Annotated in this window: 55 protein-coding genes and 1 pseudogene (2 of these 56 only partly in view); 29 read left to right on the top strand and 27 right to left on the bottom strand. The window is 68.0% G+C overall.

The genetic code is table 11. The features are described 5' to 3' along the window. The 5 genes from AB4Y72_RS02120 to AB4Y72_RS02140 form a co-directional block, all read right to left on the bottom strand. A protein-coding gene (locus tag AB4Y72_RS02120; RefSeq protein WP_441424514.1) for an anion permease crosses the window boundary here: on the bottom strand, positions 1 to 668 show its 5' portion. 538 nt of this gene lie to the left of the window's left edge; only the first 668 of its 1,206 coding nucleotides appear in the window; its start codon is at positions 666 to 668; its stop codon lies beyond the left edge, outside the window. 233 nt (positions 669 to 901) lie between these two features. Next, complete coding sequence (locus AB4Y72_RS02125) at positions 902 to 1,588, bottom strand: hypothetical protein (protein WP_441424515.1); 687 nt, start codon at positions 1,586 to 1,588, stop codon at positions 902 to 904. A gap of 117 nt (positions 1,589 to 1,705) precedes the next feature. Then, entirely contained in the window at positions 1,706 to 2,575 is an 870-nt protein-coding gene (locus tag AB4Y72_RS02130) for a universal stress protein (RefSeq protein ID WP_441424516.1), read from the bottom strand. A gap of 183 nt (positions 2,576 to 2,758) precedes the next feature. Beyond that, positions 2,759 to 4,075: an erythromycin esterase family protein gene (locus AB4Y72_RS02135; protein ID WP_441424517.1), complete on the bottom strand. Its 1,317-nt coding sequence runs from the start codon at positions 4,073 to 4,075 to the stop codon at positions 2,759 to 2,761. After that, entirely contained in the window at positions 4,072 to 5,454 is a 1,383-nt protein-coding gene (locus AB4Y72_RS02140) for an MBL fold metallo-hydrolase RNA specificity domain-containing protein (RefSeq protein ID WP_441424518.1), read from the bottom strand. The genes AB4Y72_RS02135 and AB4Y72_RS02140 overlap by 4 nt, the downstream gene beginning before the upstream one ends. A 98-nt stretch (positions 5,455 to 5,552) precedes the next feature. Here AB4Y72_RS02140 and AB4Y72_RS02145 point away from each other — a divergent pair, with 98 nt between their 5' ends. Together AB4Y72_RS02145 and AB4Y72_RS02150 are read left to right on the top strand one after the other, a co-directional pair. Next, positions 5,553 to 5,702 carry a hypothetical protein gene (locus AB4Y72_RS02145; RefSeq protein ID WP_441424519.1) on the top strand — a complete coding sequence of 50 codons (150 nt, stop codon included), beginning with the start codon at positions 5,553 to 5,555 and terminating at the stop codon, positions 5,700 to 5,702. Between the two features lie 68 nt (positions 5,703 to 5,770). Beyond that, the gene (locus AB4Y72_RS02150; RefSeq protein WP_441424520.1) at positions 5,771 to 7,510 is read left to right on the top strand and encodes a long-chain-fatty-acid--CoA ligase; all 1,740 of its coding nucleotides are present in this window, start codon (positions 5,771 to 5,773) and stop codon (positions 7,508 to 7,510) included. Between the two features lie 64 nt (positions 7,511 to 7,574). Here the strand turns inward: AB4Y72_RS02150 and AB4Y72_RS02155 are convergent, their stop codons facing one another. Next, positions 7,575 to 8,765 carry a glycosyltransferase family 2 protein gene (locus AB4Y72_RS02155; RefSeq protein WP_441424521.1) on the bottom strand — a complete coding sequence of 397 codons (1,191 nt, stop codon included), beginning with the start codon at positions 8,763 to 8,765 and terminating at the stop codon, positions 7,575 to 7,577. Beyond that, on the bottom strand, positions 8,704 to 9,816 hold the full coding sequence (locus AB4Y72_RS02160; RefSeq protein ID WP_441424583.1) for an SDR family NAD(P)-dependent oxidoreductase: 1,113 nt from the start codon (positions 9,814 to 9,816) through the stop codon (positions 8,704 to 8,706). Before AB4Y72_RS02160 ends, AB4Y72_RS02155 begins: the two co-directional genes overlap by 62 nt. A gap of 384 nt (positions 9,817 to 10,200) precedes the next feature. Here AB4Y72_RS02160 and AB4Y72_RS02165 point away from each other — a divergent pair, with 384 nt between their 5' ends. Next, on the top strand, positions 10,201 to 12,549 hold the full coding sequence (locus AB4Y72_RS02165) for an FdhF/YdeP family oxidoreductase (RefSeq protein ID WP_441424522.1): 2,349 nt from the start codon (positions 10,201 to 10,203) through the stop codon (positions 12,547 to 12,549). Positions 12,550 to 12,729: 180 nt separating this feature from the next. On the opposite strand, the gene AB4Y72_RS02170 is transcribed toward AB4Y72_RS02165, so the two are convergent. After that, positions 12,730 to 13,047 carry a DUF6457 domain-containing protein gene (locus AB4Y72_RS02170; protein ID WP_090577613.1) on the bottom strand — a complete coding sequence of 106 codons (318 nt, stop codon included), beginning with the start codon at positions 13,045 to 13,047 and terminating at the stop codon, positions 12,730 to 12,732. Positions 13,048 to 13,152: 105 nt separating this feature from the next. Then, on the bottom strand, positions 13,153 to 14,127 hold the full coding sequence (locus tag AB4Y72_RS02175; RefSeq protein WP_441424584.1) for a LysR family transcriptional regulator: 975 nt from the start codon (positions 14,125 to 14,127) through the stop codon (positions 13,153 to 13,155). A 131-nt stretch (positions 14,128 to 14,258) separates the two neighbouring features. On the opposite strand from AB4Y72_RS02175, the gene AB4Y72_RS02180 reads away from it, so the two are divergent. From AB4Y72_RS02180 to AB4Y72_RS02220, 9 genes are read left to right on the top strand one after another with little or no spacing between them, the layout of a single operon-like run. Further along, positions 14,259 to 15,140, top strand: coding sequence for an FAD binding domain-containing protein (locus AB4Y72_RS02180; protein WP_441424523.1), 882 nt, complete (start codon positions 14,259 to 14,261; stop codon positions 15,138 to 15,140). Between the two features lie 6 nt (positions 15,141 to 15,146). After that, positions 15,147 to 15,731, top strand: coding sequence for a (2Fe-2S)-binding protein (locus AB4Y72_RS02185; RefSeq protein WP_441424524.1), 585 nt, complete (start codon positions 15,147 to 15,149; stop codon positions 15,729 to 15,731). After that, a complete protein-coding gene (locus AB4Y72_RS02190; RefSeq protein WP_441424525.1) occupies positions 15,728 to 18,121 on the top strand; it encodes an aerobic carbon-monoxide dehydrogenase large subunit in 2,394 nt (797 codons plus the stop codon). The genes AB4Y72_RS02185 and AB4Y72_RS02190 overlap by 4 nt, the downstream gene beginning before the upstream one ends. Further along, complete coding sequence (locus AB4Y72_RS02195; RefSeq protein ID WP_441424526.1) at positions 18,121 to 19,080, top strand: XdhC family protein; 960 nt, start codon at positions 18,121 to 18,123, stop codon at positions 19,078 to 19,080. The genes AB4Y72_RS02190 and AB4Y72_RS02195 overlap by 1 nt, the downstream gene beginning before the upstream one ends. Continuing rightward, entirely contained in the window at positions 19,064 to 19,738 is a 675-nt protein-coding gene (locus tag AB4Y72_RS02200) for a nucleotidyltransferase family protein (protein WP_441424527.1), read from the top strand. The genes AB4Y72_RS02195 and AB4Y72_RS02200 overlap by 17 nt, the downstream gene beginning before the upstream one ends. Then, positions 19,735 to 20,658: an AAA family ATPase gene (locus AB4Y72_RS02205; RefSeq protein ID WP_441424528.1), complete on the top strand. Its 924-nt coding sequence runs from the start codon at positions 19,735 to 19,737 to the stop codon at positions 20,656 to 20,658. Before AB4Y72_RS02200 ends, AB4Y72_RS02205 begins: the two co-directional genes overlap by 4 nt. 38 nt (positions 20,659 to 20,696) lie before the next feature. Beyond that, positions 20,697 to 21,941, top strand: a complete 1,245-nt coding sequence (locus AB4Y72_RS02210; protein ID WP_441424529.1) for a vWA domain-containing protein — start codon at positions 20,697 to 20,699, stop codon at positions 21,939 to 21,941. Beyond that, positions 21,932 to 22,681: an SRPBCC family protein gene (locus AB4Y72_RS02215; RefSeq protein ID WP_441424530.1), complete on the top strand. Its 750-nt coding sequence runs from the start codon at positions 21,932 to 21,934 to the stop codon at positions 22,679 to 22,681. The genes AB4Y72_RS02210 and AB4Y72_RS02215 overlap by 10 nt, the downstream gene beginning before the upstream one ends. 9 nt (positions 22,682 to 22,690) lie before the next feature. Continuing rightward, positions 22,691 to 23,836: an XdhC family protein gene (locus AB4Y72_RS02220; protein WP_441424531.1), complete on the top strand. Its 1,146-nt coding sequence runs from the start codon at positions 22,691 to 22,693 to the stop codon at positions 23,834 to 23,836. Between the two features lie 25 nt (positions 23,837 to 23,861). On the opposite strand, the gene AB4Y72_RS02225 is transcribed toward AB4Y72_RS02220, so the two are convergent. Then, positions 23,862 to 24,410 (bottom strand): NAD(P)H-dependent oxidoreductase, encoded by a 549-nt coding sequence (locus AB4Y72_RS02225; protein WP_441424532.1) that lies wholly within the window; start codon positions 24,408 to 24,410, stop codon positions 23,862 to 23,864. Positions 24,411 to 24,657: 247 nt separating this feature from the next. Between AB4Y72_RS02225 and AB4Y72_RS02230 the strand changes: the two genes are divergently transcribed. Further along, positions 24,658 to 25,278 (top strand): L-threonylcarbamoyladenylate synthase, encoded by a 621-nt coding sequence (locus AB4Y72_RS02230; protein ID WP_441424533.1) that lies wholly within the window; start codon positions 24,658 to 24,660, stop codon positions 25,276 to 25,278. A gap of 32 nt (positions 25,279 to 25,310) precedes the next feature. Here AB4Y72_RS02230 and AB4Y72_RS02235 read toward each other — a convergent pair whose 3' ends face one another. The 3 genes from AB4Y72_RS02235 to AB4Y72_RS02245 form a co-directional block, all read right to left on the bottom strand. Beyond that, the gene (locus tag AB4Y72_RS02235; protein WP_441424534.1) at positions 25,311 to 25,574 is read right to left on the bottom strand and encodes a hypothetical protein; all 264 of its coding nucleotides are present in this window, start codon (positions 25,572 to 25,574) and stop codon (positions 25,311 to 25,313) included. A 130-nt stretch (positions 25,575 to 25,704) separates the two neighbouring features. Then, the gene (locus AB4Y72_RS02240) at positions 25,705 to 26,631 is read right to left on the bottom strand and encodes an AfsR/SARP family transcriptional regulator (protein WP_441424535.1); all 927 of its coding nucleotides are present in this window, start codon (positions 26,629 to 26,631) and stop codon (positions 25,705 to 25,707) included. A 369-nt stretch (positions 26,632 to 27,000) separates the two neighbouring features. After that, a complete protein-coding gene (locus tag AB4Y72_RS02245) occupies positions 27,001 to 27,984 on the bottom strand; it encodes a S1C family serine protease (RefSeq protein ID WP_441424536.1) in 984 nt (327 codons plus the stop codon). A 184-nt stretch (positions 27,985 to 28,168) separates the two neighbouring features. Here AB4Y72_RS02245 and AB4Y72_RS02250 point away from each other — a divergent pair, with 184 nt between their 5' ends. Next, the gene (locus tag AB4Y72_RS02250; RefSeq protein WP_441424537.1) at positions 28,169 to 28,687 is read left to right on the top strand and encodes an HtaA domain-containing protein; all 519 of its coding nucleotides are present in this window, start codon (positions 28,169 to 28,171) and stop codon (positions 28,685 to 28,687) included. A gap of 16 nt (positions 28,688 to 28,703) precedes the next feature. On the opposite strand, the gene AB4Y72_RS02255 is transcribed toward AB4Y72_RS02250, so the two are convergent. Then, positions 28,704 to 29,453, bottom strand: a complete 750-nt coding sequence (locus AB4Y72_RS02255; RefSeq protein WP_441424538.1) for an ABC transporter permease — start codon at positions 29,451 to 29,453, stop codon at positions 28,704 to 28,706. 253 nt (positions 29,454 to 29,706) lie between these two features. Here AB4Y72_RS02255 and AB4Y72_RS02260 point away from each other — a divergent pair. From AB4Y72_RS02260 to AB4Y72_RS02270, 3 genes and pseudogenes are all read left to right on the top strand, one after another. Next, a pseudogene (locus AB4Y72_RS02260) lies at positions 29,707 to 29,844 on the top strand (alpha-amylase family glycosyl hydrolase); the annotation flags it as partial. An 82-nt stretch (positions 29,845 to 29,926) separates the two neighbouring features. Next, positions 29,927 to 30,532, top strand: a complete 606-nt coding sequence (locus tag AB4Y72_RS02265) for a hypothetical protein (protein ID WP_441424539.1) — start codon at positions 29,927 to 29,929, stop codon at positions 30,530 to 30,532. A 325-nt stretch (positions 30,533 to 30,857) separates the two neighbouring features. After that, a complete protein-coding gene (locus AB4Y72_RS02270) occupies positions 30,858 to 32,345 on the top strand; it encodes a sensor histidine kinase (RefSeq protein WP_441424540.1) in 1,488 nt (495 codons plus the stop codon). Here the strand turns inward: AB4Y72_RS02270 and AB4Y72_RS02275 are convergent. After that, entirely contained in the window at positions 32,293 to 33,003 is a 711-nt protein-coding gene (locus AB4Y72_RS02275) for a response regulator transcription factor (protein WP_441424541.1), read from the bottom strand. The two genes, AB4Y72_RS02270 and AB4Y72_RS02275, sit on opposite strands and share 53 nt — an antisense overlap. Before the next feature lie 236 nt (positions 33,004 to 33,239). Here AB4Y72_RS02275 and AB4Y72_RS02280 point away from each other — a divergent pair, with 236 nt between their 5' ends. Then, the gene (locus AB4Y72_RS02280; RefSeq protein ID WP_120950489.1) at positions 33,240 to 33,542 is read left to right on the top strand and encodes a DUF4193 domain-containing protein; all 303 of its coding nucleotides are present in this window, start codon (positions 33,240 to 33,242) and stop codon (positions 33,540 to 33,542) included. A gap of 88 nt (positions 33,543 to 33,630) precedes the next feature. On the opposite strand, the gene AB4Y72_RS02285 is transcribed toward AB4Y72_RS02280, so the two are convergent. After that, positions 33,631 to 34,578, bottom strand: a complete 948-nt coding sequence (locus tag AB4Y72_RS02285; RefSeq protein ID WP_441424542.1) for a cation diffusion facilitator family transporter — start codon at positions 34,576 to 34,578, stop codon at positions 33,631 to 33,633. 257 nt (positions 34,579 to 34,835) lie between these two features. Here AB4Y72_RS02285 and AB4Y72_RS02290 point away from each other — a divergent pair, with 257 nt between their 5' ends. From AB4Y72_RS02290 to AB4Y72_RS02300, 3 genes are read left to right on the top strand one after another with little or no spacing between them, the layout of a single operon-like run. Beyond that, positions 34,836 to 35,234, top strand: a complete 399-nt coding sequence (locus tag AB4Y72_RS02290; RefSeq protein ID WP_441424543.1) for a cupredoxin domain-containing protein — start codon at positions 34,836 to 34,838, stop codon at positions 35,232 to 35,234. A 47-nt stretch (positions 35,235 to 35,281) separates the two neighbouring features. After that, positions 35,282 to 35,692, top strand: coding sequence for a hypothetical protein (locus AB4Y72_RS02295; protein WP_441424544.1), 411 nt, complete (start codon positions 35,282 to 35,284; stop codon positions 35,690 to 35,692). 41 nt (positions 35,693 to 35,733) lie between these two features. Next, complete coding sequence (locus tag AB4Y72_RS02300; protein ID WP_441424545.1) at positions 35,734 to 36,531, top strand: CDP-alcohol phosphatidyltransferase family protein; 798 nt, start codon at positions 35,734 to 35,736, stop codon at positions 36,529 to 36,531. 27 nt (positions 36,532 to 36,558) lie between these two features. On the opposite strand, the gene AB4Y72_RS02305 is transcribed toward AB4Y72_RS02300, so the two are convergent. The 3 genes from AB4Y72_RS02305 to AB4Y72_RS02315 all read right to left on the bottom strand — a co-directional run bounded on the left by AB4Y72_RS02305 (position 36,559) and on the right by AB4Y72_RS02315 (position 40,995). Beyond that, on the bottom strand, positions 36,559 to 38,130 hold the full coding sequence (locus AB4Y72_RS02305) for an FAD-dependent oxidoreductase (RefSeq protein WP_441424546.1): 1,572 nt from the start codon (positions 38,128 to 38,130) through the stop codon (positions 36,559 to 36,561). A 28-nt stretch (positions 38,131 to 38,158) separates the two neighbouring features. Continuing rightward, positions 38,159 to 39,631 (bottom strand): DUF2252 domain-containing protein, encoded by a 1,473-nt coding sequence (locus AB4Y72_RS02310; protein WP_441424547.1) that lies wholly within the window; start codon positions 39,629 to 39,631, stop codon positions 38,159 to 38,161. 122 nt (positions 39,632 to 39,753) lie between these two features. Then, positions 39,754 to 40,995 (bottom strand): MFS transporter, encoded by a 1,242-nt coding sequence (locus AB4Y72_RS02315; RefSeq protein ID WP_441424585.1) that lies wholly within the window; start codon positions 40,993 to 40,995, stop codon positions 39,754 to 39,756. 278 nt (positions 40,996 to 41,273) lie between these two features. On the opposite strand from AB4Y72_RS02315, the gene AB4Y72_RS02320 reads away from it, so the two are divergent. From AB4Y72_RS02320 to AB4Y72_RS02330, 3 genes are all read left to right on the top strand, one after another. Further along, complete coding sequence (locus AB4Y72_RS02320; RefSeq protein ID WP_441424548.1) at positions 41,274 to 41,945, top strand: ArsR/SmtB family transcription factor; 672 nt, start codon at positions 41,274 to 41,276, stop codon at positions 41,943 to 41,945. 122 nt (positions 41,946 to 42,067) lie between these two features. After that, entirely contained in the window at positions 42,068 to 42,403 is a 336-nt protein-coding gene (locus AB4Y72_RS02325; RefSeq protein ID WP_441424549.1) for a carboxymuconolactone decarboxylase, read from the top strand. A 107-nt stretch (positions 42,404 to 42,510) separates the two neighbouring features. Then, positions 42,511 to 43,089, top strand: coding sequence for a TMEM175 family protein (locus AB4Y72_RS02330; protein WP_441424550.1), 579 nt, complete (start codon positions 42,511 to 42,513; stop codon positions 43,087 to 43,089). A 41-nt stretch (positions 43,090 to 43,130) separates the two neighbouring features. Here the strand turns inward: AB4Y72_RS02330 and AB4Y72_RS02335 are convergent, their stop codons facing one another. Both AB4Y72_RS02335 and AB4Y72_RS02340 read right to left on the bottom strand, forming a co-directional pair. Next, positions 43,131 to 44,177, bottom strand: coding sequence for a pirin family protein (locus tag AB4Y72_RS02335; protein ID WP_441424551.1), 1,047 nt, complete (start codon positions 44,175 to 44,177; stop codon positions 43,131 to 43,133). A gap of 69 nt (positions 44,178 to 44,246) precedes the next feature. Beyond that, complete coding sequence (locus AB4Y72_RS02340) at positions 44,247 to 45,530, bottom strand: class I SAM-dependent methyltransferase (RefSeq protein ID WP_441424552.1); 1,284 nt, start codon at positions 45,528 to 45,530, stop codon at positions 44,247 to 44,249. A 178-nt stretch (positions 45,531 to 45,708) separates the two neighbouring features. Between AB4Y72_RS02340 and AB4Y72_RS02345 the strand changes: the two genes are divergently transcribed. Next, positions 45,709 to 46,056 (top strand): hypothetical protein, encoded by a 348-nt coding sequence (locus tag AB4Y72_RS02345; protein WP_441424553.1) that lies wholly within the window; start codon positions 45,709 to 45,711, stop codon positions 46,054 to 46,056. 9 nt (positions 46,057 to 46,065) lie between these two features. Here the strand turns inward: AB4Y72_RS02345 and AB4Y72_RS02350 are convergent, their stop codons facing one another. Beyond that, on the bottom strand, positions 46,066 to 46,203 hold the full coding sequence (locus AB4Y72_RS02350) for a hypothetical protein (RefSeq protein ID WP_441424554.1): 138 nt from the start codon (positions 46,201 to 46,203) through the stop codon (positions 46,066 to 46,068). A 39-nt stretch (positions 46,204 to 46,242) separates the two neighbouring features. Further along, a complete protein-coding gene (gene ligD, locus AB4Y72_RS02355; RefSeq protein WP_441424555.1) occupies positions 46,243 to 47,265 on the bottom strand; it encodes a non-homologous end-joining DNA ligase in 1,023 nt (340 codons plus the stop codon). 59 nt (positions 47,266 to 47,324) lie between these two features. Here ligD and AB4Y72_RS02360 point away from each other — a divergent pair, with 59 nt between their 5' ends. Beyond that, positions 47,325 to 48,014 (top strand): alpha/beta hydrolase family protein, encoded by a 690-nt coding sequence (locus AB4Y72_RS02360; protein WP_441424556.1) that lies wholly within the window; start codon positions 47,325 to 47,327, stop codon positions 48,012 to 48,014. Positions 48,015 to 48,023: 9 nt separating this feature from the next. Here the strand turns inward: AB4Y72_RS02360 and AB4Y72_RS02365 are convergent, their stop codons facing one another. From AB4Y72_RS02365 to AB4Y72_RS02380, 4 genes are all read right to left on the bottom strand, one after another. After that, positions 48,024 to 49,253 carry a macrolide family glycosyltransferase gene (locus tag AB4Y72_RS02365; protein ID WP_441424557.1) on the bottom strand — a complete coding sequence of 410 codons (1,230 nt, stop codon included), beginning with the start codon at positions 49,251 to 49,253 and terminating at the stop codon, positions 48,024 to 48,026. A gap of 135 nt (positions 49,254 to 49,388) precedes the next feature. Next, on the bottom strand, positions 49,389 to 52,085 hold the full coding sequence (gene hrpB, locus AB4Y72_RS02370) for an ATP-dependent helicase HrpB (protein WP_441424558.1): 2,697 nt from the start codon (positions 52,083 to 52,085) through the stop codon (positions 49,389 to 49,391). A 73-nt stretch (positions 52,086 to 52,158) separates the two neighbouring features. Next, positions 52,159 to 52,896 (bottom strand): anti-sigma factor family protein, encoded by a 738-nt coding sequence (locus tag AB4Y72_RS02375; RefSeq protein ID WP_441424559.1) that lies wholly within the window; start codon positions 52,894 to 52,896, stop codon positions 52,159 to 52,161. Further along, a complete protein-coding gene (locus AB4Y72_RS02380; RefSeq protein ID WP_441424560.1) occupies positions 52,893 to 53,399 on the bottom strand; it encodes a sigma-70 family RNA polymerase sigma factor in 507 nt (168 codons plus the stop codon). Before AB4Y72_RS02380 ends, AB4Y72_RS02375 begins: the two co-directional genes overlap by 4 nt. 169 nt (positions 53,400 to 53,568) lie before the next feature. Between AB4Y72_RS02380 and AB4Y72_RS02385 the strand changes: the two genes are divergently transcribed. The 3 genes from AB4Y72_RS02385 to AB4Y72_RS02395 all read left to right on the top strand — a co-directional run. Continuing rightward, a complete protein-coding gene (locus AB4Y72_RS02385) occupies positions 53,569 to 54,006 on the top strand; it encodes a hypothetical protein (RefSeq protein WP_441424561.1) in 438 nt (145 codons plus the stop codon). Between the two features lie 37 nt (positions 54,007 to 54,043). Then, complete coding sequence (locus AB4Y72_RS02390) at positions 54,044 to 54,634, top strand: hypothetical protein (protein ID WP_441424562.1); 591 nt, start codon at positions 54,044 to 54,046, stop codon at positions 54,632 to 54,634. A 104-nt stretch (positions 54,635 to 54,738) separates the two neighbouring features. After that, positions 54,739 to 54,778: the start of a hypothetical protein gene (locus AB4Y72_RS02395; protein ID WP_441424563.1), read on the top strand. It continues 227 nt past the right edge of the window; only the first 40 of its 267 coding nucleotides appear in the window; it begins with the start codon at positions 54,739 to 54,741; the stop codon falls past the right edge of the window.

Raw genomic sequence — 54,778 nt, forward strand, 5'->3', positions numbered from 1 at the left:
GAGCCGGCAGGCTGGAGGCCCGCGGAGATCAGGACCAGGGTGATGATGCCCATGGTCTTCTGGGCATCGTTGGTGCCGTGGGCCAGTGCCACGAGGCTGGACGTGAAAATCTGTCCGGTCCGGAATCCGCCGCGCTTCTGCGTCAGCTTGTCACCGGTTTCCGGGTCGTGACGGGACGTCAGCGCGTAGGCCAGACGAGTGCACAGGTAGGCCACGCCGCCCGCGATGATCGGGGCGAACACCGCCGGAAGGATGACCTTCTGCAGGATTGACTCAAAGTTGACGGAGTGGATGCCGATACCGGCAATCGCGGCGCCGATCAGGCCGCCGAAGAGCGCGTGGGAGGAACTCGACGGCAGGCCCTTGAGCCAGGTGATCATGTTCCAGAGGATGGCGCCCATCAGCCCGGCGAAGATGATGTCCGGCGTGATCGGAGCCGCGCCTGCGCCCTCCTTGATGATGCCGCCGGAAACGGTCTTGGCGACTTCCGTGGAGAGGAACGCTCCCACGAGGTTTAGCACCGCCGCCAAGGCGACAGCCGTCCTGGGTTTGATGGCACCGGTCGCGATGGGGGTTGCCATGGCGTTCGCGGTGTCATGAAATCCGTTGGTGAAGTCGAAGAACAGCGCCAGCAATATCACTAGCGCCACCATTACGGTGTATTCCACCTGTTGCCCAATCTGCAGTGTCCATGGTCAGCAGTTCCACACCCCGGCGCCCCATGGCCACAGCGCTCCGAGATGCCTATCCCGATGAACGTCCAGTGGTCACTAAGCAGCTTGAAACCTTATCGATGGTACGTGGGAATGAGCGCAGGGCAAAACATGCCAGAAGACCCTAATTGGCGGCCCCCTCGGAGGAGAGCGGCTTTCACGGCGGCGGCGCGATGATCGTCACAGAGCTACACCGCACGGCGGACGTCCGCTGCCGGACCGGCGTCGAGCATGGAGGCGATCTTGTCCTCCAGCGCGGCGAGCGTGGCCTCCGGCAGCACGATGAGCCCGTCGAGCTCCCTGCGGGCACGCCGGTAGGCGGTCTGGCGTTCGGCAGGGGTCGCGGCCGCGTCGGAGGCAATCCGCAGGAGCTTCCGCGCCGTCTCCAGCCGCTGGCGTTCCGGGCCCGTGAATTTGCTGTCCCTGATCCGTTTCGCTTCCCGTTCGGCCACGTCGAAGGCCAGCTCGAAACTTGTCACGGCGGCCCGGTACTCCGAGAGCCGAGCGGCAGATCTCAGATCCCCGGGTGCGGCGGGGCGCAGGCCGTCGGCCTCGCGCTTGGCCCGCAGGAAAGCCACGGTGAGGGGCTCCCGGACATCGGTCATGACCGGAAAGTCGATCAGTTTCCCCACGTCCAGCTCGTAGTCCAGCCAGCGCCTGTTAACGGTATCGTGCGCGTCCATGAGGCCCAGCACCTCGGCCTGGCTGGCCTGCTCGGCCTGCACCGCCTGGTTCTTGAGTGTGTAGAGCTCCATCCGGCGGCGGTGCCGGCGTTCCGTGGCTTTGGACCAGGACCGGGCCCACCCGCCGATCAGCCCGCTCATGGGAAAGACGAGCCACCAGGAGTGGCTGAGAAAGTTAAAAAACGGGTCCACGGCAACATCCTCCCATCCGCGGGCGGCGGCGGAAAGCCCCCTCCGCGGAGGGGGCTTCCCAGCCAGTCTGGGCCGGCCGGCTTCGGGGGCCGCCGCGGCAACGGACTGCGGCGGCGCTCAGTCCTCGTGCTTGACCTTGTGCACCCGGGTGACGATGGTGGGGCACGGCACGTTCAGCAGCACTGCGTGGGCCGTGGAGCCGAGCACCGTCCGGGACAACCCGCCGCGCCCGCGGCTGCCGATCACCAGCAGCCTGGCGTCGGCCGCGATGTCCACGAGGGCCTTCGCCGGTTCGGTGTTCGTCTCAAGCCGCTGATGGACGACGAGGTCAGGGTACTTGTCGCCCAGTCCGGCCACCGATTCGGCGAGCACGATCCGGTTCTCCTCGACCAGGGTCTCGGCAAGGCCGCTGGAGGGCATCTGCTTCTCGAGCCACCGGGCAGGGCTCTTGAATGCGAGGACGACGCTGAGTTCGTCCCCGCCCAGGTCGGCTTCCGCGGCCGCGAACGCGACCGCCTGCAGGGACTCCTCGGAGCCGTCCACGCCGACCACCACGCCTTTGGCGCCGGTCCCGGGTTTCGCCGGTATGACGGCTACCGGGCATTCCGACGCGGCGACAACCTGCAAGGCACGGTCCGTCATCGGGCCGCCGTCGATCCGACGCTTCTCATGGCCGCCCACCACGATCACGGCTGCTTCCTTGGAGATATCCCGCAGCACGGAGCCGCCGCCGCCATGACGAAGCTCGATGTCCACCTTGACGTCCGGGGCCTGTTCGCCGGCGCTGGCCTGCGCTTTTTGAAGCAGCTCCATCCCCGATTCCCGGATGAGCTCGTGGTACTGGAAGTCCGGAGACAACCAGCGGTCATCCACCGCGTGGATGGCGATGACCGGAAGCCGGTCCCGGGCCGCCCGTTGAAGGGCCCAGGTCAGGGCGGCGTCGCTTCCCGCTGACCCGTTGATTCCGACGACGATTGCTTTGCTCATTCTGAATCCTGCTCTTCTGGAGTGGAGTGATGGTTGCAGACCGCGTGACCCGGCAAGTCTCCTGACACTTCAGTGTGCTCCGCCTGCCAAAACTCGGCTTAGGGCCTTAAGCCCCGCACTTGGCGCCCTTCTCACCGCCGCCTCGCGCCCCGTGGCGGTGCTCCGGGACGTAACGGCCACGGCCTAGAAGCCCGTGGGTTCGGTCTCGAACTCCGGTTCGCGGGGCGGGCCCTCATGGTGCACCGGCCGCAGCGCCGCGGTGTGTTCGAGCCAGATCAGCGCGTCGTAGCGCTCCCCCATCCGGGTGGGAACGTAATTTCCGGCTTCCCGTTCCGGGCGGTACACCACACCGATCGCCCGGTGGCCTAGCCACGTCGACAGCCAGGGCCCGGATCTGTCGTCACCGAACTCGAGTACGGACGGCACGCCGAGGGCCTGGTGCAGGAAGTCCTCGTGGCTGCCCGGCCGCGCTTCCGGCACCGTCAGCACACGCTCCGGCCGGCCCCACGCATCGGCGGCGATCACTGAGCCCCGGTGCGCTGCGAAGCCAACCAGCAGGACCCCCTCGCCCGCGTGGCGTTCCCGCAGCAGCTGTCCGACATTGACCAGGCCGTCCTGCGCCATGTCCGTGGCGCGCGCGTCCCCGACATGCGTATTGTGCTCCCAGATCAGACCCTTGGACGCCGGACCGAGGTGCCTGCTGACCCGGTCAATGGTGTCCGCCATATGGTGGTCGCGGACGTTCCAGGACTGCCGGTCGCCGCGGACCATGATCCGGTAGTAGTGCTCGGCGTTGGCCGCGACTTCGGCGTTTTGGACGGCGTCGAAGGCGTCCTCGTCATGGGGCCCGGGGCTGAAGACCCGGTTCCTGACTTCGGCCAGGAGGGCGACGACGTCCGCCTCGCAGGACTGCGGCACCAGCCGGGTGCTCCATGCGTACTCGTGCGGATCCTCGTGATGCGGCAGGAAGCACTGCCAGGCACGCATCGCCGCGGGCACGGCGTCGGGGACGTTGTCCTGCAGCCAGCCAATGATTTCCCGCAGCGAATCCCACAGCGAGTAGACATCCAGTCCGTAAAAACCCACGCGCTTGCCCATGGGCCGCCCCGCGTTCCAGGTGCGCAGCCAGTCCAGGAATGCCGCGATTTCCTCGTTGGCCCACATCCAGGTCGGCCAGCGTTCAAAGCCTGCCAGGAGGGCGTGGACTCCCTGGTCCTTGCCGTCCAGGCCGCGGACCCACCGGTTAATGCGCCAGCAGTCGGGCCAGTCGCCTTCCACCCCGATCCAGTTGTAGCCTTCCTCCGCGATCAGCCGCCGGCTCAGGGTATCCCGCCACGTGTAGAACTCGTGTGTGCCGTGGGACGCCTCGCCGATGGCGACAAACCGGCAGCCGGCGGCCCGCTCCACGAGCCCGTTGAGGTCCCGGTCGCTTTTCAGCGGCCGCGCGATATCATGGATCTCCCGCAGCACGGAACTCCGGGTGACGGCCGTGGGATTCATCGTGGATCCTCAATGTCGATCGACTCAAGGTGCTCGGGCACCCGCGCCCGCCAGCCGAGTTCGCGTTTGATCCGGAGACGCAGGGCATCGGACGCGTCGGGGTCGCCGTGCGTGATGTAGGTCATGCGCGGCTCCCTTGCCGCCGCTTTCATCCACGCGATGATGCCGTCGGCGTCGGCATGCGCGGAGAGGCTTTCAAGCTGGATGACTTCGGCCCGCACCTTGACGTCCTCTCCATAGATGCGCAGCTCGCGCTCGCCCGCGGCCAGGGCGGCCCCGCGCGTGCCGCCGGCCTGGTAGCCGCTGAGGATGATGGCGTTTCTCGGATCGGGGCCGTACGCCGCAACGTGGTGCAGGATCCGGCCGCCGGTCAGCATGCCGCTGGCCGAGATGATGATCATGGGTCCGCCGCGCAGGTTCAGCAGCTTGGACTCGTCCACGGTGCGGGTGAGCTTGGCCAGCTTGTACATTTGCGTGTATTCCTCCCGCTTTAGCCGGTGTTCCTCGGGATGGCGCTGGTACATTTCTGAGGCGTCGATGGCCATGGGGCTGTTCAGGTATACCGGGATGGGCGGAATCGCGTCCTTTTGGAACAGCCTGGACAGGTACAGCATGAGCGTTTCGGCCCGGCCGACGGCGAACGCGGCGAACATGATGACCCCGCCGCGTTTCGCGACCCGGTTGATGATCTCCCCCAGTTGCTTCTCGGGATCCTCGGTGGCGTGTTTCCTGTTGCCGTACGTGGACTCGGTGACCAGGACGCCCGTTTCGCCGAGCGTCCTGGGCGGGTACATGAAGGGGTCATCGGCACGGCCCAGGTCCCCGGTGAAGTGCGCGGAGTGGGAGCCAAGGCGGACGTGAACCTGCGCGGCCCCGAGGATGTGCCCGGCCGGCACGAACGTCATTTCCAGGCCGCCGCCAAGGTCAAGGGGATCGTCAAATCCCCGGACCCTGAAGCTGTTGAGCGATGCGACGGCGTCGGCGGCCGTGTAGAGCGGCAGCGCCGGGTCGTGCGTGGACGATCCCCGCTCCGAGGCATACCGGGCTTCCTCCTCCTGCAGGTGACCGCTGTCCGGCAGGAGGAGTTTGCAGAGATCCGTGGTGCCGTCCGTGGCGTAGACGGGGCCGCTGAAGCCGTCCCTGACCAGCGCGGGGACGTAGCCGGTATGGTCCAGGTGCGCATGGGTCAACACGACGGCGTCAATGGACCGGGGCGGCACGGGGAAGGGCGCCCGGTTGCGCTGGCGGTTGCGTTTGTAGCCTTGGAAAAGGCCGCAGTCCACCAGCACGCGCCTGCCACCGGCGTCGATCAGGTAGCGGGAGCCGGTGACGGTGTCGGTGGCGCCCAAAAACTTCAGGCTCGGCTGCTCGTCTTTCATGGCGCTTCCGTGGACCTCCACCCCGTAGATCTGGACATTTCGGTAGATCTGAACATTGCGGTAGATCTGAACATGGCAGTAAATCTGAACATGGCCCCGTGACGTGCGCAGACCTGCAGCTGGCGGTGTACGCCTCAGCTTCCGCCCGGGCCCGTCGGGGTGCCAAGGGCCGAAAGTCACCTCAGGCCGCGCACGGCGCCCGCATGACGCTGACCTCGCGCTGCACCCGGGCCAGGCCCTCCCGGTAGGATTTCCTGACGGGTCCTGCCGGGCCCGAGGCCGGACGCCCGGCGCAGCCCAGTGGCAAGGACACACCATGAGCAACCAATCCGCGGGGCGCCAGCATCCCGACCGTCCCTGGACCCGCCACTACAGCCCCGGGGTTCCCGCGGACCTGAAACTCCCGGCCGGAACCCTGGTGGACCTCATCGACTCCTCCGTCCGGCGCTACGGGACAAAGACCGCGCTGGAGTTCTTCGGGGCACGGACCAGCTACCGCGAGCTGGGGGCCTCCATCAGCAAGGCAGCCGCCGGCCTCAAGAAGCTTGGCGTGCGGGCCGGTGACCGGGTGGCGCTGGTCCTGCCGAACTGTCCCCAGCACATCATCGCGTTCCATGCGGTGCTGCGCCTGGGCGCCGTCGTCGTCGAACACAATCCCCTCTACACCGACCGCGAGCTTCGGCATCAGTTTGAGGACCACGGCGCCACCGTCGCGGTCGTCTGGGACAAAGTCGTGGACAAGGTCCGGCAGTTGCCGTCCGACGTCGGGCTGCGGAGCATAGTCTCCGTTGAGCTGATTCCGGCGATGCCCCTGCGGCAGCGGCTGGCGTTGCGGCTCCCGGTGCCGGCAGCGCGCACGGCCAGGGCCGCGCTGGCCGCCGGCAAGCGCGTGTCCCGGCCCGCGACGGCGCCGGCCGGCCGGACAGTGCTGGCCTGGAAGGAGCTCCTTGCCGCCGGCGAACTGAAGAAAAAGCACCCGCGCCCGGCCGCCGGTGACCTCGCCGTCATCCAGTACACCAGCGGCACCACCGGCGAGCCCAAGGGCGCCATGCTCACCCATGCCAATCTGCAGGCCAACGCCGCGCAGGGCCGTGCCTGGGTGCCCGGAATCAAGGAGGGCCGGGAGACTGTCTACGCGGTGCTGCCGATGTTCCACGCCTACGGGCTGACCCTGTGCATGACGTTTGCCCTGAGCATCGGCGCGAAGCTGGTGCTGTTCCCGAAGTTCGACGTCGACCTCGTACTGAAGGCCCACCGGAAGTCGCCTGCCACGTTCCTGCCGGCGGTTCCGCCGATCTACGACCGTATCGCCGCCGCCGCGGCGGGGCGGGGCATCGCGCTGGACAGCATCCGGTTTTCGATATCGGGGGCGATGAACCTGCCGACGGCGACAGTTGAGACCTGGGAGAAGGCGACCGGCGGCTACCTGATCGAGGGCTACGGGCTGACGGAAACCTCACCCATCGCGCTGGGCAACCCGTTCGGTCCCAGCCGGAAGCCGGGAACCGTGGGGGTCCCGTTTCCCCTGACCGACATCCGGGTGGTGGACCCGCGGAACGTCCTGCTGGACCGCGCCCCGGGTGAGGAAGGCGAACTTCTGGTCAAGGGGCCGCAGGTTTTTGCCGGTTATTGGAACCGGCCGCAGGAGACTGAGGAAGCGCTCCTGGAAGGGGGATGGTTCCGCACCGGGGACATCGTCTCGATGGACAAAGACGATTTCGTGACCATCCGGGACCGGATCAAGGAGCTGATCATCACGGGAGGCTTCAACGTCTCCCCCACGGAAGTCGAAGGCATCCTCAGTGACTACCCCGGCGTCCTGGACGTGTGCGTGGTGGGGCTTCCCCGCCCGGGCGGCGGAGAAGACGTGGTCGCCGCCGTCGTCCCGGCTGCGGGCTTCCGCGTCGACCCGCAGGCGCTGCTGGCGTTCGCCCGGGAGAACCTGGCCGCCTACAAGGTCCCGCGCCGCGTTGCCGTGGTGGAGGACCTGCCGCGCTCGCTGATCGGCAAGGTCCTGCGCCGCGAGGTCCGGGACTCACTCGCAGCCGGCCGGTGAGCTGCCCTTCCCCGGCCGGCCGCCGGCCTGCTGTATGCAGCCCGGGAGCCCGACGCCACCTTCTCTACGCCCCGGCAACGGCTTCACGCCTGCGCCGATCCGGTGCCTGCGAAACCTTCAGGCCACGCCGGAAGCGAATAAGCCCGAAATTCCTTTCCGGTATCGCCATGGCAAAGTACCAGACCATACCGAGAGGAACGAGGACCAAGCTAGTGACCAACGTGTAGAAAGGCATCAGCAAAAGCCAGCGGCTGCGATCCTTCCAGTGAATCCAATATGTCATGCCGAAGTAGAGAATAGCTGCGGCCAGCAGCGACAGACCGGGATGAAAAAGTGCTTCCCATCGCAGCAGGAGAAATGCGAAGAGCACGATGCTGCCGTAGATCCAGAAGAATGGGTGCCATACGCCAAATCGGATATTCACGATATACAAACGGAATTCCCCGCCTGCCCATGCCAGTCGCTGGCGCCACCACGCCCTCAGCGTCACCGGCACTTCCGTATTCACCGCGAAGCGAATGTGCGTCATGCGATATCCGAGACGCTCACCGATCAGCCCTGTTTCGACATCATTTCCCTGGAAAAAGAGTGAGTGCTGCGACATGATGTTCCGCATTGCAGATGCCGTTCCGGCGTGGCAGGCGCCGCTGAGCAGCCAGGGCATGAGGAACCGGAGGCGCATCGCCAGCCGGTACTCATGCCGCTGTAGCTGGACCAATGCGGGACCATCCGATTGCGGCACCAGTTCGATGGAAGCGACATCGTCCCCGCGCCGGCGAAGCTCACCCACAAGCTCGGATAACGGCCGAACTGACGTCGAGTCCGCGTCCAGGCAAACGACATACTCCGCCTGCACAACTGCGGTCAGCGCATCCCTGATTACGCGGTCCCGAACGGTTCCGCCAGTACGACGCCGGGTTCCCGGCGAAGGTGGAACATACTCGCTGCGGAAGATCCGGAACCCGTGCTTCGCGGCTACTTCCGCGAGTGACCGGCGGAAATCCTCGGTCTCACCGGAGGTGGTGCAGAGAATAACCTGGCGGCCATAGCGTCGGAGATAGTCAACGTTAGTCAAATACCGGATGTCGCCGTATATGGGGACAAGAACATCGAAGGACAAACTCTCCAGCGAAGCGTCGTCGATTCCTCGTTGCGCGGGCCCGAAGCGTGTGCTGCGTGCCGCCCCGACAGCGTCAACCAATACTGCCAGAAGGGGCAGTGCCAAGAGCGCCAGCAGAGAGGCCGTCCAGTCCATCGTTTACCTTTCCCGCAGTATTGAATTCTAGAGCTTCGCGAACGAGGGCAGGGTGCGCGCCGTGGTCTACGAGTTCGCGGAGCAGTTCCAGTGCATGGTCAATCGGATATGCTCCGACATCAACCCTCACAATGCGCGGATGTGCTGTGGAATGGTATGTTTCGCGCAGATCGAAAAGCTCCTCGGACATCTTTTCGCCGGGTCGCAGCCCGCTGTACTCGACCTCCGGCATCGGGCAGTCAGCCAGCTCGATATACCGACGCAGCAGGGACTCGATCCGCACCGGGGTACCCATGTCCAGAACATAGGTTTCCCCGCCGGAAGCGAGGCAGGCGGCTTCGATAACCAGGCCTGCCGCTTCAGGGATGGTCATGAAGTACCGTGCAACACTGGGGTCGGTGATCCGGACCCTTTCTCCCCTCTCAATCTGCGTCATGAGCGTGGGCAGAAATGAGCCTCGGCTTCCCAGTACATTTCCAAAACGGACACTTGCCACTTTCGTCTCCGAGGCACCGGCGTACTTGCCCGCAACATGCTCGGCAAGACGCTTGGACCATCCCAACGCCGACGTTGGATTAGCCGCCTTGTCAGTACTTATGTTGACAACCCTGCCCACCCCGGCGGCGATTGCCGCCTGCACCACGGATTGGGTGCCAAAGACATTGGTCTTGACCGCCGCTTCTGGCGCCCGTTCCAAGAGCGGCAGATGCTTATGGGCGGCGGCGTGGAACACGACGTCCGGACGGACCTCCTGCATTATTCGTCGCATCAGCTGCTCGTCGCGGATGTCGGCCAGCCGGTAGACATCATCGTCCAGGAGTGCCATGCCCTCCAGGTCCATTTGCAGGGTGTAGAGTGCGAACTCGTCGTTGTCGACGCAGTAGGTCTTCCCTGCTCCCAGCATTTGCATCTGACGCACTATCTCCGAACCGATGGACCCCCCGGCGCCCGTCACAAGGACGGTTCGACCTTGGAAGAGTGCCTTCGCCGCAGACCCGTAAACGTGGATCGATTCTCTTCCAAGCAGTCGGTCGGCACAAATTTTTTCCATCACGCTTCCCCCAGTATTCACATGATTTTCCAGCAAATGATTGAGACCATTCAGGTCAGGACGGACCCCTTCGGCTCCGCCTGACAGGCGCCCGAACGTAACGAAGAACCCGTATGCCGCAGGGCCCAACACCCTGGACTACGTCTGGTTTTTCCCCACTGAGACCTTCCACCCCTAGAAGACACGGCTTCTGCAGCGGAAGCACGAGTAGCCGCTACGCGGAAAACGCGAGGCTGATACTTAGCAACGGCCCTTGCCTACTAAGGCGGGCGTGGCGGATCACTTCCGGCACTACGGGCAAGCCGGTACGCCGGACGGTAGGGTGCAGAGTGGCACATCAGCGCGTCGTCCTGTCCGGGCGGCGGTTGCAGAAGGGAAGTTCACGTGACTCGCAAGACTCCTCGCATCGAGGAACCGTCCGAGAAAGAGCTCGTTGTCGAGGACGGGCCGGAGAGCTGGGCCGCCGGCGTCCCTGGCGTGTACCACTCCATGAAGCCTGCTATCGAGCAGATGGGGCTCAACCGGACCCGTAAAACCGTCATGGCAATGAACCAGAAGGACGGCTTCGACTGCCCGAGCTGCGCCTGGCCGGACCCGCACCACCGCAAGGCCTTCGAGTTCTGTGAGAACGGGGCCAAGGCCGTCACCTGGGAGGCGACCCCGATCACGGTTCCCTCGAGTTTCTGGGCGGAGCACCCGGTCAGCGAGCTGCGGAGCCGGTCCGAGTACTGGCTCGGCATGCAGGGCCGGCTCACGGAGCCGGTCTACAAGGCCGCCGGCGAGGACCACTACAAGCCGGTCAGCTGGGACGAGGCGCTCCGGCTTGTGGCGGACAAGCTCAAGGGGCTGGACTCCCCCGACCGCGCTGCGTTCTACACGAGCGGCCGCACGTCGAACGAAGCGGCGTTCCTGTACCAGCTGTTGGTCCGCGGCTACGGCACCAACAATCTGCCTGACTGCTCCAACATGTGCCACGAATCCTCGGGCTGGGCAATGGGCCAGACGATCGGGATCGGCAAGGCGACCGTCAGCTTCGACGACTACGCCAACGCTGACCTGATCATCATCATGGGCCAGAACCCGGGGACCAACCACCCCCGGATGATGACTGAACTGGAGAACTGCAAGCGCAACGGCGGCGAGATCGTGGCCGTAAATCCGCTTCCCGAGGCCGGGCTGAGGCGGTACAAGAACCCGCAGCAGGTCAACGGAGTCATCGGCCACGGCGTCCAGATCGCGGACCAGTTCCTGCAGATCCGGATCGGCGGGGACATGGCGCTGCTGCAGGCCGTCTCCAAGCGCGTGCTCGACGCCGAGGCCAAGAACCCCGGGACCGTCCTGGACCACGCTTTCCTGGCCGACCACTGCGAGGGACTCGAAGAGCTCAAGGCACACCTGGCCGGCCTTGATGAGCAGGCTGTGCTGCAGGCCACCGGCCTGCGGAGTGCGGACATTGATGAGCTGGCCGCGCGCTACCTCAAGGCGGAGAAGGTCATCATCACGTGGGCCATGGGCATCACGCAGCAGAAGAAGGGCGTGGCCACGATCAAGGAGATCATCAATCTCCTGCTGCTGCGCGGCAACATGGGCAAACCGGGCGCCGGAGCCTCCCCCATCCGCGGGCACAGCAATGTCCAGGGCGACCGCACCATGGGGATCTGGGAACAGATGCCGCAGTCGTTCATGGAAGCCCTCGGCAAGGAGTTTGACTTCGAGCCGCCCCGGGAGCACGGCACGGACGCCGTCGAAACCATTAACCAAATGCGCGAAGGTGAGATCAAGGTTTTCGTTGCCCTGGGCGGCAACCTTGTGGCGGCTATCTCGGACACGAACGCGGCCGAGGCCGCGATGGAAAACACCGAGATGACGGTCCAGATCTCGACCAAGCTGAACAGGTCCCACACGGTGACGGGCCGCGAGGCTCTGATCCTCCCGACCATGGGCCGGACCGAGATCGACATCCAGGAATCCGGTCCCCAGTTCGTGTCCGTCGAAGACACCGTCTGCGCCGTGCACGCGTCTTGGGGAAGCGTCGAGCCGGTGTCCCATCATCTGCTCTCGGAGCCGGCCATCCTGAGCCGCCTGGGCAAACTCCTGGTCGGCGACAAGATCAAGGCCGACTGGGAGGGTTATGAAAAGAACTATGACCTCATCCGTGATCACATTTCACGGGTCGTGGGCGGCTGCGAGGACTACAACCAACGGATCCGGCAGGAAGGCGGCTTCGTCCTGGCGAACGGACCTAGGGACTCCCGCACCTTCCCGACGCCCACCGGCAAGGCGGTGCTGACTGTCAACGACCTCGAACATGTCCAGCGGCCGGAGGGCACCCTGATCCTGCAGAGCATGCGGTCCCACGATCAGTTCAACACCACCATCTACTCCCACAATGACCGCTACCGGGGCATCAAGAAGGGCCGCCATGTGGTGTTCGTTAACCCGGACGACCTCGCCGAACTGGGCCTGGCGGACGGACAGTACGTGGATATCCGCGGCGTGTACGAGGACGGCGAGGAGCGGGTGGTCCGCAAATTCCGTGTAGTGGCGTACCCCACGGCCCGCGGCTGCGCGGCCGCCTACTACCCCGAGGCGAACGTGCTTGTCCCGCTCAACCACACGGCGGAGGGCAGCAACACACCGATCTCGAAGGCGGTTATTGTCCGGCTCGAGCTGAGCCTGGACCAGACACCGGAGAGCACGGCCCCAGCCTCCGTCGGCGTGGCGTCGCACTAGCCACCCGGTTCGACTGGCCGGGGCCGCGGGACATGCCCAGTCCCCGCCCCGGCCACTGGACATAGCACCACCATGCCCATCCCCGCGCCCGAAGAATGAGCATGCCCCACGGATCGGATCCGAAAAATGCGGAAAGGCCGCGCCCATGGGGGACGCGGCCTTTCCAGAGAGGCGCGGGCGCTACTGGGCCCTCTTGGTCCAGCCTTCTTCGTCCGGGCCGCCGGATTCGCCGTGCTCGCAGAGCTCAATGACTTTGTTCGACGCGGCGTGGACCGCCTCTTGGGTGCCCTTGCGGCCGTTGGTGGATGCAGTGCCCGCCGCGTAGCCCACGATGAACGCGCTGATGGCATCCGCGTGTGGCCCGACGGCTTTGACGGATTCGTCCGCGACCTGGACGATCTTTTCGTGGTCGACTTCCAGGTCAAGAATCTGCAGGGCCTGGATGAGCCGACTGCTCCAATGCCGCAGCGAGCTGTCTTCGTCTCGGGACAACGTCATTGCTACTCCTTCTCGCGGGGTGAATGGATCGTCTAACCCTCAAGGGTTAGCATCCGGCCCGGCGTTGCGCAAAGCGACACAGCGTCCGGCGCCTCGGCCGGCCCTTCAGCTCCAGAGCGCCACATGGAACTTGGACCCCCGCCGTTCGAGCCCTCGCGAACCGCCGGGAGCCACCATGGCCGCGGTGGCATCGGCAGTGGCGGCAAACCGTTGCAAGGTCAGTGCCATGGTGGTGGCCCTGTGGCGGTCGAGGGTGCTGGCCCACCAGAGTCCGGCGACCGGGGTCCCGGCCACCGGAACGCGTACCAGGGCGCCGCTTCGGATTTCATCCCGGACGATGTGGCCCAGCGCCATCATGGTTCCCTCACCGGCCCTGACCGCGGCGAGGGCCTCCGTTTCGCTGCTTAGCCGGACAATCTCCGGCGCCACCCCCTGGGAGGCCAGCCAGCGTCCTTCTTCACTGGCGGCCTGGATGCCGGCGGGTCCGGCAAACCACGGCCGGGCCAGCAGTTCGGTCAGCGCCACCGGCCCGTGTTGCGAGGCAAGGGGATGCCCGGCAGCCGCCACGACCACCCGCTGGTACCGCAGGAACGGGACGGAGTCGATGCCGACGTCGCCCGCGCCGTTGGGGGCGGGCGGCCGGGCGCCCAGGGCAATGTCGTAGACACGTTCCAGCATCATCGACCCCATGTCCTCCGCTTGCTCAACGACCACATCGACAGAGGCGCCGGGAACGCGGCGGCTGAAAAGGTCCAGGAGGCGCCCGGCCGCGTGTTCCGCAAAGGGCGCTGTCGCCACGATTTTCAGGCGCCCGGTCTCGGTCTGGGCATGCGCCACCTCCCGCCGGGCCTTGTCCGCCAGGCCCACGATGTCCTGGGCGTATTCGGCGAGCGCCCGGCCGCCGGGGGTCAGCGAAATTCCGCCGTGCGCGCGCACAAAGAGCGGGTCGCAAAGGTCCTGCCTGAGCGCGGCGAGTGCCGACGACACGGCCGGTTCGCTGACTCCGAGGTGGGCAGCGGCTGCGTGGAGTGAGCCCAGTTTGGCAACCAGGGCGAACGTGCGCAACTGTCCCAATGTCATCGCCACGGCTTCATAACCTTTCGCTTATGACGATATTGACATCCCGGTTAGGCCGGGGCAAGACTGACCTCAATCCGGCGCTAGACAACCGCTGCACCATGCCGCCGGCCCTTCGGAGTGAGGTAGGGATTATGCAGATTCCAGCTCCATTTGACTACGTGCGCGCCACTACCGTGGACAACGCCCTGGAACTTCTCGCCCGGTACGGCCCGGATTCGCGGGTCGTGGCCGGCGGTCACAGCCTTCTGCCGATGATGAAGCTTCGCCTATCCCGGCCCGAATGGCTGATCGACATCAATGACCTCTACGAGCTGGACTTCATCCTTCGTGACGGCAACAAGCTGAGGGTCGGTGCCCTGACCCGCCACACCACCTTGCTGGAATCGGACGAGGTCGCAGCGCTGTTTCCCATCGTGCGGGACGCCGAATTGCGGATCGCCGACCCTGTGGTGCGCAACCGCGGCACGATTGGCGGCTCGCTCTGCCAGGCCGACCCTGCCGAGGACCTCTCCACCGTTTGTGATGTCCTGGGCGCCGAGGCCGTGATCCGCGGGCCGGGCGGCGAGCGCACCCTCACCATGCCCGAGTTCCACCGCGGACCCTACCAAACCGCCGTCGGACAAGATGAGCTGCTTTGCGAACTCAGGTTCCCCATCGTCCCCCGTTCCGGCAGCGCCTACGAGAAGGTCGAACGCCGGGTGGGAGACTGGGCCGTCGGTGCCGCAGGCGCCGCCGTCACCCTCGCTGCGGACGGCACGATTGACGACGCCGCCGTCGGCCTCACCGCGCTGGGCCTTGACCACACGGTGGCCGAGGCCGCGGGCGCGCTCCGCGGCAGGCGCCCGGACGAGGACGTCTTCGCGGAGGCCGGCAGGCTGGCGGCCGCGGCGTGCGATCCGGTGCCCGACCAGCGCGGCCCGGTCGACTACAAGCGGCATCTCGCCGATGAGCTCACCCGGCGGGTATTGCGGCGCGCGTGCGCCCGCGCCGCCGCCCAGATGCAGGAAGGCTGAACCCCGATGCAGATCAGCATGACCGTCAACGGCAGCGACGTCACGAGCGAGATTGAGCCCCGCGTGCTGCTGGTCCACTACATCCGCGAGGTCCTGGGCCTCACGGGCACGCACTGGGGATGCGACACCAGCAACTGCGGGACGTGCGTGGTCCTGATGGACGGCCAGCCCGTGAAGTCCTGCACCGTCCTCGCCGCCATGGCCGCGGGGCACGACATCCGCACCGTCGAGGGACTGGCCGCCGGCGGAACCCTCGACCCGGTCCAGCAGGGCTTTATGGAGGAGCACGGGCTGCAGTGCGGCTTTTGCACCCCGGGGATGATGCTCACGGCCCGTGCGCTGCTGGATAAGAATCCGCACCCGGACGACGCCGAGATCCGGCAGGCCATTTCCGGGCAGATCTGCCGGTGCACGGGTTACGCCACGATCGTCCGCTCGGTGCAGTGGGCCGCCGCCCACCCGGCCGGCGAAGCCGAGGATGCCTCGGCGGCCGGGGAAGTCCTGGACGGCACGGACAACGCCGTGCCCGATGTCGCGGCAGAGACAGCCGCAGCAGAGACAGCAAACACAGCCACAGAGGTGAAGGCATGACCGTCATCCATGAGCACCCGTCCAACCCGGCAGCCGGCGACGAGGACCGTCCGATCGGCTACGGCCGCATCCAGCGGAAGGAAGACCCGCGCTTCGTACGCGGCAAGGGCCACTATGTGGATGACATCGTGCTGCCGGGGATGCTGCATGGTGCCATTCTGCGCGCGCCCGTCGCGCACGCCCGGCTCGTCTCGATCGACACCACCAACGCCCTGGCGCATCCCAAGGTGGTGGCAGTGATCACCGGCAAGGACCTCCTGGGCCTCAAACTCGCGTGGGCGCCGACGCTCTCCGCGGATGTCCAGGCCGTTCTGGTCACCGACAAAGTCCGGTTCCAGGGCCAGGAAGTCGCCTTCGTGGTGGCCGAGGACCGGTACGCCGCCCGTGACGCCCTGGAGCTGATCGACGTCGAATACGATGTCCTTCCCCCGCTGGTGGACGCCCGGAAGGCGCTGGACCCGGACGCGCCGGTGATCCGCGACGAGATCGAGGGCCGGACGGACAACCGGATCTTCGACTGGGAGATGGGCGACAAAGCCGCAACCGATGCGGTGTTCGCCTCCGCCGACGTCGTGGTCAGCCAGGAGATGGTGTACCCGCGCGTCCACCCCGCACCCATGGAGACGTGCGGCGCCGTCGCCGATTTCGACGCCGTCAGCGGCAAACTGACCCTGTACGAGACCACCCAGGCCCCGCACGCGCACCGCACGCTGTTCGCAATCGTCGCCGGCATCCCCGAGCACAAGATCCGGATCGTCTCCCCCGACATCGGCGGCGGCTTCGGCAACAAGGTCGGGATCTACCCCGGCTATATCCTCGCCGTCGTCGGCTCGATCGTCACCGGCCGTCCGGTCAAGTGGGTGGAGGACCGCTCCGAGAACCTGATGTCGACGTCGTTCGCCCGCGACTACATCATGCAGGGCGAAATCGCGGCGACCAAAGACGGCAAGATCCTGGCCCTGCGCACCCACGTGCTGGCCGACCATGGCGCGTTCAACGCCACCGCCCAGCCCACCAAGAACCCTGCCGGTTTCTTCTCCATCTTCACCGGCAGCTACGACCTGCAGGCCGCCCACTGCTCGGTCACCGGCGTCTATACCAACAAGGCGCCCGGCGGGGTGGCCTATGCGTGTTCCTTCCGTGTCACCGAGGCCGTCTACCTGGTGGAGCGGATGGTGGACATCCTGGCCCGCAAGCTGGACATGGACCCGGCGGAGCTGCGGCTGAAGAACTTCATCAAGCCGGAACAGTTCCCCTATGCCAACAAGACCGGCTGGGTCTACGACTCGGGCAACTACGAGGCCGCCATGCGCCTGTCGATGCAGCTTGCCGGCTATGAGGACCTCCGGCGCGAGCAGGCCGCCAAGCGCGAGCGCGGGGAACTCATGGGCATCGGGGTCTCGTTCTTCACCGAGGTCGTGGGTGCGGGGCCGCGGAAGCACTTCGACATCGTGGGCCTCGGCATGGCCGACGGCGCCGAGCTGCGCGTCCATCCCACCGGCAAGGCCGTGGTGCGCCTCTCGGTGCAAAGCCAGGGCCAGGGCCACGAGACCACGTTCGCCCAGATCGTGGCCGAAGAACTCGGCATCCCGCCGGAGGACATCGATGTGGTGCACGGGGACACGGACCAGACCCCGTTCGGACTCGGCACGTACGGCAGCCGTTCGACGCCGGTCAGTGGAGGCGCCGTCGCCCTCGTGGCACGGAAGGTGCGTGAGAAGGCGCGGCTGATCGCCGGCGCCATGCTGGAGACCCGCCCCGAGGACCTCGAATGGGAGAAGGGGCGCTGGTTCGTCAAGGGCGACCCCAGCGTTGGCAAGACGATGGCCGAGATCGCCATGGGGGCCCACGGCACCGTGGCCCTGCCCGAGGGCGTGGACGGGAACCTCGACGCCGAGGTCACCTACGACCCGCCCAACCTCACTTTCCCGTTCGGCGCCTATATCTGCGTGGTCGACCTCGATCCCGGCACGGGACAGGTCAAGGTGCGGCGCTTCGTCGCGGTGGATGACTGCGGCACCAGGATTAACCCGATGATCATCGAAGGCCAGGTGCACGGCGGGCTGACCGACGGCGTGGGCATGGCCCTGATGGAGATCATCGAGTTCGACGAGGCCGGCAACTGCCTCGGCGGGTCCTTCATGGACTACCTGATCCCCACGGCCATGGAGGTGCCGGACTGGGAGACCGGATTCACCGTCACACCGTCCCCGCACCACCCGATCGGGGCCAAGGGCATCGGCGAGTCCGCCACCGTCGGCTCACCCCCGGCGATCGTCAACGCCGTCGTGGACGCCCTCGCCCCCCTCGGCGTCACGCACATGGACATGCCCTGCACCCCGGCCCGTGTCTGGGCCGCCATGCAGGGCCGGGCGAGGCCGCCGATCTGATGCCCACCACCGCAGAAACCCTGGCCGCCAGGGCCGAGGAACTCGCCGGCCGTCGCGAGCCGTTCGTCCACGCCACGGTAGTCCGCGCCCAGCACCCGACGAGCGCCCATGCCGGGGACACGGCCCTGGTGCTGCCCAGCGGTGAGATCCTCGGCTTCGTGGGCGGGAACTGCGTGGAGGAATCGGTGCGCGAGTTCAGCCGGCAGGTCCTGGCCACGCAGGAACCCCTCCTGCTGCGGGTGCTGCCCGGGGAACCGTCCCGGACCGCGGAGGAAGGCGCCGTCGCGGTCTCCAACCCGTGCCTCAGCGGCGGGGCGATCGAGATCTTCCTGCAGCCGCGGATTCCGGCCCCCCGGGTTCTGGTGGTGGGCACCACGCCGGCAGCGCAGGCTCTGGCGACGCTCGGCTCCGGCATCGGCCTCGACGTCGAACTCACGGACGGCGAATCCGCAGCTCCCCGCGCCGATGACGCGGCATTGATTGTCGCCTCGCACGGCAAGGCGGAGGAAGGCGCGCTGGAGGCGGCCCTGCGCGCGGGCGTGCCGTACGTTGCCCTCGTGGCCAGCGAAACCCGCGGCGCCGCCGTGCTGGAGTCCCTGGACGTCGACAATGCCCTGCGGCGGCGGGTTTTCACGCCGGCCGGGCTGCAACTCGGTGCCCGGACCCCCGGAGAGATCGCCCTGTCCATCCTGGCCCAGCTGCTCGGGGAACGGTCCAAGGCGCGGCACGCCGCGGCGCAGCCCGGGGTCCCGGCGGCACTCGCGGAACCGGCGCCCACCGAGTCGGCGCCCACCGAGTCGGGGCCCGCGAGCGCCGTTGATCCGGTCTGCGGCATGCCCGTGCCGGCCGCCGAATCGTCCCTGCACCTGGACTACAACGGGGTCACCGTGTACTTCTGCTCCCCCGGCTGCCGGGCGGCCTTCCGCAAGGATCCGGAGCGCTATGCCCTCGCAACCTGACATGCCGCAGGCGGCCGGAGCCGCCGCCCCCAGGACCGCCGGCATCATCCTCGCCGCGGGAGCCTCCCGGCGCCTGGGCCGGCCCAAGCAACTGCTTCCCTACGGCACGGGCGTCCTGCTCGATGCCGTCCTGGCGACCGCCCGGGCCTGCGCCTTAAGCCAGACGGTCCTGGCCCTGGGCGGAGCGGCGGAAGAGGTGCAGCGCACCGCAGACACGAGCGGCTGCGAGGTGGTGCTCAACCCGGACTTCGGCGAAGGGTGCGCGTCCTCGATCGCCACCGCCCTCGCCGCCGTGGACCCGGAGACCGACGCCGTGGTCCTGCTGCTCGGTGACCAGCCCGGTGTCCGCGCGGCAAGCGTCCGGGCCGTCCTTGACGCCCTCCTGCAAGCACGGTCCGGCGCCGCTGCCCCGGGCGGTCTTCCCGCCACCTCTGCCGGGATCGCGGTCTGCCGCTACGACGACGGCGTGGGCCACCCGATGGCCTTTGCCCGTCGCCTGATTCCGGCCCTGGCTGCCCTCCACGGGGACAAAGCGGTCTGGAAGCTTCTCGAACAGCGGGCGGACGACGTCGTCGAGGTCCGCACGCCTGTCCCTTTGGATGTGGACACCGAGGAAGACTACAGGCGGCTTCTTGGCCGGCTGCGGGAGGCTGTATGACGGCGGCGGCGCGGGCCGGCGCGGAGGAAGACGTGCAGCGCCGGGTCCCGGACGTCCCGTCCCTGATGGCAGCCCTGGACCGCAACAACTACCTGGCCGACGTCGGGCTGGCGACCGCCCTGTTCCTGGCTGTCCGCCTGCCGCAGCCCATCCTGCTGGAAGGCGAGGCCGGGGTCGGGAAGACGGAGGCGGCGAAAGCGCTCGCCGAGCTCCTCGATACCCCGCTGTACCGGCTGCAGTGCTACGAGGGAATCGACGCCGGTGAGGCCCTCTATGAATGGAACCACCAGCGCCAGCTGCTTGGCATCCGGCTTGCCGAGGTCCGGGACGCCTCCGTCACAGAAACGGACCTCTTCGCCCCGGAGTACCTGCTGCGGCGCCCGCTCCTCCAGGCGATCGAACACCCCGGTCCGCGCCCCGCCATACTGTTACTGGACGAGATCGACCGCGCCGACGCCGAATTCGAGGCCTTCACGTTTGAGCTGCTGGCAGAGGCCGCCGTCACCATCCCGGAGCTGGGCACCATCCGGGCCACGCATCCGCCGATCGTCATCCTGACGTCCAACCGGACCCGGGACCTGCACGATGCCCTGACCCGCCGCTGCCTCTACCACTGGATCGACTACCCCGGCCCGGAGCGGATCGCAGAGATCGTCCGCCGCAGAGTGCCGGCCAGCAGCGGCCCGCTGGCCCTCCAAGCTGCCGCCGTCATTACCCGGCTGCGCACCCTGGACCTGGCAAAGCCGCCTGGCATTTCCGAGGCGATTGACTGGGTCTCGGCCCTGGCAGTACTCGGCATTGAACGCATCGATGCCACGACGGCGGAACAGACCCTCGGTTCCATCGTCAAGAACCGCGACGACCTCGAACTCGTCGGTGCCCGGGGGGCCGACTGGCTCGTGGCCGGCTCGGGCGGGTGAGCGCTTTGACGGCCGGCGCACCGCAGGACGAGCGCCCCGTGCCCCCCACGGTAGAAGCGGCGGCCCTGTCCGCGGCCTTCGTCACAGCCCTGCGCCTGGCCGGGCTCTCGTGCTCACCGGACCGGGCTGTCCGGCTGGCCGAGGCACTCCGCCTGGTCCCTCCCGACGACGCTGAAAAGCTGTACTGGGTGTCCCGGGTGGTGCTGGTCTCAGCCCGCGAGCAGCTGCCGGTCTTCGACGCCGTCTTTTCCGCGGTGTTCCGCGGCGCTTTCGACCCCTCCTCGCATCCGGCCCGCGCGGTGTCTCCGGCCGCAGCCCCGGCCGGCACCCCTGAGGAGACCCGTACCCGACCATCTCCGGCCGAGGACCGTGCTCCCGGCTACGCGCCTGCTCCCCCGCGCCCGGAGCCGGCGATTGCCTCCGCGGAAACGGACGCCGGCCAAGACGGCAACACCCCGGCGCGCGAGGCCGTGCTGGCTATGGCGTCCCCCGAGGAACGGCTGCACGAGGCGTCCTTCGCACAGCTGACCGAGGAGGAAGTCGCGGAGATCAGGCGGCTGGCGTCCCGGCTGCTGCTCGCCACCCCGACGCGCCTGAGCCGCCGCGCCCGGAAGTCCGCGCACAGCAGTGCCCGGCTGGATGTCCGCGCCACGGTCCGTGCGGCCCGGCGCTCGGGCACAGACACCACCCGGCTGTTGTATGCCCGGCGCCGACCCCAGCGCCGCAAGCTGGTGATGCTGTGCGATGTCTCCGGTTCCATGGAACCGTATGCGCGGATCTTCGTCTCGCTGCTGCAGGGAGCCGTGGCGGGTGCCGGCGCCGAGGCCTTCGTGTTTTCCACCCGGCTGACACGCCTGACCCGGCAACTGGCACTCCGCGATCCGGACGAGGCCCTGGCCCGGGCCGCCACGGCCGCCCCTGACTGGGCCGGCGGAACCCGGATCGCCGACAGCATCCGGCACTTCGTCGACGAGCACGGCCGCCGCGGCCTGGCCCGTGGCGCGGTGGTGGTGATCTTCTCCGACGGCTGGGCGCAGGAGGACCCCGGGCAGGTAGCGGCCCAGATGGCGCGACTGCGGCGCCTGGCGTACCGGATCATTTGGGTCAATCCACGCAAGGCCGCGCCGCAATACCAGCCGCTGGTGGGCGGCATGGCGGCGGCCCTGCCGTACTGCGACGAATTCGTCAGCGGACACAGCTACACGGCGTTAGCAGAGGTGGCGGCCGCAATCCGCGGCGACGGCCAGGCATCACTCAAGGGAAGAGGGAACTCATGCAGGTAGACAGCACTTTCTCGGTGGTCGCCCCGATCGACACGGTGTGGGACACACTGATGGACTTTGAACGGGTGGCCGGCTGCCTTCCCGGGGCCAAGATCCTGAACAAGCTCTCCGACGACGCCTACCAGGTGGGCATGAGCGTGAAGCTCGGCCCGGTCTCGATGCAGTACAAGGGCCTGCTGAACGTCATCGAACGCAACGCGGCCGAACACCGTGCCGTGCTCGGCGGCAAAGCCCAGGAGACCCGCGGACAGGGCACCGCCGAGGCGACAGTGACCCTGACGCTCACAGAAGAAGGCGACGCCACACGGGGGTCCGTCAACGCGGACCTTGCGCTCTCCGGTAAGGCCGCGGCCATGGGCAAGGGTGTGATCGGCAGCGTCACCGAGCAGATGATGGCCCTCTTCGCGAACAACCTGCAGGCGATGCTGGCCGAGGGGACTCCCCCGGCCCCCGAGGCTGTCCCGGAACCGGTTCCGGCGTCGGCCGCCGTTTCTGCTCCGGCACCGGCCCCAACTGCTACACCGTCCCCAGCTCCGGCTCCGGCTCCGGCTCCGGCTCCGGCGGTGCCGCCTCCGGCCGCCGGCAGCCTGGATGCCCTGGGCCTCGCCAAGGGTATCGCCGCAGATCAGCTGTCCAGCCCGGCGAGGGTCCTCGGCATCCTCGCCGTGGTGGCGTTCCTTGCGTACTGGGCCGGCCGGCGGTCTGCGTTCCGCATGCTCCGCCTGTGCGGCAGGCTCTGAGGCACGCCAATGCGCGATGTCCTGGCGGCCATATTGCCGGACTGGAGGAGGGGTGCCACGGCAGGCCTCGCCACTGTCGTGAGCACCTTCAAATCCGCCCCGAGGCTCCCCGGCGCGGCCATGCTCGTGACGTCCGACGGCGAGGCCGTGGGGTCGGTCTCCGGCGGCTGCGTTGAGGGTGCCGTCTACGAGCTGGCCAGCCAGGTCAAGGACGACGGCGAGCCCGCCCTGGTGCGCTACGGGATCAGCGACGACGACGCCTATGCCGTGGGCCTGACCTGCGGCGGGATTATCGATATCTTCGTGGAGCCCGTATCCCGGCAGCACTTTTCCGAGCTCGACGACGTCGCGCAGGACATCTCCGCCGGGCGGCGGGTGGGCGTCGCCACCGTCATCGAACACCCGGATGCGGCCCGAGTGGGGCGGCACCTCATCGTCAGGCCGGACGGCTGCGAGGGTGACCTGGGCTCGGAGCGGACCAATCACGCTGTGGGCGATGACGCCCAGGGGCTCCTGGCCGCCGGACGGACGGGCATCCTGACCTACGGCGCCGATGGCGAGCGGCTGGACACAGGCATGCGCGTCTTTTTCGCAAGCTATGCCCCGCCGCCGCGCATGATCGTCTTCGGCGCCATCGACTTCGCCGCAGCGCTGGCCCGGCTGGGCGCCTTCCTGGGGTACCGGGTGACCGTCTGTGATGCCCGGCCGGTCTTCGCTACTCCCGCGCGATTTCCCGACGCCGACGAGGTGGTCAACGCGTGGCCGCACCGCTATCTGAGCGATCAGTTCGCCCAAGGACTCCTGGATGCCAGGACCGTGCTGTGCGTCCTCACCCACGATCCGAAGTTCGATATCCCCGTCCTTGAGGTGGCCCTCCGGGGCGGGCCCGTGGCGTTCATCGGCGCTATGGGATCGAGGCGTACGCACGAGGACAGGGTGGCCCGGCTCCGCCAGGCTGGACTGAGCGAGGCCGAACTGTCCCGGCTGCACAGCCCCGTGGGCCTTGACTTGGGCGCCCGCACCCCCGAGGAAACGGCCGTATCCATTGCCGCGGAGTTCATTGCCCGGCAGTGGAGCGGCAGCGGCGAGCCGTTGCGGAACCTCGGCGAGCGGATCCACCACGACGAACAGAATCCCGGCCAGCAGCAGGCCTAGCGCGCGGTCAGGATCTCAGGGCCGATCAGCGTCCGGCGGCGGCAGGAACAACCGAGAGCAGTTCCCGGTACCGGGCAGCGTGCCGCTCGAGTCCGTCGGCGTCCACCCCGTGCGCCGAGTGCAGGATGAGCGGCTCGGCCATTTCCAGCCCGCACAGGTGTGCCGTGGCATCGAGGGGGCGCAGGAGTTCGTCCATCGTGAAGCGGTTGTAGCCCGCCGCCGCGTAGGACGCCTCCGGGCCTCCGGTCGAAAGCACCAGCTGGAGCCGCTTTCCCTGCAGGGCGTCTCCTCCGGTGCCGTAGGCAAAGCCGTACGTGAGGACCTGGTCCATCCATTCCTTCAGCACTCCCGGCACGGAGTACCAGTGCCACGGGAAGCTCCAGACGATCGTGTCATGCGTGCGCAGCAGCTCCTGCTCGCGGGCGGCATCGATCCGGCGGTCCGGGTAGGCGGCGGAAAGATCATGGACGGTGACGTGTTCCATGTCCTTGATGGCTGCGGTGAGGTGCGCGGTGATGCGCGAGCTTTCGAGATCAGGGTGGGCAACGAGGACAAGCGTGCGGTGCGGGGTCATGGAAGTTTCGTGCTTCTTTCAGTATCGGATTCGAGCCCAACCGGGGCCGCGCTGACCCGCCAGAGGCGGCCAGCTGGATGGGCGTAGACAGGCTTGTCTATGCCGGAACGAAACTATCAGACAGAACTGTCTGTGCACAACCAGCCACCGACCAGCGCAACGGCCGGACGTGAGGCTGCCCGACGCGGCGCGGCCGGTCGGGCTCGACGGTGGGGGCCGGGCCCGGCGTCGGGCGTAAGCTCATCCCATGGCGAGATACTTCGATGTGCACCCCGAGAACCCCCAGCCGCGTTCGATCCACCAGGCTGTGGAGATCGTGCGCTCAGGCGGCCTGATCGCCTACCCCACCGATTCCTGCTACGCCCTGGGCGCGCAGCTGGGCAACCGGGAGGCGCTGGACCGGATCAGAAGTATCCGCCACCTCGATAACAAACACCACTTCACCCTGGTGTGCAAGGACTTCGCGCAACTGGGCCAGTTCGTCCAGATCGATAACGACGTCTTCCGTAGCATCAAGGCCGTCACACCCGGCAGCTACACCTTCATCCTCCCGGCCACCCGCGAGGTCCCCAAGCGGCTGCTGCACCCGAAGAAGAAGACAGTTGGCGTGCGCATCCCCGACAACCACGTGGTCCAGGCACTGCTCGCCGAACTCGGCGAACCGCTGCTGTCCAGCACCCTGCTCCTTCCGGATGAGGCCGAGCCCCTGACCCAGGGCTGGGAGATCAAGGAGCGCCTGGACCATGTGGTGGATGCCGTGATCGATTCCGGGGACTGCGGTGCAGAGCCGACAACCGTGATCGATTTCTCCAGCGGTGTCGCGGAAGTCGTCCGGCACGGCATGGGCGATCCTTCCCGCTTCGAATAGGCGGGAAGGGCCTGCCGCCTGCGGAGTGCCGGCTAGACCGATTCCGCCGCGCGCGCCTGCCGGTTCCGTAGCCACCGGCGGACGAGATCAATGGCTGCGACGAGGCCGGCGAGCGGCGACAGCACCGCCACGGCGTAGACGAACAGCAGCCACGTCAGCGTGGTCACCGGAGTCTGCCGGGTGCTCAGGAGGGACAGTCCGCCGAAGAGGCCGAGGACCCAAAACAAAACGACTCCCGACAGCACCGCCGCCGCGGGGAAGTACTCGTTCGTGACGACTTTCTTCAAGGTTTCCATGGGCCCTCCTCACACCCGGCGATCGGACTGCGCGCCGGGGTCCTTCCCAGTATGAGGCCCGGCATGGCGGATTTTCCCTGGAATCCCGGCCACGTGATGAAGCTAACTCCCCGCCGTCCGTCCGGCGGCGTCAGACGGCAGCGCGGACGCGCTGAAGGAACGAATCGAGCACGCGCCCGGCGTTCTCGTGCATACGCCGGGACTCCGCCGCGGGCTGCTGCCGGCTCTTGGGCCCGTTCAACCGTTCACCGAGATAAAGCAGCGCCGCCAACACCTCGGAGAGTTCGGAATTGCTTTCGGCGCGCTGCCGCAGCAGTCTCAGATGGGCCTCCTGCAAGGCCGGCCCGGGCGCGCAGCCCAGGTCGCGATCGAAAAGCCGGCGGCAGCGGTCATAGGCCGCCAGGCCTTCCGCCGGCAAGCCAGCCTGCTCATAGGCTGTTACCAGCACCGTCCAGGCCCGTTCGTTGAGCGGCTCAGCCCTGATGGCAGCCTGGACGAGGTTGACGGCGTCGTCGGGCTTGTCCAGCAGGGCCGCCGTTTCTGCGGCAAGGATCTGCAGTGCCACCCTGTCGGCTGCCTGGCGCGTGCGCGCCTCTTCGGCCCAGTCGGAGGCCAGCTCAAACCCAAGGAGAGGCTCGGCAGAAATCTCGAGGGCCTCGAGCAGCAGCGGATACGCCTCATCGGGAAGCAGCTCGCCGGCCTCCCGGACCAGGTCACGGAATCGGAAGAGATCCAGGTCCACGAGGGTCGGATCCAGGACGTATCCACTGTTGGCCGTGCGCAGCGGGCCGGTCTTGGTCTGGCCAGGCTGGATAGCTCGTCGGATACCGCTGATATAGCTCTCAAGCGTGGCCACGGAGCCGTCGCTGGCGCCGGCGCCCCAAAGGAGGTCGATCAGGCGGGTCTTGGAGACGGGTGTGCCAAGGTTCAGCAGAAGGATTTCCAGAATGTGCCGGGGTTTGCATCCCCCCATGTCGGCGGCGGTGAGCGCGACGCCGTCCCGGCGTACTTCAAAGGATCCGAATAAGCGGACCGTAATGGAGGGGGCAGTTCCCATTAGGCTTTCCACGTTGTTCTCCGATTTCCCCAGGTAAAACGACCTCAATCGTCTGCGGATAGCCGGACCAATATCGAAACCAGGCCGTACTGAGACTCTGATCCCACCGGCTTTCCATTGCCACCGTGACACGCCCCACCTGGCGCAACAAGGCATGCCGCTACCCGATCTTCCGCCCGAAGAAAGACGCGTACAGGCGTCAGTACCGCTGGGTAAGACGGCGGCGCCGCGGGCAGGTATTTGCAGCGTGAAACAAGTAATTCACCTGGGCGACCCTACAGGGATGCAAGTAGTCCGCGTGCGGCCGAATTTCGGCTCCGGAAAGGTATTCCATCGCCTGAAGCCACCGTGTCGGGGCGGCAAAATTCGCTACTGGCCGTCGGTCATCTCCGCCGGTACCGCCACCAAGCGCAGTTCCGCACCGTCGCGCAGAACCGCAAGTTCCAGAGGTTCCCCGATCGCTTCGGCAAAGAGCAGTTTTTGCAGGCTCTCGGCGTTTGAAACGTACATCTGCCCGACCTTCAGGAGGATGTCGCCGGACCGCAGACCAGCGCGTTCGGCGGGCGAGTCGGGGAGGACTTCGACCACGAGCAGGCCTTCCCTGCGGCCCGTCCGGACGACGGCCCGGGGCTGAAGCTGGATGGGTGTGTTCACCAGGCCAAGATAGGCCCGGCGGACGCGGCCGTCCTTGAGCAGGGAAGCGATGATCCGCCGGGACGTGGCGTTGATGGGAACGGCCAGGCCGAGGCCGACGCCGGCTACTGCCGTGTTGATCCCCACGATCCGTCCGCGCGCGTCCGCCAGCGCTCCTCCCGAGCTGCCCGGGTTGAGAGCTGCGTCGGTCTGGATGACGTCCTCGATCACGCGCCGGTTCCGTCCGGACCAGACGGGGATGGAACGGCCCAGCCCGCTGACCACGCCGGCGGTGACAGAGCCTGCGAGCCCCAGCGGATTGCCGACGGCGATCACGAGCTGGCCGACCCGTAGCAGTTCGGCGTCACCCAATTCCGCCGGCGCCGCCGTGGGTGCCCTGCCATGGACCACGGCAAGATCGGAAAGCGGATCGGCCCCCACCACCTCAACGGCCGATGCGGTGCCGTCGGCAAAGGCCGCATGACCGGCTTCGGCACCACCCACCACATGGGCGTTCGTGAGCAGGTACCCGTCCGTGGTGAAAAGCACGGCCGAACCGGCGCCCACCCTGCGACCGCCGGCGCGCCCTTTGCCGGTCATTTCGAGCGCGGCGACGTGCGGCGTGACGGCGGCGGCCACGCGGATGACCGTTGCGGAATAGGAATCCAGCGGGTCCTCGGACACTTCAGATCCGGATGCCCTGCTGATGGCTGCGGCCACTGTGCACCTCCTGCGAAACGGTACTCATCCAAGTCAACCACCGCCGTCCCGGCAGTAGTCCTGCAGCGCCTACGCCTTCAGAGAAATACACCGGTTGACGCGGCTGCCGTGCCACAGTTCAGCCGGGCGGGGATCCGCGGCTAGGCTCGAAGGTAGATCCACACGACAGACCAGGAGAACCTACGTGAAACCAGCGTCCGCTTCCCCCGCTTCCCCCGCTCCGCTGCCCCCGGAGGGTCTGACCTGGGGCATCAAGCGCACCTTCCTGGAGTACATTTCGGGACTCCCCGACGGTGCCGTCTCCGCGTCCGACGGCGCGAGGGTTCTCGCGTCCGGTGAGTTCTGTTTCGCCCCTGCCGGTTCCGAGTACGATCCGGCCCGGGGCATGGGCGTGCTGCGCTTCAGCGGCGACGTTCGCGTCGCCGGCCACCACGGAATGATGTTTGTCCGCTTATTGAATCCGTGGGTGGAGTTCACGGCCGGCCACGGAATCCTGACCATCAGCACCGGCGACGGCCACGGCAAGGAACGCTCGGACGTCGGCACCCTGCGCACCGCCGCGCCCCGCAATATGGACGGGTTCCTGGTCTGGGAGCACGTCGACGTGGCCGTGTCCGAGGCGGGCTCAGAACTGTTCGACGGCCAATACGCTGCCGGCCAAGCGATGGATCCGCTCGTCATCCGGGTTCCGGCGCGACCGTGACGGGCCTGAACCGGCGCTAGCGGGGCCGGGCGGGACGCACCTTCACCGGCGCAAGGACCCGGATGAGGACGACGGCGGTCACGGAGCCCGCCGCCATGATCGACGCGAGGACGACTATCTGGAAGCGACCCGCTTCCAGAGGTGAGAGCCCCCCGAAGATCGCCCCGACAAATGCCCCCGGCAGCGTGACGAGGCCGGTCGTCTTGGTCTGGTCCGTCGAGGGAATGAGTGCCGCATAGACGGCGCCCCGGGCCAGCTCCAGCGTCGACTGTCGCCGCGTCGCGCCTAACGCCAGCCAGGCCTCCACCTCTTCCCAGCGGGCATTCACCGCCTCGGAGAACTGCCGGCCGGCCAGCGTGGCGATGGTCATGGCATTGCCAATCACGATCCCTCCAAGGGCCAGCGCGTACCGGGGCGTGAATGCGATTGCGCCCGTGCCGAAGTCGATCGTCAGGGCCACCAGGATGCCAGCGGCCATCGCGCCGCTGACCAGGCCCAGCCGGCCCCACGTCCAGCCGAGGCGCCGTGCGGCTGTTGCTGCGGCCACGAAGAACATCACGAGAAGTGCGGCGCCGACCCAAACAGGATTTGTGATGACTTGGCCGAGTATCAGGCTGATTCCGGCCAGCTGCACAGCTCCGCGGAGGATCGCCAGCGCGGGCGCGGCCCGGTGCGGGATCCGGAATGCCGCCAGGAGCGCCACGGTCACCGCCATGAGGAGGCCGATGCACAGCAGTGTCGGCAGGAAGGCGGCGGCATCGTTCATCAGCCCAGCCTATCGACGTGCCCGCGGCAACTCCGCCCGCGGGACGCCCCGCGTGCCGACACATGGCCGCCCGCGCTGGGCACCGGCCCTGCTCCGCTTGTTCCACGAACTTTACGGCGCACGTCCGGACTGGCTGGACCAGCTCACGGAGGTCGTGCTGCAGTCTGCCCGGTCGTGGGCCGAGCGGCCTGCCGAGCTCAAGGCCCTCGACGCCGACCGGGAACACCACAGCGGCTGGTTCCAGGCGAACACCATGCTTGGCGGCGTCTGTTGCGTCGACCGGTACGCCGGGGATCTCGCGGGCGTCCGCGCCCGGATCCCCTACTTCAAGGAACTGGGCCTCACGTACCTGCACCTGATGCCACTGTTCCTGGCCCCGGAGCCGCATTCCGACGGCGGCTACGCGGTGTCCAGTTACCGGGGCGTCAACCCCCGGCTGGGCACCATGCGGCTCCGGGAGCTTCGCCCACGGTGTGCCCTTCCAGGACAATCCCCGCACCGGGGACTGCCGGATCGCCGGCACCACAGCGTCCCTTTGCGGGCTGGAGAGCGGATCAACGACGGCGGTGGGCCGGATCCTGTTGGCCCACTCGGTGGCCTTCAGCACCGGGGGCATCCCGCTGCTCTATCTGGGCGACGAGGTCGGCCAGCTCAACGATCACCAGTATGGCCTCGAGGCAGGCCATGGAACGGACAGCCGGTGGGTGCACCGGCCGCACTACCCGGCCGCCGGCTATGCACTGCGCGACAACCCGGAAACCCCTGCCGGTGCTGTCCATGCCGGGCTGCGCCGGATGATTTCCGCGCGCTCCGCGGCGCCCGAGTTCGCCGGCACCCGGCTGATCGGGTTCGACACGAACAACCCGGGCGTCCTGGGGTACCAGCGGCCAGGAGACGGCACTCTGATCCTGGCACTGGCCAACTTCAGCGACGGGGTGCAGGAGGTGTCGGCAAGGACCTTGTCCGGCTTCGCGTCCGACGCGGAGGACATTCTCTCCGGTGCGGACGTGCGCCTGGACGCTGGCGTCGTCCTGCACCCCCAGGAGTTCGTCTGGCTCAGGGTGACGCCGGAGCCCTGAGGCCGTTGCACCGTGACTCGAAAGCTGTGACTCGACGGGCCGTGACTCGAAAGCTGCGACTCGACGGGCCAGGACTCGACGCGCCAGGAAGTAGGTCGCCGGAGATCAGCCACCGCGGAGGAAGGTCATGCCCGGCCGCACGCCGATTGAGGAGAGCGTGCGGCCGGAGTCTGGGGACCAAGGGCTGCCGGGGTGCCCGGTGACCGGCAACCGGTTCATTTCCAACTCTCCCGCATCCCGCTGAGAAGAGACTGAGAGGGTAGGGATGGCGGCCAATGCGGTCGATGTGGTTGTCCCGCGTCACGCATTGCCGCATTCTTGGACCATGGCACTGGGCAAGCGGACCACCTCGGGCCGCCCCGGCAGGGGCTGGAGTCATTGGGGCGTGCGGAGGCGCTCGACGGCGGTCGCCGTCGGAGTCGTGGCGCTCGCACTGCTGCTCGGCGGCGTCGTCCTGCTGGGACTGCTGCGGGCATCCCTGGCCAGTTCCACCGACGCCACCGCCCGGCAGAAGACGCTGGACGTGATGGCCGAAATGGCGGGTCAGGACGTCGCGGATGCCGGGGCGTACATCATTGAAACCGCGCATGCCGGCCAATTCGTCCAGGTGCTGGACGCCGGCGGGTCGGTCGTGGCCGCCTCGGATCCCGAGATCGCCAAAACCCCGCTTTCAGCCCAGCGGCCCTCCCCGGGCCAGACCATGACGCAAGACGTCCCGGGCCTTCCGAGCATCGGCGACAATGACGACTACCACATCGTCACCGTCGGAGCGCGGGCCGGAGCCGCGAACTACACAGTGGTTGTGGCGCAGGCAGCGCAGATCCAGGCGGACACGATCTCCACGGTGGCCTGGTTCACGCTGGGAGCCACGCCGCTCCTGCTGGTGGCGGTGGCGGGCTCGGTGTGGCTGCTGGTGGGCCGTTCCCTCCGCCAGGTGGAGCGAATCCGGGGCCAGGTGGCCCGGATCAATGCCGAGCAGCTGGACGGACGCGTCGACGTGCCGCCCACCAATGACGAAATCCACGCCTTGGCGCTCACCATGAACACGATGCTGGACCGGTTGCAGGCCTCGGACAGTGAACAACGGCGGTTCGTCTCCGACGCCAGCCACGAGCTGCGCAGCCCGCTGGCCACGATCAAGGCGGGAGTGGAAATCGCGGCTGCCGACCCGACCGGGGCCATGTGGCTCCAAATGAAGGATGTCCTTGCCGAGGAGACCGCCCGGATGAGTTTCCTCGTCGAGGACCTGCTGACGCTGGCCAAGGCGAACGACGGCGGCTTGAAAGTGGAGCACGAGGATGTGGACCTTGACGACGTCCTTGACCAGGAAATTCGCCGGCTCCGGTCTACCAGCAGCAAGCAGATCACCGCGGACCTCGCCCCGGCACGGATCCGCGGCGACGCCCGCCGGCTGGCGCAAGTCCTGCGGAACGTCCTGGACAACGCAGACCGTCACGCCGTGTCACGGATCAGCGTGCAGCTTTACACGTCAGGCGACCGGGTCCTCGTCACGGTCGACAATGACGGCGACCCTATCCCGGCGGCGGACCGTGACCGGATCTTCGAGCGATTCGTCCGGCTCGACGGAAGCCGCTCGCGTGAAGGCGGCGGCAGCGGGCTGGGCCTGGCCATTGCATCCGGCATCATGGCCGCCCATCACGGGACCATCCGTTCCACGGAGGCACCCGCGGGGCACTGCCGCTTTGAGATTGCCTTTCCGGTTCCGGAGCCGTCGGATCAACCGGCCGGCCCGGCGGACCTCAGTCACCGGGCATCCCGGCGCCAGGGGACCCAGGCATCGGGTCGGCGCTGAGCAAATAGCCCATGCCGCGCACGGTGGTCAGGGTACGGAGACCGAACGGGACGTCGATCTTGCGCCGAAGATAGCCGATGTAGACCTCCACGACGTTGTCCGCTCCCTCAAAAGCCGGGTCCCAGACGTTGTGCAGGATTTCCGCCTTCGAGACGATCTGGCCGTGCCGGCGCATCAGGTAATGCAGAAGGCCGTACTCCCGTGCGGTGAGGCTGATGGGGGTTTCGCCGCGCCGCACGCTGTGGCTGCCGGGATCCAGCGAAAGGGTGCCCAGGGTCATGATGACGGGCCTGGCCGGCGCCCCGCGGCGGATCAGCGCCCTGATCCGGGCCACAAGAACCAGGAAGCTAAAGGGTTTGGTGAGATAGTCATCCGCGCCGAGGTCAAAGGCGTCGGTCTGGTCGTATTCGCCGTCCTTGGCCGTGAGCATCAGCACCGGCGTCCAGACTTTACGCTGCCGGAGTTCCTTCAGGACGTCATAGCCGTTCATCCGCGGCAGCATGAGGTCCAGCAGGATCGCGTCGTAGGCATTATCGACCGCCGCCGACAGCCCATTCACGCCGTCGTACGCGACGTCGACGACGAACCCTTCGTTCTTCAGGCCGCGGCGGACCGTGTCCGCCAGGGCGTGTTCATCCTCAACCAAAAGAATCCGCAATCCGCGACCCCTCTCTTTGAGAGAAGTATGGCCTGTTCCGGGCCGGTCTGGGAGGATTCCGGCGCGTCCTGCGTCCGGGCGGCGCCTCGGGCAGCCGCGGCCGGGTGTCGTGAGAGTCACTGCCACGGCTCCCCCGGTACCCAGCTTTTGCCCGGTGTGATGCTGTACCGTTCAATCCCGGAGATCCGTCCGAGTCCCCGGATCCAACGATCAGCAACGGAAATGAGTACCACCAGGTGGCAACCGATTATGACGAAGTACGCTCCGACGTCGCGGAATCACGCAACGCTTCCTTGGAGGCCCTGCGGTCGGCGAACGCGCCCGACGCCCGGAGCGTCGTCCGCGAGCTCGACGAGGCCGATACCTCGGAGGGAGTAGAGCTTCCGGGAGCAGACTTGTCCGGCGAGGAGCTGACTGTCACCGTCATCCCGCAGAAAGAGGACGAGTTCACCTGCTTTTCCTGCTTCCTGGTGCGGCACCGCTCGCAGCTTGCCAAGGAGAAGGGCGGCCACGCGTACTGCGCGGACTGCCTTAGCTAGATCCCGAGCGCCGGGCCTCGGGGGGCGGCTCGCCATCCACCCGCGGGCATGGACGCGCCGGCGGATGGCGTCTGGGGCGGCGCTGCCCTCATGCGGCGGGGATGACCAGCGAGGGCTCGTCCGCGGTGGCAAGGGTCAGGACGGCTTCTTCGACCGTTTCGTGGTCCTCCAGCTCCCGCTCCACCCGGCGCAGCGCCACGGCGACATCATGTTCCAGCTGGTCGCCCCGCATGTCCACCGCCGCCACGAGGTAGAGTTTGCGCGGTCCCACGAACTCGAGGTGCAGGTAGGTGACACGGTCGATCTCCGGGTGTTCCAGGAGGCGCCGGGCCATGGTGGTCTCTATATCGCTGGTCACGGCCTGGCCCACCAGGAAGCGCCGGTTGCGATCGATCAGCACGACGGCAACAGCCGCCAGGAGGATGCCCACCAGAATGGACCCTACGGCGTCCGGCACGGAGGACCCTGTGACCTGGTGCAGGAACATTCCGGCGAAGGCGATGACCAGGCCGATCAGCGCGGCCGAGTCCTCGGCAAAAACGGCACGCAACGTGGGATCTGAGCTCTTGAGGACCTGCTCAAGTGTGTTCCGGTCAAGCTCGCGCGCCGCCTTCCGGGACTGCCGGAACGCCTGGGTGAAGGACACGCCCTCGAGGACAAAGGCGACCGCCAGGACCACGTAGGCGATCGTGAAGTCACCTGCCGGCTCCGGCGTGATCAGCTGCTGGATGCCATGCATCACCGAAACCACTGCACCGGCCGTGAACAGGCCGAACGCCGCGATCATGGACCACACGTACGCCTCGCGTCCGTAGCCCATAGGGTGGGTCTTGTCCCGTTTCCTGGCGGCCTTCCGCTCGGCGATGACCAGGAAGATCTGGTTGCCTGTGTCGGCCCAGGAATGCGCCGCCTCGGCAGTCATCGAAGCCGAGCCCGAGATGAGCGCGGCCACGGTTTTGGCCGCGGCGACGAGTACGTTCGCGGCAAAGGCGATGAGCACCGTGAGCGATGCGGGCTTGGATTTGTCACGCTTCACGCGTTTTGTCCCTTCTGCGGACCGCTGGAGTGCATGCCCTTGCATGCCAGTAACCACGCTACAGGCCCGGGCCGGGCCCCGGGGCATCCCGCCGCGGAGCCCCGGCACCGGTGGGGGCGGCGACGGCCCGGACCGGTCCCGGGTCCAGTCGCTGCCGGATCCATTAATGCTGATCAGGAGCACAATAAGGTGAGTGCTTTCGATCGCTCGTTATTTTCAAAGCTCGTTGTTCCATAGTCCGTCAGGGGTGGTGCGCCATGAATGCTGGCCGGAGGCTTTCGACGCTGGGGATTGTTCTGGTCGTGCTGGGAACCGCCGGGTGCGCCGGCGGAAGCGGAGCGCCGGCCTCGACGTCGGCGCCCCCGCCCGGTTCAAGTTCCGGGATCAGCCCGTCGACGGGCACCGGCACGAGCACCATCACAATCAAAGACTTCGCTTACGGCGACCCGCTCACTGTGGCCGCCGGCGCGACAGTCACCGTCACCAACATGGATTCCGCTGCGCACACTGTCACGGCCGACGAAGGCTCGGCGTTCGACACCGAGGTGAAGGGCGGCGGAGGCACCGCCAGCTTCGTCGCGCCGACGAAGCCCGGCACGTACGCCTATCACTGCACTTTCCATCCGGGGATGCACGGGACGCTGGTCGTCAAATGAGCGCCTCAAGCCAGCCTGCACGCTCCGTGCGCGTTCACCGTTCCGGTATGGCCTTGCGCATCCTCACGGCCGTAGCCCTCTTCATCGACGCCGGCATCCACATCCACCTGGCCCCCGGCTACCAGGCCGGAAACCCGGCGGGGATCGGCCAGGGCAACCTTTTCCTGCTGGAATCGGCCGCTGCCGTGCTCGCAGGGTTATACGTGTTGCTGCGCGGCAGCAGGGCCGCCTATGCCGTCGCATTCGTGGTGGCGATGAGCGCCTTCGTCGCCGTGGTCCTGTACCGCTACGTCGACATTCCCGCCTTCGGGCCTTTTCCGGCCATGTATGAGCCTGTCTGGTTCTTCGAGAAGTCCGTCAGCGCGGTGGCCGAAGGCGCCGGTGCCGTGCTGGCAGCCGTCGGCTTCGTCCGGGCCGGACGTCGGACGCCCCGGCGGCGCGCGTCCGCCCAGCATTGAGGGGACCGGACGGGGACACCGGTACCCGCGCGGGGCGCGCCGTGGCCGATGCCGGGCTTGCCGTCGCCACCTATCTGGCGGTCTGGATCTGGCTTGGCGCGGCGGCGTTCGCCGATCCCGCGCCCTGGTGCCTGACGCTCGCGGCGGGCGCTGCGGTAGTCACGCGGGCGGCCGGTTCCGTTCTGCGGCGCAAGCCGCGGTTTTCAACTCCCGCGGACCGCGTGACCCTGGGCCGGGCCGTCGTCGTGGCCTGCTGCGCCGCCGTGACGGCCGGCGGCTGGATCGCCGGGGCCGGGTCCGGGTCGGGCGGAACGGTCGTTGTGTTGGGGACGGCGGCGTTCCTGCTCGATGCCGTGGACGGACGGGTGGCCCGGCTGACGGGAATCGCAACGGCCGAGGGGTCGCGGCTGGATTCGGATACGGACGCCGCGCTTGTCCTGGTGCTGTCCTGCGCAGCGGCGGGAATTTTCGGCCCATGGCCGTTGGCCATGGGCCTCATGTACTACGTGTTCCTCGCGGCGGCACGGTTCCGGCCGTCCCTGAAGATCCCGCTGCCGTCCAGCACGGTCCGCAAGCTGATCGGAGCCACCCAGCCCGCTGCGCTGTTGTTTGCCCTGACTCCCGGCGTCCCCGCGTGGCTCGGTGCCATGGTGCTCGGCCCCGCGTTGGGGCTGCTGGCGTATTCGTTCGGCCGGGACGTCATCGCACTCGAACGGCTCCGCCGTGTGGGCCCCGCAGCCGCGGCCGGCTCCCCCGCACCGTCCGCCCGTACCCCGTCCGGCGCAAGTCTGGGGGCGCAGGCAGGATCAGGCAGCAGGCGAGCTGGCCGGACGAGTTAGCCGGGCTGGGAGTTAACCGGCCGCGGGTCAGTCCGGACGGTCGGGTGCGGGCCTCGGCTCGAGGCTCCGTGTCGCCGGGCCCTGGATGACGGCTCCGTCCACGGCAAAACGGGAGCCGTGACACGGACAGTCCCACGTCTTGTCCTCCGCGTTGAACTCGACCGTGCAGCCCAGGTGGGTGCAGATGGCCGAGACGGCGTGAAGTTCCCCGGCGGCGTCGGCATAGATGGCGGTCTTGTGGCCGCCGATCTCCGCGACCGTGCCTTCGCGTGGACGCAGCCCCGCCACGGCCGCTGGTCCGCTCCTGATGATTTCTTCAGGCGCCGGTTGCGGTTCCGGCTGCGGTTGCGGTTCCGGCTGCGCCGCTTGCGGTTCCCGTTGCGGCCGCTCCCCCGCCGATTGTCCTTCCGGGCCCGTCCGGGTGGCCCGGGTGGTGTCGAAGACGGCTCCCCACGGGTTGAAGCGCCCGGAAAGGGTGTCCGCCAGGATCAGCGCCCCGGCCGTGCCATTGGTCAGCCCCCACTTCCGTAACCCGGTGATGACGTGAAGATGGGCCGCCGTCTCGGACAAGGTCCCCACATAGGGCAACCCGTCGACCGGCATGGTGTCCTGTGTTGACCAGCGGAAGCTGGTCTCCCCGACGCCGAGGCGCTCGCGCGCAAATGCCGCGAGCCGGCGGTATCGCCCGGCGACGTCGCCGGTCTCGGTGGCCCGGTGGCCTTCACCACCGGTCAGAACGTAGCTGGAGCCGTCGAGGTCGATCGCCAGGATGGAGCGCATCGGCTCGTCGACGCTGATGAAGGTCCCGTCCAGGCGCACGGCATGCGCCTGGCTGGCAATGAGGTAGGAGCGGTGCAGGTAGCACCGGGCGGCAAAAAGGCCGGCGTCGTCAACGGGAACGTTGGTGGCAACGATCACCTCGCGCGCCCGGACTGTCCCGCCCCCGGTCTCGACGACGGCGGGGACGCCGTCGCGAACCGCAGTGACACGCGAGCCCTCAAAGACGTGGCTTCCGCTTCCCTCCACGGCCCGGGCGAGGCCCTGGAGGTACTTCACCGCGTGGAACTGTGCCTGGTCGTCGAACCGGACCGCGCCCCGGACGGCGAACGGCAGGGGCACCTCGGAGGTAAAGACGGAGGGAAGGCCGAGCCGGGCGGCCAGGGCGGCCTCGTCGCGGACCCGGGCAACGGCGTCGTCGGATTCTGCGTACGTGTAGTTGGAGACCCTGCGAAAGTCGCAGTCGATGCCTTCCTCCGCCACCACACGGGCAATGTGCTCAACGGCGGCCTGGTTGGCCTGCCCGTAGCCGCCGGCGATCTTCCGTCCGTGGCGGTCCGCTAGTTCGGTGTAGGCGAGCCGGTGCAGGGAGGTGATCTTGCCGGTGGTATGCCCCGTGACACCGGTCCCGACGCGTGCGGCCTCGAGCACGGCAACGCTGTTCCCGGCGCGCTTGAGGGCCAGCGCCGCGGTCAGGCCGGCGATTCCGCCGCCAACCACCGCCACGTCGACGTCCAGGTCCATCGCCAGGGAGGGGTATGCGGTAACGCCGGCCGTCGCGACCCACAGGGAAACCTGCCTGCCTTCGAGCCGGTCATTCACGGCACAGCCCCCCGATGACCACCCGGAATCAGAGGCCCTCGACTGCTTCCAGGCGCCCCGATCGCACTGCCTGGGCGAACGCCTCGTAGTCCTTGTCGTTCTGGTCGGCGTAACGCGCGGAGAAATCGGTGATCGACTGATCGAACTTGTCGCTCTTGCCCAGATACGCGGCGATCGCGACCGGGTCGCCCGACCTGGCGTGCGCCCGTGCCAGGGTCCATCCGCATGCTTCGGCATAGAACGTCATGCCGAGCGGCTTCATCCCTTCCACAATGGCTGAGCCCTTCATGTCGCGCAGCTGGCGCCAGTACAGGTACCGGTTTTCCTGCGCTCCTTTGGTCCAGCCCAGGAAGATGTCGCTCGCGGCCTGCATCATCCGCTGGCCCTGCACTACGCGCTCGCCGGGCTGCTTGAATTTGCTCTTCGGCAAGTGGTCCTCAAGCACCGATCGCGTGGCCTCTTTGACCTGCAGGAACAGCGGATCCTGCTCATCCCGGCCCTGGAGCAAGGCAATGAACGCCCGGGTTCCGACGCTGCCGACGCCGACAACCTTGCGGGCGACGTCGATGACTTCAAAGCGCTCCAGCAGGTGACGCCGGTCGTCTTGCAGCGTGGCCCGGTAGGACCGGAGCTGCTCACGTATCGTCTTCTGCGCCTCATCGCCGGACATGCCGTACGCGTCACCAAACTCCCGGACGGGGACGACGATCGGCGGCTGGCTGACGATTCGGTACTTCCCGTCCACGCGCTCGGCGAGCTTGGAGAGCGCCTGCAGGCTGTCCCGGGTGTGCGCCTTGGCGACGTTGGCCTTCGCCGTTTTTTCTATGCCCTGGGCTGCCTTCTTGAGGGCCTTGCCCTTTTGGGTTGCCACCGCCAGGTTGATGGTTTCCATCAACTGCTCCTCGGACAACTTGGCATACCAGATGTCGAGTGTGGGCATCTGCGCGAACATTGCCATCGCCTCGCGGTAGGCCCGAACAGCGGTAAGAGTCACATCGCGGGTTTCTTCCTTGGTGAAGCCGTTGTTTCGCGCCGCAATCGTGAAACTCGCGGTCATGCGCTTGACGTCATACTCAAACGGCCCAGGAAGGGTCTCGTCAAAATCGTTGAGGTCGAACAGCAGTGTCCGCTCCGGCGAGGCGAACACGCCGAAGTTGGACAAGTGGGCGTCCCCGCACAGCTGGGACACGAGGCCGGCCCGCGGCGTGTCTTTCAGGTCTGCGGCCATGATCTTGGCCGCACCCCGGTAAAACGTGAAAGGTGAGACCAGCATGCGGCCGTGACGCACCGGCACGAGGTCCTGTTCGCGGGTGAGGTTCTGCTTTTCAAGGAGCGCGACCGGATCAGGGCGATCGGGCGCAGGCACCCAGCCCTTGTGGCTGGAGACGGGCGTGTCCTTCCGGTAGCCCTTGCCCTTCGCAGCACGCTCCTCGACGCTCCGGTGTTTGACTTTAGTCTCGGCCATGATCTGCGACCTCCCTTTTACGTCAGGAACCGCCACCGACACTCTTTGCCTGGGTCAGTCCCTACTGAGCGCGCAACCGCGGCTCGGCACAAGCTACTGCGATTCTGGCCCCGAAGCGGTCCATCGTCAACGCGTTGGGGATCTCTTTCGGGCTCCCCCTACCGCACGCCCCCGTGTACCGGGGCCGGCGCGGGCCCGCGCTGCGCCCGGACGACGTGGTCGTTGCCGCGCATCCGGACGGCGACGAGAATTCCCGACAATGCGGTGAGGGCGCCGACGACGGCGACGGCCACGGGGATCCCGAAGGCGTCCGCGAGGATGCCGGCCAGAAGCGCGCCGACAGCGAAGCCGCCGTCGCGCCATAGCCGGTAGATGCCCACCGAGCGTGCACGCCATTGCGGGTGTGCGACGTCGCCGATAGCGGCCAGCAGGGTGGGGTAGACCATGGCGGTGCCCAGCCCCAGGAGGACGGCAGCGGCCAGCCAGATCCCGAAACCGGTTCCGAAGGCGACCATGCCCAGCGCCACGGCCTGGACGAGCATGCCGCCGGCAATCAGCCATTTGCGCCCGTATCGGTCCGACAGTGCTCCGGTGACGAGTTGCCCGGCACCCCAGACGGCCGGATACACGGCGGCGAGAATGCCGATCTTTTCGATAGTCAGTCCGCCGGCGGCAAAGAGCACCGGGAACAACCCCCAGGCGAGGCCGTCGTTGAGGTTGTTCACCATGCCGGCCTGGCTGACCGAGGACAGGGACTTGTCCCGGAAGCTGGTGAGGGTGAAGATCTCCCGGTTGCTCAATTCCGCGTGCGCGGCGGCATGGGCGGTGGTGTGGGTGGCGGCCTCCACTCTGGCGTGGCCCCGGGTTTCCCTTACCGCGAAGACCGAGAGCCCCAGGCCGAGTGCTATGAAGGCCGCCCCGAGCAGGAAGGGCCCCGGCCGCAGCCCGTAGGTGGCCGCGATGTAGCCGGTGGCCAAGGCGGTGGCGGCGACGCCGAGGTAGCCGGCCGCCTCGTTCAGGCCCATGGCCAGGCCGCGCCGGGACGGACCGACGAGGTCCATCTTCATCACCACGGTGGTGGACCAGGTCAGGCCCTGGCTGATGCCGAGGATCACGTTGGCGGCGACGATCCAGCCCCAGGAAGGTCCGAAGATCAGCAACAGGGGCACGGGCACGGCGACGAGCCAGCCGGTGACGAGGACGGGCTTTCGGCCGTAGCGGTCCGAGAGAGTGCCGGCGAAGTAGTTGGTGCCGGCCTTGGCCAGGCCGAAGGCCAGGATGTAGGTCAGGGCGGACGTGTAGAGGTCCAGGTGGAAGACCTGACCCGCCAGCAGCGGCAGGACCGTGCGTTCCTGGCCGAGGGTCCCGCCCACCAACGCGTTCACGGCGACCAGGAGCATGAATTGGGCCAGGTTCTGACGCAGGCCCAGCGTGGTGGCCTCCCGAGAGCTGGCTCTCCCGGTCGTGCTGCCGGGGCTGCTCACCGGGCGGCCGCCATTTTGGTGCCGGTTTCAAGGTAGGTGGCGCTGCCCGGTCCCCCATCGACGACGGTGATCGGATTCAAGGTGCCCATTGCCCTGTCCTTCCGCGCCGGGTGCAGTTCCGGCATTGGAGTGGTATTCCAGATATACATGGAATAGTATCTATTCCAGTATTACATGGATCTTTGGAGGAGCGAGTGGGCGACAGGACCAAGAAATCTGAACTCTTTGAAGAGTTCGCCCGGGTGGGCAAGGCGCTGGGGAACGGCAAGCGGCTGGAGCTGCTCGACCTGCTGACCCAAGGGGAACGCAGTGTGGAAACCCTCGCTGCAGCTGCGGGACTCGGGCTCAGCACGGCCTCGGCCCACCTGCAGGCCCTCCGGCAGGCCGGCCTGGTGACGACCCGTCGGGACGGCAACCGGATCCACTACGACCTCGCCGGCCCCGACATTCTCCGGCTTTACAGCCTGCTCCGGTCAGTCGCGCAGGAGTACGTCACGGACGTCGAACCCAAGCGCGTCGCCTACCTGGGGCTGGGCACCGGCCGGGCGGGCGACGAGGAAATCACCCGCGACGAACTCATCGCCCGCGCCCGGGCGGGCACCGTGACAGTGCTCGATGTGCGCCCGGGCGAGGAATATAGTGCCGCCCACATCCCCGGAGCGCTCTCCATCCCGCTTGAAGAACTCCGCGACAGGCTCTCCGAACTGCCCGAGACCGGCGAAATCGTCGCATACTGCCGCGGCGCTTACTGCGTCTTGGCCTACGAGGCGGTGGACGTGCTGCGTTCAGCCGGTCGAAGCGCCTCTCGGCTGAACGAAGGAATGCTGGAATGGCGGCTCCGCGGACTGCCGGTGGAGGCGGCCTGACGCTCGGCTCATCCCGTACGGGTGATGTCTTCGCAGGCTGTATCGGGTTACGTTGCAGAGGTGTCGCGGCGGTCCGCCCGCGTCGCCCACTCTGCACACAACCCCCGCCACCAGATGGAGACATGACCATGGCCGAAGAAGAAGCTCCCGTCCTCGCCGCCCTCGCCGACATCACCGCTGTGTCGCTCGAACGCTCCACGCTCGCTCCCCGCGAGTTGATGCTGGCCCGGATCGCGGCTCTCGCGGCCGTCGACGCCCCCGGCGCCTCGTACCTGTTCAACGCCGGCACCGCAGTGGACGTTGGCATCACGCTGGAGGATGTCCGGGGCGTCCTGATCGCCGTTGCACCGATCGTCGGCACCCCCAGAATCGTTTCGGCGACCACCAACCTTGTCCAGGCACTCGGCTTCGCCCTCGAAATGGCGGAGGCCGAACTCGAAGCAGAGACCGAGGGCTAACCTCCTCGCAGAAAGGCGCGCCAGGCTGTAGCGTTTCCTCGGAACGGCGCGTGAGGGCGTCGGGAGTGCCCGCTGCATCGGCCACGATGCCCTGATCAAAGGCGCCCATGAACAAGAACCGCCTGGAGGCCTTCAGCGACGGCGTGCTTGCCATCGTCATCACCATCATGGTGCTGGAGCTTCACGTGCCGGCCGACCCAACCTGGGCGGCGTTGCTCCACGAGCTTCCGACGCTGCTCAGCTATGTGCTGAGCTTCGTGTATGTCGGGATCTACTGGAACAACCACCACCACATGCTGCATTTGGCGGGCCGGATCAACGGCAGTGTTCTCTGGGCCAACCTGCATCTGCTGTTCTGGCTGTCCCTGATCCCCTTCACCACACGGTGGCTGAATGACGCCGGGCTGGCCGAAGTCCCCGTTTTGGTCTACGGGCTCAATCTGCTGCTCGCCGCCATTGCCTACTACCTCCTAAAGTTGGCTCTGATCCGGCAGCAAGGCCGCGGCGGCGCCCTGGATCAGGCCATGGGGCAGGACTGGAAGGGCAAGGGATCCCCCGTGTTGTACATCGTAGGCATGGGGCTGAGCCTGGTGAACCCGGTCCTGGGGATCGCCACGTACACGGTGGTCGCTGGAATCTGGCTCGTCCCGGACCGGCGCGTGGAGCGCTTTATCGCGCACACCTGAACGCGCAAACCTGAACGCGCAAACCTGAACGCCAGGGACCGTCAGCCCCGGGGCCGGAGGCGGGCATTCGGCAGGGCCGGGGCCGGGAGGGCCGCAGGCTCCCCGGCCGGGAACGGGCCGAACCGAAGATCCGCGCCTCCCCCGGCCGCCGCCGTCGCTGCTGCCCACGACGCCGGGCCCGCACCGTCCGCGGCACCCTCCGCAGAGACTTCAGCAGCTCCGATCTCGGCCTGCCACTGGGCGCGGTACGCGACGATCTCTTCGTGGCTGCGGCCCACGAAGTTCCACCACATCACGATCTTTTCACCGAGCGGCTCTCCGCCGATCAGGAGCACACGGGCTCCGTCGTCGCCCGCTGCCAGCGTCAGGGACCGGTGCCCGGCAGGCACATACGCGAGGCTGTCCTTCGGGACTGGATGTCCGTCCAGGACCAGGCTGCCGGAGTCCACCAGCAGTCCGTGTTCGAAGGCCGCCTCCGTTTCCAGCGTCAGTTCCGCGCCCGCCTCAAGCAGAAGCTCCGCGCCCAGCAGGGGGGTGTGGGTGGTGACGGGCGAGACGGACCCGGAAAGCGTGCCCAAGAACACGCGCATGATCCAGCCGATTCCGTTGACCGGCTCCGGACGGAAGTGCTCGAAGGTCGGCGCCATGTGGCGGGCGGAGTCCGGCAGCGCCACCCACAGCTGCGCACCGTGGAGAACAGTCGTGGCCGGGGTGGAAAATTCAGAGTGGCTGATGCCGCGGCCGGCGGTCATGAGGTTCACCTCGCCGGGCCGCACCGCAGCGTGGAAGCCGGCCGAATCCCGGTGTTCGATCTCCCCCGTGAACAGCCAACTGACGGTCTGCAGCCCCGTATGGGGGTGGCGCGGGACCTTCATCCCGCCGGAGTCGCCCACCCGGTCCGGCCCATAGTGGTCCAGGAAGCACCACGCGCCGATGAGGCTCCGCTGGCGCTGTGGGAGGGTGCGCCGTACGTCCATGGCGCGCGGACCGCCCAGCGGGACCTGCCGCGGCGCCAGGAGCTCGAGGCCGACGCGGGACCCGTCCGCTTCACAGAGGATTTCCTGGGGCGCAACTTCGGTATTGCTCATGAGGACAGCCTAGTATTGCGCGGTCCGCGGGTCAGCCCCAGAACACAGCCAGCGCCTGGCCCGGCCGCCTCAGATCCACGCCGAGCGACGCAGCGGGGGCTCCGCGCCGCCGGGCCGCTGGACCAGGATTTGGTTCACGCCCGTGACACCCGCTTCGAAACCGAGGGCGCTGGCGGCCATGTAGAGCCGCCAGACCCGGGCGCGTCCCACGCCGGCGAAGTGGACGGCCTCGTCCCAGTGCTCCTCAAGGTTCCGCACCCAGGCCCGGAGCGTCAGGGCATAGTGCTGCCGCAGCGCCTCGACGTCCAGGACTTCCAGCCCCGCGGATTCGAGCGCGGCGACCATGTCGGAAAGGCTGAGCATCTCGCCGTCCGGGAAGACATAGCGCGGAATGAAAGAATCCGGGTCAGGCGCGGCCGCCCCGGCGTTCCAGGAGATTGCGTGGTTCAGCAGCCGGCCTCCCGGGCGGAGCAATTCCTGCAGCCGCGAAGCGTAAAGCTGGATCTGCTCGCGTCCCACGTGTTCTGACATGCCGATGGAGCTGATCGCATCGAAAGGACCGTCGTCCACGTCGCGGTAGTCCTGGACCCGGATCTCCACCCGGTCGGTCAGTCCGGCGTCGGCCGCCCGTTTGCGGGCCAGAGCCGCCTGTTCGACCGACAGTGTCACCCCGACGACGTCGACCCCATAGTGTTGCGCCGCGTGCAGCGCGAAGCTTCCCCAGCCGCACCCCACGTCCAGGACACGCATACCCGGCTGCAGGCCCAGTTTGCGGCAGACCAGATCAAGCTTGGCTGCCTGGGCGGCGTCGAGCCCGGTCTTCTCCGACTCCCATACAGCGCACGAGTAGACCATGGAGGGCCCCAGGACGAGCGCGTAGAAGTCGTTGCCGACGTCGTAATGGTGGGAAATGGCCGCGGCATCGCGCCCCTTTGAATGGCGCCGGCCATACCGGCCCACGCGTGCTTCCTCCGGCGGGGGTGCCGGGTTCGGCCCCAGCGCGCCGAGCCGGACGGCAGTCGTGATCAAGGTGAACACTTCTCCGGCGGTCGGCGGCCGGAACGGACCGGGCTCTGCAAATTTACCGGCGGCACTGAGGGCACCGAAGGCGGCGAAGATGTCGCCGGATGCATCGATTTCGCCGGCCACGTAGGCCCGGCTCAGCCCGAGCTGCCCGGGCGACCACAGCATTCGGCGAAGCGCCCGCCTGGATCGGAAAACCACGAGGGGTGCGTCTTCGGGCCCAGCTTCCGTGCCGTCCCAGGCTCGCAGCCGCAAGGGGATCCCTTCGGTTCCAAGAACGATTGCCAATGCGTCGGCCAGCCGTGATGCCGCGCTCGTGGATTTTTTCATGTCCAGTGCCTCGCTTCCGGTGTTTCGTTTCCGGTGGTGTGGGCAGCACGCCCGTCAGCACAAATCTAAGGGCAACCCATGTCCTGAAACCAGAGCCCAGGTCCCCCGGCTCCGCTGAGGGCCGGCCGGTGACGGACGGCTCTGGCGCTCCCGGGCGCGGTTGCCTAGGGTGTGTCCTATGTCTGAGTCTTTCTCGTCCCTGGTGGACACGTTCAAGAATGTGGGGGTGTCCCGGGCTTACGGGCCCACCCTGACCGTCGCCGGGGAAGAGGTCGTCCCCGTGGCCGTGGTGTCGTTCGGCTTCGGCGGCGGTAGCGCCCCGGAAGACGGCCAGCCCGGCAGCGGCGGAAGCGGCGGAGGCGGTGGGGGCTTCGTGCTTCCGCTGGGTGTCTATGCCAAGGGCCCCTCCGGCCGCATGATGTTCCGGCCCAACACGGTGGTGTTGCTTGCGGCGCTAGTTCCGCTGGTGTGCGCCGTCGGCGTCTCGGTCCGCGGCATCATCCGCACTGTCCGCTCCTACGGGTAGCGCAGGACTTCACCGGGCGGGCCGCGTCGAGTACGACATCGCCGGTTCCAGATCGTCGTCGGAGTCGACCCAGGCCGCGAAATCCTTCAGCGACATGAAGCAGTAGTAGTCGCAATACCGCAAGTTCTTCTTCTCCGCCTTGCTCATACCGGCAATTCGATACCACAGCTGGGAGGGATGGCTCGTTCAGCCCTTGCTGCGCGCCCGGCTGGGCTGCACCCGCGGCGGCTCCCCTGGCATTTTCGGGAAGTCCGGCGGGAAGGGCAACTCCCCCAGTCCCGCTTCGAGGTCCCGTTCCCACCATGCCAGGAGCAGATCCACGGCGCCCGCGCCCGCATGCATACCAGCCCACGGATCGCCGCCAGCCTTGAGACGTTCCGGGACGGTCAGGATGGTGAAAGCATTCGGATCGGCGGACTCAAGTTCCTCCCAGCGGATGGGACACGATACCGTCGCGGCCGCGAGGGCCCGCGGGCTGTAGGCCCCTGCCATTGTTCGGTCGCGGTTCGCCTGGTTGAAGTCGACGAAGATGCGGGCACCGCGTTCTTCCTTCCACCACGCGGTAGTGACCTGCGCGGGCATGCGGCGTTCGAGTTCGCGCGCGGCGGCGATGACGGCGTGGCGCACGTCGAGGAACTCCCGGGTGGGCTCAATCGGGGCGAAGACGTGGAGCCCTCGACTGCCCGAGGTCTTGATGAAGGCCTCTAGCCCGGCCTCGGCGAGTACGCGCCGCAGCTCCCGGGCGACCGGAACCGCTTCGGCGAACCCGGTGCCGGGTTGTGGGTCGAGGTCGATCCGCAGCTCATCCGGATTATCCGGGTTATCAGCCCTGGAGGCCCAGGGGTGGAACACCACGGTGTTCATCTGCACCGCCCACACCGCGGCGGCGATTTCGTCGATGACCAATTGGGGATGCGAGCGCCCGCTGGGATAGACGACGTCGACCGAACGGATAAAGTCCGGAGCACCTTTGGGCGGGTTCTTGGAGAAGAACTGTTCGCCGTCCACCGAGTCCTTGAACCGCTGGAGAGTCACCGGCCGGCCACCGTTCGCGGCCAGGAAGGCCTCCCCCACGTCCACGATGTACCGGGCCAGGTCCAGCTTGGTCAGTCCCTTAGCGGGCCAGATGACCCTGCCGGGGCTCGACACCCTCAGCTCCCGGTCGCCCTGCGGTCCGCTGACGGTAAGGTGCGCTTCTTCCCTGGTCATGGGGACAACGTACCCCTCTGACATGGGCAATTGAAGAGCGAACCCGGCATGATGGAGCCATGACCACCCCCGAGTCCCCGATCACCATCGACGTCGGTGGCGCCCCCGTTTCGGGTGTCTTCGCCGACCCCGAGGAGGCTTTCGCCACCCTGGTTGTTGCCCACGGTGCCGGCGCGGGCATGGACCACCCGTTCCTGCTGGGCTTCACCCGCGCCCTGAACGCGCTGGGCGTGGCGACCCTGCGGTTCAATTTCCCCTACCGGGAGGCCGGCAAGAAGTTCCCCGACCGTCCCCCGGCGGCTATCGCTGCCTGGCGGGCCGCCATGGAGGCCGCCGCGACGCGGTCCGGCGGCCGGCCGCTGTGGGCCGCAGGAAAGTCGTTCGGCGGACGCATGGCCTCCATGGCGGTGGCGGAGGGCATGCCCGCCGCCGGCCTGGTCTATCTGGGCTATCCGCTGCATCCGCCGGGGAAGCCGGAGAAAATCCGGGATGAGCACCTCTACGGGCTGACCCTGCCGATGCTCTTCCTGCAGGGCACGCGCGACCCGTTTGCCACCCGTGAACTGCTGGAGTCCGTGGCGGCCAGGATCGGACCGTCCGCGACTGTGGTGTGGCGCGAGGGCGGCGACCACTCCTTCGCCGTTGCCGGGGACAAGCGGGGTGCCGACGCGGAGGGCGCGGCGCTGGCGGCCACGGTCGCGGAGTTCCTCACGACACACGGCGAAGAGTCCTCAAACGCCCCGTCTTAGCCGGCGCCCTTAGCCGACGTTCCCGAACCGTCCCGCTCCGTGGCGCACATGCGCTTCAATGGCATCGGCGGCAGCCACGGCTCCTCCCGCGTGGCGGACAATGTCGCTCATCCCGGCCACGTTCCGCCGCACCTGTGCGTCGGCGTGGAGCGCGTCGACCGCCGTCCGGAGCGCCACGGCAGTGACGTCCTCCGGCGCCAGGTGCCGGCCGAGACCAAGCTCTTCAAGCCGGCGGGCGGTGGCCGCCTGCTCCGGCTGCTGCGGAACGGCCAGCATGGGGACGGCGAAATAGAGCGCCTCCATGGTCGAATTCATGCCGGCATGGGTGACAAACAGCGCCGCCTCGCGGAGCACCTGCAGTTGAGGGAAGAACGCCCGGATTCTCACATTGGCCGGGATGGTCCCTAACTCGGTCACGCCGGTCTGTTCCCCGGTGGCCATGGCGACGTCCCAGTCACTGCCCCCGAAGGCGGCCAGGCACATCCGGAAAAACTCCGGCTGGCGGTTAAGCGGGGTGGTCCCCAGCGAGATGAACAGAAGCGGGCCCGTCCCCTCACGGATCCACTGGCCGTCGTCGTCCCGGGCGCCCACGCTCGGCCCGACAAACCGGAACCGGTCATCGAAGGTCTCGCCCATGGGCTGGAACTCGCGGGGAAGAAACACAATGTTGAGCGGCGCCGGCGGACCGTCGAACATCCGTGGCGTCCGCACGCCTTGCTCGGCAGCGAACGTCGCCAGTAATCGCCCCATCGCCATCCTGACCTTCGCCATCTCGTCGGCGCCCCCGGGTGGGGGTGCCGGCATGAGGGACCGCAGCGAGAAGTGTTCGTTGGTGGCATAGGTGGGCATGAGGGCGATGGCCGGGGCGCCGATCTTTTCTGCCGCCATGCTGCCGCTGAGCGTCATGGCGTCGAAGCAGACAGCATCGGGCGGGTCCTGCCGCAGGAGTTCCACCAGCGCGGGGAAGCTGGACCTGATGTCCTCGAACACCTTATTCATGATCGGCAGCATCACGTGCGCCGGCGCCCGCGGGCCAGGCCCCAGGCCAGGCAGTGATGCCAGCCAGTTTCCGCCGGAAGCGTGGAAATCAGCGCCCGCCTTGCGGATCCGCGGTTCGAAGTCGGCCGAGGTGAAGTACGTGACCCGGTGGCCCCGGCTCACAAGCTCCGCCACTAACGGCAGTGTTGGGTTTACGTGTCCATGGGCCGGAATGGAGACGAACGCAACGTGCATGGCCATCACTCTTCATCGCTGGGCTGGGATGACGCTTTATTCCCCGTGTGAGCGGCGTCCGCGTTCCTGGCTGTCCGCCGGCGTCGCCCACCTTCATCATGCCCCCGTTGCCCGGGCGGCGCGAGTGGCCGGCCGCCTGCGTCAGTTCCGGGGCTTGGTCCGGGCTGTCGCGGGCGCCGTCCACGGGTCTTCGGGCCAGGGATGCTTGGGATAGCGGCCCCGCATTTCCGCCCGAACCTGCGCGTAGGGCCCGGACCAGAACGAGGCGAGATCGTCGGTCACGGCCAGCGGCCGGCGGGCCGGCGAGAGCAGGTGGAACAACACCGGCACGCGACCGTCTGCCAGCCGCGGCGTCTCGGCCCAGCCAAAGCACTCCTGCAGCTTGACGGCGACGACCGGGCGGCCGGTAGTGTCTCCCGCGTCCGGGTAATCGATCCGGATCCGGGATCCGCTGGGGACCGCCAGCTGCTCCGGCGCAAGCTCCCCCAGCCGGGACGCCTCGGGCCACGGCAGAAGCCGGCTCAGCGGTCCGGCAAGATCGATCCCGGCCGTGGCTGCCCCGCCGGCCAGCGCTTCCAACTCCGGGGCCAGCCAGGCGTCCAGCCGGGCCAGCAGCGCCGGCTCGGACACGTCCGGCCAGCGACCGCCCAGTTCCCGGTGCAGGAGGGCAAGCCGGCGGCGCAAGGCCTCTGCCGCCGTCGACCATCCGATGATCGACAGCCCCTCGCTTGTGAGGGCGCGCGCAACGGCCGCACGGCCTTCCGCCGCAGAAGGCCGGACCGGGGTGGACGAGAGCACGACCGCGCCCAGGCGACGTTCGCGCCGGGCCGAGACCCGGCCTTGGCTGAACCGCGCCTCCACCGTGTCGCTCAGGAGGTGGCGGGCGGCGGCTTCGGCGGTGTCCGCCGTCAGCGGCGCCGCCGAGCGGATGACGGCGCCGGTGCCCGCGGCGTCGCGCCCCTGGGCGCGCGATACTTCGGCCACGGCCAGCCACTCCTGTCCGGACAGCGGGCTGCCGCCCGGCAGACCGGCCCGGGTTCCGGACGTGAGCAGGTAACGCTCCGGCCCGTCGCCCGGAACGCGGTGCGCCACGCGGTCCGGGAAAGCCAGCGCGACGACGAAGCCGGTGGCCTCCGCGGCGCCCACCCTCACGGCAGGTGCGGAAAGTCCGACGCCGGATGACTCCTCGGGCGCGACGCCGGACGCCTCCTGGCGCGCGATCCCCTCCATCCGCCGGACGTCCTCCGCCCAGCGCCTGGAGCCGGGATCCCTGCCCGTTTTCAGTTCGGCCGCCAGGCGCGTCAGGTCGGCGCCGGGGGCGCGCTGGTCCCCTGAGACGAGGGCTACCGCCTCGGCCGCGGTGCGGTGCCCTACCGTCGCGGCACCGTCCAGCAGGGCGCGGGCCAGCCGCGGATCCGTCGGGACCCGTGCCAGGATTTTGCCCAGATCAGTGGCGTGGCCGTCCGGCGTCACGGCGCCAAGTTCCCGGAGCACTTCAACGGCCTCGGCCAGGGCAGCGGGCGGCGGCGCGTCAGGCAGGGCGAGCCCCCGGCCGCCGGGGGCTCCCCAGCACGCCAGGACCAGGGCGGCACCGGTCAGGTCTGCTGCCGCGATTTCCGGAGTCTGGTGGGCGGGCGCGGCGCCGAAGGCCTTTTGGTCATAGCAGCGGATCACGGTGCCCGGACCCTGGCGCGCGGCGCGGCCGGCGCGCTGCTCCGCTGAAGCCCGCGAGCAGGACACCGTCACGAGGCCGGACATCCCGCGGCTGGCGTCGCGCCGCGGCTCGCGGGACAGCCCGGAGTCGATGACCAGCCGCACGCCCGGAACCGTCAGAGAGGACTCGGCGAGCGAGGTCGAAACGATAATCCGCGCGGACCCGCCGGGCTGCCGCCCGGAGACGGCGCGGTCCTGCTCCGCCGGGCCCACCTGGCCGTGCAGTTCGAGGATCTCTGCGTGGCTCCGGGCCCGCAGCCGGGCAGCAACGTGGGAGACCTCCCGCGCGCCCGGGACGAACACTAGGGCGTCAATATCCCGTCCGGCAGCCAGCGCGGCGGCATGGCCGGCCGCTGCCGTGTCGGCCACGTGGTCCAGGAAGGCCCGGGTCACGCCGCGTTCATCGAGCCGGGGGCCAGCTGCGGGCGCCCATTCCAGGTCCAGCGGGAACAGCGCGGAAGGACAGTCGACCACCGGCGCCGGACCGCCGTCATCGTGTCCGGTCGCGTCGCCGATCAGGGCGGCGAAGCGGGGCGCGTCGAGGGTCGCCGACATGGCGACGAGCGTGAGGTCTCCGCGCAACTGGCGGACTTCGGCGAGCATGCCGACGAGCAGGTCTGTCTCCAGCCCGCGTTCGTGGACTTCATCGAGGATCACGGCATCGGTGCCCTCAAGGCCGGGGTCCGCGAGCAGGCGGCGCAGCAGGATCCCCGGGGTCACGAACTCGATCACGGTGCCCGGGCCGGTCTGGCGTTCCCCCCGGACCGTGTAGCCCACACGGCCGCCGATCCGGGTGCCGTCCAGGGCAGCCAGGCGCCGCGCGGCCGAGCGGACGGCCACGCGCCGCGGCTGGGTGACGACAATCCTCGGACGCCCGGAACTCCCGCCAGCAGCGATGTTGGCGAGCAGCGGCGGGACCAGCGTCGTCTTGCCTGTGCCCGGCGGAGCCTGCACCACCGCGGACGCTCCGGCACCCCGGTCCTGCAGCGCCACGGCGAGATCTTCCAGCGAGTCCGCAAAGGTCAGGCCCGCCCCGATGCTGCGGAGGTCAAAGAGTCCCTCGGGGCAGGCAGGGTCCAGGGGCGCGGTCGCGGAAGTCACGCCTCCATTGTCTCTGCTATTCATTGCTGGCCGCGCCGGCGCCGTGGACGCACCGGCCGGATGCCGGGCCGCCGTCCTTCTCAACCTGTGGCCGGAGCTACACGCGTGCGCTCAGGAGCGTCCGCCCGCTGGCGACGGCCCGGATTTCGACCCGCCGGATATCGGCCACCGGGACATCGATGGTCGCTGTCGGCGTGGCCACCGTCCCGGGCGTCGCCATCCACGTGGCCACCTGTGTGCTGAGTCCGCTGGAGTCGACAACCACCAAACCATATGCCTCCGGGGTGCGGGGACCGCCGGACGCTGCCGGTGGCGGGGAGTCCGCAGCGGAAGGCGTGTAGGTGCATTCCCAGTCGATGCGGGTTCCCCACGGCTTCCGGGTCAGGGAACCCTTGGCGACCAACGAACTGTTGGCTACTGGGGTGAAGTTCAGCGCCACGTCAGACGCCGCCTGGGTCTGCCCGGCCGGCGGGGCGGGGGCGGGGGCGGGGGCGGTGACGCCGACTGCGACCACCCCGGATGCGGCAGCGGCTCCCAGGACTAGTCCGGCAACGGTCAGGCGCGTTCGCCGGCGCCCGTGCTGGACCCTTTTCGCCAGCCCCGGGAGCAACCCCGTTGACTGGCTCTCAGTCCCGGTCCGGCCCAGGGCTTGTGCCTCCTCGGGTGAAAGGACTGCCAGCAGTGATGGCAGCCCGGCGAGTTCGGCGACGGCTGCCCGGCATCCCGCGCAACCGGACAGGTGCTCCTCGAACTCTTGGCGCTCGGAGGAGCCCAAGGATCCAAGCACATACGCGGCATCCCAGCTGCGGTATGCATCGATTCCGTTGTGGCTCATGGAGTGACGCCTCCTTCCTGCAGTGCCAGCCGCAGCGCCCTCAGGGCGTAGTGCAGCCGGGACTTCACGGTTCCCTCGGCCAGTTGCAGGCTTCGCGCGATTTCGGCCGTTGTCTCTCGTCGGTAGTACGAGTGGATGATGACGGCCCTGTGCTCGGCGGACAATCCGGCCAGGGCATCCGAGACGAGCCACGCATCCAGGATCCGGTCGACCCGGTCGGCCTCCGGAATCTCCGGAAGTTCTTCGGCCCGGCTCTCGTGGCGTCGCCGGGCGCTGCGCCGGTCATCGATGACCAGGTTGCGGGCCACCGTGTAGAGCCAGGCCCGCACCGCGGCGTCCGGGCGCTGCAGAATCGCCGGGTGCTGCCAGGCGCGGATCAGGGTCTCCTGCACGACGTCCTCGGCCAGGGTGCTGTCACGGGTCATTCTCATGACGAACCGCCACAGCGCCTGACCATAGGTCTCGTGCAACGAACGCAGCAACGCGGCTTCCTGATCGGACATATCCGCCTCCTTGGACGTAAATACGACGCCGGCCGGCGATCAGTTCACCGCCCCGGGTTCCCGGGTTCCCCCGCCCGGAAACCGGAGGCCGTGTTGAACCTCGGGGCGACCGGCTCCGTTCTAGGGACAGCCCGGCTGAACAGGGCCGGCCCACTTCCAGGAGCTCATCATGAAGATTTCCCGCCTTGCGTCTGCTGCCGCTGCGCTGGGCACGACGCTGGTGCTCGGAGCCTGCGTCGCCGCGCACCCGGCGACTCCGGCACCTCCCCCTGCCGCGGTCACGCGCGCGCCGGCGATCGCCAGCCCGCCGCCCTCGGCCAGGAACCCCCTCCGTCCCCCCTCCCATCTCCCGGCGGCGACGGCGGTCCGGGCTCCCGTGGTCCGTGCTCCCGGGGTCCGGCTGACCGCCCCGAGTCGCCTCGCTCCGCGGGCCGCCCCCGCACCGCTGCCCATCGCTCCGCGGCCCGCCCCCGCACCCCCGCCCATGGTTCAGCCTGCCGCCCCGGTACCGCAGCCCATGGTTCCGCTGCCCGCTCCCGCACCTCGCGGTAACGATCATGATGGTGATAACAACGGCGGACCGGACGACGGTGACGGCAACAGGTAGGACGGCCCAGGAGGGCCGCTGGCATCCCCGACGGGCGATGTTGTTAGCCGGGCTGCTGGGGGCGGCGGCCGTGGTGGTCACGAGCGGCTGCGGCGGCCGCCCTGAGGACCGGATGCCGGTGGGGTCCCCGTCCGGCGCGACGCCGTTCGTGTGGTTTCGCGCCGGCGCGGCCCCGTCGGGGTGGCAGTCCATGGAACTTCCCGACAGGACAGGAGTACTGTCCGTGCCGCCGGATGCCACTCCGATGGCGGGCGACCCCGGCAGCGTGTCAGCCGTAGTCACCGGCCCGCACGGTGAGCTCAGGATCTATCTCAACGCGACGCCGCGACAAGGCGCGGAGTCGCCGACCAACTGGGCCGGGTTTCGCCTCGCCCACCTCACGGGCGAGAACGCCGCATCCGCGACCCGGTTGTCGTACCGTGCCCGAATGCCGTTCCGCGGCGGCACCGGTGCCTGCGTCGAGGACAGGTATGTAACACGCATCGGCGCGCACAAGTACCGGGAAATGGCGTGCCTGGTGACGGGAAGCAGGGGTGGCAGCGTCCTGGTAGTCGCCACACCCGCCCCGTCCTGGGACCGTGACAGGGCCGTGCTGGAGCAAGCCGTGAACGCATACGTGGCCGAATAGGCGTAGAACCCGTCGGCGGCCGCCCGCCGGTTGGATTCGGCAGGTTGGATAAGAACCGCGAAGACGGGAGACTGGATCATCGCGATCACGAAAGTGGGAACCACATGATCAATCTCAAACAAGACGCCGACGGCTTCATCCGCA

The sequence above is a fragment of the Arthrobacter sp. YAF34 genome, assembly GCF_052113245.1.
In the GTDB taxonomy this organism is placed as follows: Bacteria; Actinomycetota; Actinomycetes; order Actinomycetales; family Micrococcaceae; genus Arthrobacter.

Bases quoted from the DNA above. Each gene is read 5' to 3' on its own strand.
- AB4Y72_RS02130 (WP_441424516.1), bottom strand. From the start codon at position 2,575: ATGAGCAAAGCAATCGTCGTCGGAATCAACGGGTCAGCGGGAAGCGAC.
- AB4Y72_RS02135 (WP_441424517.1), bottom strand. From the start codon at position 4,075: ATGAATCCCACGGCCGTCACCCGGAGTTCCGTGCTGCGGGAGATCCAT.
- AB4Y72_RS02140 (WP_441424518.1), bottom strand. From the start codon at position 5,454: ATGAAAGACGAGCAGCCGAGCCTGAAGTTTTTGGGCGCCACCGACACC.
- AB4Y72_RS02150 (WP_441424520.1), top strand. From the start codon at position 5,771: ATGAGCAACCAATCCGCGGGGCGCCAGCATCCCGACCGTCCCTGGACC.
- AB4Y72_RS02155 (WP_441424521.1), bottom strand. From the start codon at position 8,765: ATGGACTGGACGGCCTCTCTGCTGGCGCTCTTGGCACTGCCCCTTCTG.
- AB4Y72_RS02160 (WP_441424583.1), bottom strand. From the start codon at position 9,816: ATGGAAAAAATTTGTGCCGACCGACTGCTTGGAAGAGAATCGATCCAC.
- AB4Y72_RS02170 (WP_090577613.1), bottom strand. From the start codon at position 13,047: ATGACGTTGTCCCGAGACGAAGACAGCTCGCTGCGGCATTGGAGCAGT.
- AB4Y72_RS02175 (WP_441424584.1), bottom strand. From the start codon at position 14,127: ATGACATTGGGACAGTTGCGCACGTTCGCCCTGGTTGCCAAACTGGGC.
- AB4Y72_RS02180 (WP_441424523.1), top strand. From the start codon at position 14,259: ATGCAGATTCCAGCTCCATTTGACTACGTGCGCGCCACTACCGTGGAC.
- AB4Y72_RS02185 (WP_441424524.1), top strand. From the start codon at position 15,147: ATGCAGATCAGCATGACCGTCAACGGCAGCGACGTCACGAGCGAGATT.
- AB4Y72_RS02190 (WP_441424525.1), top strand. From the start codon at position 15,728: ATGACCGTCATCCATGAGCACCCGTCCAACCCGGCAGCCGGCGACGAG.
- AB4Y72_RS02195 (WP_441424526.1), top strand. From the start codon at position 18,121: ATGCCCACCACCGCAGAAACCCTGGCCGCCAGGGCCGAGGAACTCGCC.
- AB4Y72_RS02200 (WP_441424527.1), top strand. From the start codon at position 19,064: ATGCCCTCGCAACCTGACATGCCGCAGGCGGCCGGAGCCGCCGCCCCC.
- AB4Y72_RS02205 (WP_441424528.1), top strand. From the start codon at position 19,735: ATGACGGCGGCGGCGCGGGCCGGCGCGGAGGAAGACGTGCAGCGCCGG.
- AB4Y72_RS02215 (WP_441424530.1), top strand. From the start codon at position 21,932: ATGCAGGTAGACAGCACTTTCTCGGTGGTCGCCCCGATCGACACGGTG.
- AB4Y72_RS02220 (WP_441424531.1), top strand. From the start codon at position 22,691: ATGCGCGATGTCCTGGCGGCCATATTGCCGGACTGGAGGAGGGGTGCC.
- AB4Y72_RS02225 (WP_441424532.1), bottom strand. From the start codon at position 24,410: ATGACCCCGCACCGCACGCTTGTCCTCGTTGCCCACCCTGATCTCGAA.
- AB4Y72_RS02230 (WP_441424533.1), top strand. From the start codon at position 24,658: ATGGCGAGATACTTCGATGTGCACCCCGAGAACCCCCAGCCGCGTTCG.
- AB4Y72_RS02235 (WP_441424534.1), bottom strand. From the start codon at position 25,574: ATGGAAACCTTGAAGAAAGTCGTCACGAACGAGTACTTCCCCGCGGCG.
- AB4Y72_RS02240 (WP_441424535.1), bottom strand. From the start codon at position 26,631: ATGGGAACTGCCCCCTCCATTACGGTCCGCTTATTCGGATCCTTTGAA.
- AB4Y72_RS02255 (WP_441424538.1), bottom strand. From the start codon at position 29,453: ATGAACGATGCCGCCGCCTTCCTGCCGACACTGCTGTGCATCGGCCTC.
- AB4Y72_RS02270 (WP_441424540.1), top strand. From the start codon at position 30,858: ATGGCACTGGGCAAGCGGACCACCTCGGGCCGCCCCGGCAGGGGCTGG.
- AB4Y72_RS02290 (WP_441424543.1), top strand. From the start codon at position 34,836: ATGAATGCTGGCCGGAGGCTTTCGACGCTGGGGATTGTTCTGGTCGTG.
- AB4Y72_RS02295 (WP_441424544.1), top strand. From the start codon at position 35,282: ATGGCCTTGCGCATCCTCACGGCCGTAGCCCTCTTCATCGACGCCGGC.
- AB4Y72_RS02315 (WP_441424585.1), bottom strand. From the start codon at position 40,995: ATGCTCCTGGTCGCCGTGAACGCGTTGGTGGGCGGGACCCTCGGCCAG.
- AB4Y72_RS02325 (WP_441424549.1), top strand. From the start codon at position 42,068: ATGACCATGGCCGAAGAAGAAGCTCCCGTCCTCGCCGCCCTCGCCGAC.
- AB4Y72_RS02330 (WP_441424550.1), top strand. From the start codon at position 42,511: ATGAACAAGAACCGCCTGGAGGCCTTCAGCGACGGCGTGCTTGCCATC.
- AB4Y72_RS02335 (WP_441424551.1), bottom strand. From the start codon at position 44,177: ATGAGCAATACCGAAGTTGCGCCCCAGGAAATCCTCTGTGAAGCGGAC.
- AB4Y72_RS02340 (WP_441424552.1), bottom strand. From the start codon at position 45,530: ATGAAAAAATCCACGAGCGCGGCATCACGGCTGGCCGACGCATTGGCA.
- AB4Y72_RS02345 (WP_441424553.1), top strand. From the start codon at position 45,709: ATGTCTGAGTCTTTCTCGTCCCTGGTGGACACGTTCAAGAATGTGGGG.
- AB4Y72_RS02350 (WP_441424554.1), bottom strand. From the start codon at position 46,203: ATGAGCAAGGCGGAGAAGAAGAACTTGCGGTATTGCGACTACTACTGC.
- ligD (WP_441424555.1), bottom strand. From the start codon at position 47,265: ATGACCAGGGAAGAAGCGCACCTTACCGTCAGCGGACCGCAGGGCGAC.
- AB4Y72_RS02360 (WP_441424556.1), top strand. From the start codon at position 47,325: ATGACCACCCCCGAGTCCCCGATCACCATCGACGTCGGTGGCGCCCCC.
- AB4Y72_RS02365 (WP_441424557.1), bottom strand. From the start codon at position 49,253: ATGGCCATGCACGTTGCGTTCGTCTCCATTCCGGCCCATGGACACGTA.
- hrpB (WP_441424558.1), bottom strand. From the start codon at position 52,085: ATGAATAGCAGAGACAATGGAGGCGTGACTTCCGCGACCGCGCCCCTG.
- AB4Y72_RS02375 (WP_441424559.1), bottom strand. From the start codon at position 52,896: ATGAGCCACAACGGAATCGATGCATACCGCAGCTGGGATGCCGCGTAT.
- AB4Y72_RS02380 (WP_441424560.1), bottom strand. From the start codon at position 53,399: ATGTCCGATCAGGAAGCCGCGTTGCTGCGTTCGTTGCACGAGACCTAT.
- AB4Y72_RS02385 (WP_441424561.1), top strand. From the start codon at position 53,569: ATGAAGATTTCCCGCCTTGCGTCTGCTGCCGCTGCGCTGGGCACGACG.
- AB4Y72_RS02390 (WP_441424562.1), top strand. From the start codon at position 54,044: ATGTTGTTAGCCGGGCTGCTGGGGGCGGCGGCCGTGGTGGTCACGAGC.